We start from the raw sequence: 40,651 nt of genomic DNA, 5'->3' as shown, positions 1-40,651 counted from the left end.
CCCCCCCCCCCCCCCCCCCCCCCCCCCCCCCCCCCCCCCCCCCCCCCCCCCCCCCCCCCCCCCCCCCCCCCCCCCCCCCCCCCCCCCCCCCCCCCCCCCACCCCCGCCCCCCCCCCCCCCCCCCCCCCCCCCCCCCCCCCCCACTACATGAGCATTGCGTTCAATCCGTCGGCTGCAACAACGCCGTACGCGCCTCGTCCAGCAGCACATTGACCTGGCGCAGGCGCACCGAGGAGCGCGACCAGACCATGCCGATCCGGCGCGGCTCGCTGGGCTCGGGCAGAGGAATGCGCACCACCGAAATCCCTTCCGGCCACGGCTTTGCCCAATCCGGCACCAGCGACACACCCAAGCCGCGATCCACCATCACCGCAATCGCATTCAGCGCATTCAGCTCGAACCGTTCGCGCGGCACGATGCCGGCTTTGCGCAGGTATTCGTCGGCCTGGCGGCCGCCCCATTCGTGGCGGTCGTAGCGGATCAGTGGCTCTTCGCGCAGCAGCTGGTGCGGGTCGGCACCGGCCATGCGTGCCGGCGCCAGCACCACCAGCGGCTCTTCACGCAGCAGCTGCCAGTCGCAGGTCTTGGGCAGCGAGAACGGTGCCTGCAGCACCATCGCCGCATCCAGGTCACCTGCTTCCACCGCGCCGTACAGGTCGGACGAATAACCGGGTTTGATGAAGACGTTTATCTCGGGGAACTTGGCCACCATCCGCGCCAGGATGTCCGGCACCAGCCCGCCAAGCGCGGTAGGGCAGGCGCCCAGCCGCAACTCGCCGGCCATGCCGCTTTCATTGGCCACGCTGCGCAGATCAGCCACGCCACGCAGCAGGTCGCGCGCGCGTTGCAGGATGCGTGCACCTTCCTCGGTGACGCTGACGGTGCGGCCGGCGCGGGCAATCAGTGGTGCGCCCAGCTCGCGTTCCAGCGTGCGGATCTGCTGGGCAACGGCGGCCGGGGTGATGTGCAGCATGCGTGCCGCCGCGGCCATGGAGCCACGGTCGACCACGGTGACAAAGGTATTGAGAAACTGGGTTTCCACGCGATTAGACCTCTCAGCTGCGCGCCAAACTACACCAGCGGGCGCGGCGGCGCGATCCGACCAATGGCAGGGTCACCGCGCCGGCAGTGTGAAATGCCTGCGGTCCGCGACGGATGGCGGGCCGCAGGCCGGTCTTCACAGAGCGTCCTGCTTGTAGATGGTCAGGCCCTTCAGCGAGCGGTTCGGGGCCGGGAAGAACAGGCTGGCCACATAGCCGATCACGATGCACAGGAAGATCGAGATGGCCAGGTAGAAATACGGATGCACCAGGCTGTACCACCAGGCAACGAAGGTCAGCACGATGCTGGAGGCGACGCCAATCGCCACGCCGGCGGAGTTGGCGCGGCGGGTGAACATGCCCAGCGTATAGGCACCAGCAAAGCCACCGCCGAGCAGGCCGGCCAGTTCGATCGACACGTCGAACAAGGAGTGGATGTCGTAGCGGGTCATGATCAGCGCCAGGCCAATCGCGGTAAAGCCGACCAGCACCGTGGAGATTTCCGCGAACAGCACGCTCTTGCGCGGGGTCGGGTTCTTGGCCAGGCGTTCGTAGAAGTCGACCGAGATCAAGGTCGCCACGCTGTTCATGATGCTCGACAGCGTTGCCATTGCAGCGGCAAATACGCCGGCGATGATCAGACCGGTGACACCCGGCGGCAGTTCGGCTGCGATGAACAGCGGGAAAGTCGCGTCGATCGGCAGCAGCGGGTCCAGACGCTGCGGGTTGTTCTTGTAGAACACCCACAGTGCGGTGCCGATGCCGTAGAAGATGAAACCACCCGGAATCATGATCGCGGCGAACGCCCAGATCGAGCGGCCGGCTTCCTTGTCCGACTTGGTGGCCAGCGTGCGCTGCATCAGCACCTGGTCCTTGGGGAAGGTCAGTACCACGTCGAACACGACCAGGAAGATGAAGCCCCACACGGTGGCCTTGGTCAGGTCGAAGCTGAAATCGAACAGCTTGGTCTTGTCTTCCATCGCGGCAGTGGCGACGAATTCACCGAAGCCACCCTTAAGCGTCCACACGATGAACAGGATGGCGAAGATCGCGCCGCCCATTTTCACGATTACCTGCACGAAGTCGGTCCAGATCACCGCCTTCATGCCACCCATCGCGGTGTAGAGGATGGTGAATACGCCCATCATCATGATGCTCCACACCACGCTGATGCCGGTGATGGTGGCGATGGCCAGCGCCGGCAGGAACAGCACCACGCTCATGCGCGCGCCGATCTGCATGACGATGCACAGCGCGCTGGCGAGCATGCGGATGGCCGGATGGAAGCGGGTTTCCAGATAGGAGAACACGCTCATCAAATCCAGCCGACGCAGCAGCGGCACGATCCACACCGCGACGAACATCAGGCCAAGCACTGCGATCAGGTTGTTGGTCAGATACTGCCAGTTGGTCTCGAACGCCTTGGCCGGAATGGCGATGAAGCTGATCGAGCTGGTGTTGGTCGCGTACAAGCTCACGCCCGCTGCCCAGAACGGAATGCTGCGGCCACCGACGAAGAAGTCGGCGGTGCTGGCGCGCTTCTCGCGGAAGTAGAAGTAGGCGCCCATGCCGAGCATCGCGCCCAGGTAGATGATGATCACCGCCCAGTCCAGCCAGCCCAGCAGGTGCTTGCCGCTCTGCAGCTCAAAGGTGTGCAGGCTGCCGTCGGCATTCGCCCAGGCAAGGCCATTGCCCCAGCTTGCACTGGCCACTGGCGCCTTGGCATCGGTATCGGCCAGATCGGCCCAGGCGCTGGTGATGGTGTGGAAGGTGCGCGCGTGGCTGTTGCCGGTCGCGTCGGTCACCTGCATCAGCAAGTGCGCCTGACCGAGTGCACGCAGCGAACCGGGCACCACGTCGCCACCAATGGCCGGCAGGCTGTGCCAGCCCTTCTCAGCGTTCCAGCGCAGCAGTTGCTGTGCGCCGTTGTTGCCGACTACCGCGTACAGCGCGCCCTTCTGCGCCTGCAGTGCGACCGCTGCAGCAGCGCCCGGCCAGATCGGCTGCGGCTGCCATTGCGCGGCATCGGCCGGTTTTTTGTACAGCTGGGTGACGCCGCTATCGTCGACGCCGGCTACGAACAGTGCGCCGTCGAGCGCGGCTGCGTGTGCATTGCTCAATGGGGTTGGCAATGCCAGCGACTGGCCCGTGCCCAGTGTTTCGCCCTTGAGGGTGATCTGCTGCAGCTGATTGCTGTGCAGCGCATCGGTGCCGGTCAGCAGCCAGGTGCTGTCGCCGTTGCGCACGATGTCCTGCACGATCTCGTTGCTGATGCCGGTGGCCGGCGTCCACGCCTTGCCGTTCTTGCCCAGCAGCCAGGCCTTGTCGCCGGAACGGGCCAGCAAGCGGCCGTTGATATCCAGCAACTGCTGCACCTGCGCAGCGCCGGGCAGGGCCGGCAGCGCGCCGGACTTCACTGCGTTCAAACTCTCCTCAGCGGCAGCCGCCGTACCGGCCAGTGCCAGCAAGGTGGTGACAACGAGCAGGCGGAAGCCGAGCGAGAAGCGATGCGACAGCGCGGCGAGCGCGGTGGCCATGGGCGTGGGCATGGATGGAACCCCGGTAATGAACGGCGTAGCGGCGAACCGCCAGATGGAAAGATCAGGCGCGCAGGGCGCCAGCGAGCAGGGCTTCGGCCCGGCGCAGGTAAGGCACATCGATCATGCGTCCCTCGAACAGGAACGCACCGCGGCCCAGATCGCTGGCCGCCTGCGCGGCGGCAACAATACGCCGTGCTTCGTCCAGCTCGGCCTCGGCCACGCTGAAGATCACATTGGCCTGACCCACCTGACGCGGATGGATGCAGCTCTTGCCGATATAGCCCAGCTGCTGCGCGAGCATGGCCTCGGTACGGAAGCCCTCGGCATCGGCCACATCCGGCCAAGCCCCGTCACAGGCGAACACGCCGGCTTCGGTGGCGGCCATTTTCACCGCGAACAGCACCGCATGCACATTGGCCGGCGTACGGGCGATGCCATTGGGCGCGAACAGATCGCCCAAGCCCAGCTGCAAGCCGGCCACGCGCGGATGCGCGCCAGCCAGCTCGGCGGCCAAGCGCAGGCCGCGCGGGGTTTCGATGTTCAACAGCAGGCCGATCGGGCGGGTCACACCGTTGGCGGCCTCGGCCCGTTCCAGCGCCACGGCAACCTGGCGCACCTGCGCGGCCGATTCCACCTTGGGGATATTCAGCAGCCACAGGCCGGGCACCGCCATCGCGGCCAGATCGGCGGCGAAGTGCGGGCTGTCGGTGGCATTGGTGCGGACGATCAGCAGCTTGTTGCTGGCAAGCACATCGGTGCGGGCGAGGAAGCTGGCGATGGCTGCGCGCGCCGCCTGTTTGCCGGCCTCGGGGACGGAATCCTCCAGATCGAAGGACAGGGCATCGGCCGCGCTGGCCAAGGCCTTGTCGAACAGTTCCGGACGTGCGCCGGGCACAAACAGCTTGCTACGCATGGCTTCCCCTCACTTTGAGAGGCAGTCTGCGCGAATCGGAACGCTGAAAAAGTGTATTCCCCGACATTCACCCGATAGGTTTTGTTGTGGTTTGCGGGGTTTGGCGGGTGGGGTGAAGCGCTCCACAAGCCGTCCGAATCGCATGCTGTCCCTTCCCCCGCCTGCGGGGGAAGGTGCCCGAAGGGCGGAAGGGGGCGCTTTTGATTTTGCCTGAGCTGTCGGAACGCAAGCCGAAGCGGCGGGAGAATCAAAGCCAAAGCCAAAGCCAAAGCCAAAGCCAAAGCCAAAGCCAAAGCACCCCTCCCCAACCCTCCCCTTGGCCTACGGCCAAAGGGAGGGGGCAGATTGCCGCGGCGTCCGGCAGCCGCAAGGAGTGCTGCAGACGCCAGCGCTGTCCCCTCTCCCGCTTGCGGGGGAGGGTGCCCCGAAGGGGCGGGTGGGGGAGCTTTTGATCTTGCTTGTGACTTGCCCTTCAGCAGAAATCAAAGCCCAGCCAAGCAACAACCCACCAAGCTAGGCTTTCTTGCCTGTCTGTAACGGCCCACAAAACCCAGCACCAAACACCCCAAGCCTTTTACCCAAGACCAAACCAAGCCCCAGAAGACCCCCGGCAGCACAGTTAACCCCACCACCAACCCGGTTCAGCCTGATATACACAAGCCGCCCCGGCTATCATGACCCTTCACATAAATCAGCCAAATCCGGCGGCCCTATTAAGGCGCCAAAACGCTGAAACAAACCACCGAGGCAGGGGAAGCATGGCGGAAGTAACCAAGGCCCGGACAGGCCACCTGATACGCAAGCTGTTCAGCATCCTGCAGGCCCGGCCCGACGGCATGAAGGCCGCAGAAGCCCTGGCAACCCTGGCGTCCCAGGTCGAACTGACTCCCTACGAAGCTGGCGACTACCCCACCGGCGGGCGCCGCTTCGAAAAGATCGTGCGCTTCGCCACCGTCGACACCGTAAAAGCCGGCTGGCTGGTCAAGGACAAGGGCATCTGGAGCATCACCGCCGAAGGCGCCCAAGCCTTGCAGCACTACCCGGACGGCGAGCAGTTCTACCGCGAGGCGGTACGCCTGTACCACAAATGGAAAAAGGCGCAGCCCGTAGTCGAAATCGACGAAGGTGATGACGAAGCGGTGGAGAAGTCCGCCAGCATCACCCTGGAACAGGCCGAAGAAATGGCCTGGGCCGAGATCGAGGCATATCTAGCAGACATGCCGCCCTACGAGTTCCAGGAGCTGGTGGGCGCACTGCTCACCGCCATGGGCTACCACGTGGCGTGGATTGCCCCACCCGGCAAGGACGGCGGCGTGGACGTCATCGCCTACAACGACCCGCTGGGCACCCGCCCGCCGCGGATCAAGGTGCAGGTCAAACGCAACGCCAACTCACCCAAGATCGACGTGATGGGCCTGCGCAGCTTCATGGCCGTGCTGGGCGAAGGCGACGTAGGCCTGTTCGTGGCCCTGTCCGGCTTTACCAAAGACGCCGACCTGGAAGCCCGCCAGAGCCACCGCCGCATCACCCTGATCGACGCCAACCAGCTGGTCGAACTGTGGACCCGCCATTACGGCCAGCTGGATGACAGCGCCCGCCGCCGTCTGCCGCTCAAGCCGGTTTGGTTTTTGGCTGGCGAAGCGTAAACGTCTGTCTCCGCACGATACTCAATATTTTTTAGGTTAAAGCATGACCGCACTGAATCTACTCCTCGAAGGTTTCCGCAACGCCTCGCTATCCGAACGCGAAAAAGGTACCTATTTCGAGGAATTGATCCTCGCTTACCTACGCAACGAGGCCACGTATCGTGACCTGTACAGCAAGGTCTGGACCTGGGCCGAATGGGCGCCAGCCAACGGCTTCACCGCCAAGGACGACGGTATCGATTTGGTGGCCGAGGTGGCTGGAAGCGGCGAGATCCACGCCATCCAGTGCAAGTTCTACGATCCGGACTACAAGCTGCAGAAGAAGGATATCGACAGCTTCTTCACCGCATCTGGGCGCAAGCCGTTTGCACATCGCATCATCGTCAGCACCACCAATCACTGGTCCGAGCACGCCGAGAACGCGCTGGTCGATCAACAGCCACCAGTTAGCAAGATTGATTTGCACGATCTGGAGGAAAGCCAGATCGACTGGGCGCGCTACCAGTCAAAAGCCGCGCCGGTCCTGAAGTCGAAGAAGTCACTACGCCCACATCAGGAGAACGCCCTCAAGGCGGTGATGGCCGGGTTGGACGAGGCTGAGCGCGGCAAGATGATCATGGCTTGCGGCACCGGCAAGACTTTCACCAGCCTCAAGATCGCGGAGGAGATGGCCGGTAAGGGCAAACGCGTACTCTTTTTGGTGCCCAGCTTGTCGCTTCTATCGCAGACGCTTACGGAATGGACGCAGGAAAGCGCCATCCCGCTGCACAGCTTTGCAGTGTGTTCTGACAGCGACGTAGGCAAGAAAAAGGGAAGAAAGGAGGACGATATCGTCCAGACCTTCGCTCATGAGCTGCGCTACCCGGCCACTACCGATGCCAAGCGCTTGGCGCAAGGGGTTGCGGCGCGCCATGACGCCGAGCACATGACCGTTGTGTTCAGTACCTACCACTCCATCGAGGTACTCCATGATGCCCAGCATGCCTATGGTCTTGCCGATTTTGACCTGATCGTCTGCGACGAGGCCCACCGCACCACGGGCGCTACCTTCGATGGCGATGACGAAAGCGCCTTTGTGCGTGTCCACGATGCTGGTTACCTCCGCTCAGTCAAGCGCCTGTATATGACGGCTACCCCGCGCATCTACGGCGACGGCGCCAAGGCCATCGCCGAGCGCGACAATGCCACCCTGTACTCGATGGACAACGAGGACTGGTACGGCAAGCAGTTGTTTGTCATCACCTTCTCAGAAGCGGTCAAGCGTGGCCTGCTGGTGGACTACAAGGTCATCGTGCTGGCGGTGGAGGAATCACACGTAAGCCGACGTCTGCAGGCCCTGCTGAAGGACGAGAGCAACACGCTGAAGGTGGATGATGCGGCCAAGATCGTCGGCTGCTGGAAGGCGCTGGCCAAGCTCGGCCTGCAGGAGGACGGCAGCGACACTCCCGAGCCGATGAAACGAGCTGTGGCGTTCTGCCAGGTGATCGAACCGGGCAAGGGTGGTAAGACCCACAAGGTCAGCTCCAAGGAGATCGCCGGTATGTTCCAGGCTGTGGTAGAGGCCTATCAGGACGCCGACGACGTTGAAGAAGGCGCTCGCTTGACCTGTCAGGCGGACCACGTGGATGGCGGCATGAATGCCGGCCAGAAGGAAGCCAAGCTGGACTGGCTCAAGGCACCGGCGCCGGAAGACACCTGCCGCATTCTCTCCAACGTGCGCTGCCTGTCCGAAGGCGTGGACGTGCCGGCGCTGGACGCGGTGCTGTTCCTCACCCCGCGCAACTCGCAGGTAGACGTGGTGCAGTCGGTGGGTCGGGTGATGCGGAATGCTCCTGGCAAGCAACGTGGTTACGTTGTGCTGCCGGTGGTGATCCCAGCCGGTGTGGAGCCGCACGAAGCGCTCAACGACAACAAGACCTACGCCGTTGTCTGGCAGGTGCTGCAGGCGCTGCGCTCCCACGATGATCGCTTCGATGCGATGGTCAATAAGCTGGATCTGGTTGGCCCTGACCGCAGCAAGATGGAAGTAGTGGCCATTGCCGACACCGTGCAGCGAAAGACCGCGCGTCTGGTGGATAACAGTTCAAAGCAAGCAGGCAAGGCCAAAGGGAAGTACGCCATCGGCGAAACTGCCGAACGCTATGGCCCGGCCCCGGACCAGTTTGGTTTCGAGTTTGAAGTGGGCCAGATCGAGCGCGCCCTTTACGCAAAAGTGGTGGATAAGTGCGGCAACCGCCATCACTGGGAGGACTGGGCCAACGATATCGCCAAAATCGCCCAGACTCATATCGATCGCATCAAGGCCGTGCTGGAGGGCGATAACCAGCCCAAGGCGCGCCAAGCCTTCAATGCCTTTGCCCACGAGCTGCGCGACGATCTAAACGACAGGGTCAGCGATGATGAAATCATCGAGATGCTGGCCCAGCATCTGATAACCAAGCCGGTGTTCGATGCGCTGTTTGCAGATTACAGCTTTGCCAGTCACAACCCTATTTCCAGAGCCATGCAGGCGGTGCTGGATGTGCTGCAGGAGCAGAACTTGGGCAAAGAGGCCGACACCCTGCAGGCTTTCTACGACAGCGTGAAGCTACGCGCCGAGGGCATCGACAGCACTCAAGGCAAGCAGAAGATCATTGTCGAGCTGTACGACAAATTCTTCCGTAACGCGTTCCCGAAGATGACCGAGCGTCTGGGTATCGTTTACACCCCGGTCGAAGTGGTGGATTTCATCCTACAGAGCGTCAACCACCTGCTGTTGCAGGAGTTTGGGCAAACGCTTGGTAGCAAGGGTGTGCATATCCTGGATCCGTTCACCGGCACCGGTACATTCATCACCCGGCTATTGCAGTCCGGGCTCATCAGGCCGGAGGAACTTGCGCACAAGTACAAGCACGAGATCCACGCCAACGAGCTGGTATTGCTGGCCTATTACATCGCTGCGATCAATATCGAGGCCACCTATCATGGACTGGTGGGCGGGGATTACGTTCCGTTCGATGGCATCTGCCTGGCCGATACCTTCCAGATGTATGAGAAAGACGATCTGGTAGATGCGCTTTTGGTGGACAACAGCGAGCGACGCAGACGGCAAAAGAAGCTTGATATCCGAGTGATTGTGGGGAATCCGCCGTATTCGGTTGGTCAAGGTAGTGAAAATGATAAAAATCAAAACATAGATTACCCATCTTTGGATGCACGCATCCGCAGAACTTACGTTTCGCGATCTGCAACGGAGCTCGGGAAAAAATCTATTTATGACAGTTATATTCGTGCCATCCGCTGGGCCAGTGACCGCATTGGCAATGAAGGAATAATAGGCTTTGTTACCAATGCAGGCTTCTTGGAAGCAAATACTGCCGATGGCCTGCGCAAGTGTCTGGCCGAAGAGTTCTCTAGCCTGTATGTATTTCACCTGCGCGGTAATCAGCGTACCAGTGGTGAAACCTCGCGCAAGGAAGGTGGAAAAATTTTCGGCAGCGGCAGTCGTGCGCCTATCGCAATCTCGCTGCTCGTAAAGAACCCGGGTGCCGCGCAACAAGGCAAGATTAATTTTTATGATATTGGTGACTATCTTAGTCGCGAAGAAAAGCTGGAGAAGATCGTAGACTTTGTTAGCGTGGCTGGAGTTCCATCCAAGGCATGGAGGACTATAATCCCGGACACTCATGGTGACTGGCTGACTCAGCGTGATGATAGTTTCAATAGGCACATCGTGATCGGCGACAAAAAAGGGGCTGGTTTGTGCCTCTTTGACATGTATTCGTTTGGAGTTAATACAGCTCGCGATGCATGGTGCTACAACGGATCAAAGGACCAGCTCGCAATCAATATCAACAGTATGGTCGATTTCTACAATGGAGAAGTTGATAGGTTTGTGTGTAAGGGGGCGGAGGGGGCTGTAATCAGTGTCGACGACTTTATTAATCTGGACAAGTCCAAGATCAGCTGGGGCGTCAACCTGAAGCAAGGATTAGAAAGAGGAAGAAAGATCACGTTCAAGCCCGATCTGATTGCTAAGAGCTTATATCGACCATTCTCACCTCAGTGGCTTTATTTCGACCCGAAGTGCAGTCACTCCCTCTATCGCATGCCTAGTTTTTTCCCTGAAGGAAAGGGTGAGAACCTTGTGATAGTTGCGCTAGGTGCTGCCAGTTCAAAAGATTTTTCGGTGACCATTTCGGACGTTGTTCCCTGCTACGATGCGTTGGAAAAAGGGGTTTCATTCCCTCGCTATGTATACGATCGCGCTGCGAAGAACTCTGGCGATAGCCTGTTCGTTGATCAATCAGGCGATGGCCTTGGCCGACGTGAAGCCATCACCGATGCAGGTTTGGTGCATTTCAACAGTGTTTATCCTAGTGAGGCGATTGGCAAAGAGGACTTGTTCTACTATGTCTATGGCATTCTGCATTCGTTGGATTATCGCGAGCGCTATGCTGACAATCTCAGCAAGGAGCTGCCGCGCATTCCACGTGTGCGCACTGCCATCGACTTCTGGCATTTCAGCAAGGCCGGCCGTGATCTGGCCGCGCTGCATTTGAACTACGAATCGGTAGATAAGTATCCGCTCAGTATCGATTCCAAGGGATCGGTGACTGACGCCGACTACCGCGTCGAGAAGATGAAATTCGCCAAGAAAAAGGACCCGGAAACCGGCAAATCGGTCAATGATCGCAGCATCGTCATCTACAACAACAAGATCACGATGAGCGGCATTCCTGAAGCGGCCTGGGACTACATCGTAAATGGCAAAGCTGCACTCGACTGGGTGATGGAGCGCCAGGCTGTGCGCGAGGACAAAGCTAGCGGCATCGTCAATGACGCCAATGACTGGGCCACCGAGACCATGGGTAACCCGAAGTACCCGCTGGAACTGTTTCAGCGCGTGGTCACTATAAGTCTGGAAACCCAGGAAATCGTCAATGCATTGCCGGCGCTTGATATTCACCCGGCTGATCTGGGAGAGACCAAAGCATGAATCGCGTTGTCGCCCTTGATACCGAAACCACCGGTATCTCACATCGCCTCGGTCACCGTGTGATCGAAATCGGTGCGGTGGAATTGATTGACGGCCGCATCACCGGCCGCCAATTTCATACTTACCTGCAGCCACAGCGAGCGGTGGATTCCGGCGCGCAGCGTGTTCACGGTATCAGTGATGCGATGTTGGTAGGGCAGCCATTGTTTGCCAGTAAGGCCGCCGAGCTGCTGGTTTTTATCGGCGGCAGTGAACTGGTGGCACACAACGCCACATTCGACGTGGGCTTTCTGGACAACGAACTCACACTGGCGGGGCTACGGGGTGGTTTGGCCCAGCACTGCCGTATCACCTGCAGTCTCAAACTGGCCCGTACGCGCTGGCCCAGTCTGCCCAACAAGCTCGACGATCTTCTACTACGGTTGGGTATTCAGCATGACCGTGGTTTGCACGGCGCTTTGAAGGATGCCCACCTACTGGCTCAGGTGTTTCCATATCTTCGGTGACAGCTCTCCGCAGCACGATACTCCACATTTTCTTCGGGCCTTGGAGAGTTGGGCTAATGGTGATAAGGGATTTGTCGCGATGATGATCTCAACAATCTACTGACCAAAGCCGGGTTGGACCCGGCGACGGTGATGGTGATGCGCCACCGCCCGACTGAGAAGGAGTTGCGGGCTGTGTTGCCGTGGCTTGCGGCCGAGCGGCACGCCGTTTACAACGCCTATCAGTCCAATCACGGCGAAGTGGTGGAGCGGGCGCTGGCCAAGGCGCGCTACCTGGCGTCCTTTATCGGCCATGAGGCGGGGCGGGCGGTATTTGTTGGGGTGTACGCCGTTGCCGGGCATCAGGTGGTGCCGGCCGAGCGCTTCTGGTCGCTGCCGGGCAACCCGGAGTTGCGTGAGCTGGGAACGAAGGGGCCGAAGGACGGGCGCGATTCGTTCTGGTTCGATCTGCAGCCGACCCCGCATATGGCCGATTGGAAAGGGAAGCTGGTGATCGACTGGACGGGCATCGAGCGCTCATGGTGGCGCTGGGCGTCGCGCAATCGTTTGCCCATTCGCGCTATCCACGACGAGAGCTTGCTGGTGAAGGCGATGCCGGACTGGCAGACGCTGACCTTTGAGTGGAGCCAGTTGAACCTGCTGCCGGCCAGCTGGCGGCAGGCGTTGGCGCAATGGCGCGGTATCTATTACATCTTCGACCGGGCGTCACGATTGGGATACGTGGGGTCGGCCAGCGGCGCAGAGAACTTGCTGGGGCGCTGGCAGAACTATGCTGTCAGTGGCGACGGTGGCAATCGACTGTTGCGGGGACGAGACCCACAGGGGTTTGTTTTCAGCATTCTGCAGCGTTTGTCGCCGGATATGCAGGTTGAAGACGTTGTGCAGATTGAGAGCACCTGGAAAGAACGGCTGCACAGCCGCACTCCGAATGGATTGAACGACAATTAGGTGCGATGACGAACGGGATGGTGCCGATCACCAAACATCCGGAAAAATTTGAAACCAATTGAGTTGCAAGAGGAAGTGGTGTGATCCATTTTGGAACACACCACCGAACACGGCACGGTTCCGCTGACCCAAACCCAGAAGTTGAAGTACTACAACCTGGACGCGGTGATCTCGGTCGGTTGCCGGGCGAATTCGAGGCAGACCAGCCAGTTCAGCATCTGTGCCACCCCAATGGCGTCACTCATTCCAGCGGCCAATGCCTAAGGGTTCTGCGTCCGCTGCAGACGGTGGCCAGCCATCACAACGAAGGCGCGGATTGATCTGCTGCCCATAGCCAGAACGTGCTCCCGTAGTCGCTGTGTTCAATCGTCGGGAAGGCATCGCCTTGCTTGAAGTACTGGCGTGAACCGATTTGGGCGGGGGTGTACCACCAGCCACTTTGAGGGCACATATTGCCTCCAGCAACACGCCGGACGGGCGTGGAATCAGCGTCCGGAGTGAATGCGCGTGCGAACGCGACCAGGTCGCGGGGATAGACCATATGGTCGATGCCGCTGTCATCTATGTCGTACAGCAATGCCACTGCACCCGCTTCGAAGGCCCAATAGCCGAAGTAGTCGCCATCATCCTCGGTCATGCGTTCGTGGCCGCCATGCCAGGGCGCCGCTTCCATCGCCGGATACCACTGACGGCAATACTCGGCCAGCTTGGCGGATGCCTCGCCGGGGGGCTGCGCATACATGGCTTGGATGAGCGTCGAATACGGTTTGTCGTAATACCACTGATCAACGTCTGCGCGTCCGGGCAGCGCGTGGCCGAGCAGCTCCTCATACAACGTGTCCTCACCGGCATAGCCAGCGTCCTGCAGCTTGGCGATGCGCGGCAGCAGGTCACGGCGGTGCAGTAGATAGCACAGTCCGATCAACTGCATGCAGCGCTCGTAGTCGGCTATTTCGTATTCGAAGTTGAACGGCGCGAACTCTGGCTCGCCCTCGTATTCCCCCAGGTACAGCTTGTATGTCTCATACGCCTGTACGATTCCGTCCAGATCATTCCGTAGCTCGGCAATGGGTTCACCTGCTGTGTACCGCAGTGAAAATAGCCAGTATCGAGCGTCGACGCCCCAGAGGGCTGCCAGTGACTTTTTGTGTGCTTCGTTATCACCATTTGCTGGAAGCTCTCGAGACCAAAGTTCGATGCTTTGCAAAAGGTGCTTGTCCCAAGCCTTGGAGTGGGATTCGGTGGCGAACTGCTGGCGTCGGGTCAGATTGAAAGCGTTCATGGCTCGTTCCTCAGATTGTTCATGTTGCCATGGGTTCTGCGGAGGCGAGCCTTCTTCCTGTTGATTGCAGCCTTCACTTCAGATTCGTCGTAGTGGAAGACGGTGCTGTGATTTGTATGCGATTGGGCGTCATTCGTTCCAGAGGCCAATGCCTGCGCGTGCTGCGCGGTGGACGATAGTGTCAGTGGTGTATAGATAATGTGGCGAGAGTAGCCCCGTAATTTGATGTCGTTGTCCAGACGGCCAACAGCACTAACGATGTTGCGCGCAATCCACTCAACACTCATTTGCACAATCGGACCACCAGCTCTGCCGCTGTTCGAACCGCCGCTCCCTTGGGTCGATGATCCGGGCGTGGCCTCCCCGCCGCCGCGCTTGCCGCCGCCCCTACCACTTGCGGGTCTGGCGCTTCCGGTGCCGCCAGCGGGCTCGATAGCGGGCTCCAGCAAGTCTTCCGCCGTTGGCAGATTGCTGACCCCAAGCTTGCCGCTGATCCCCGGCTTTCTGCGCCCCGTGGCCGGTCGCCTTGAGGGCCTGGGCTGTGCTGCACTGGCCTTGGCTTCGACAACGGCATAGGGCTTACCGCCGTTATGGCGGTCTGCACGCCATACGGAATCAATGCCGGTGCCATTGGCTAGATCTGCCAGCTGAAACAGTTTTCCATGACGCGACAGCTTCCCCGGCACCGCCCGCCCTGGCGCATTGATCCAGATGCCGGCTTCGCCCTTGTCATGGCCGTCCCAGCCGCTGCCCCATCGGAACGTTTCGTAGCAGTGGTAGTCGGCGATGTGCTCACCAATGATCCCGGTAATTGCCTTATCCAGCAGGTCAGCGGATGCGGTCGCAATTTGTCCTTTGACCGATTGCGTGGCTCCACCTTCCTTCCCGCGGTCCTGGCCATGGCTGCCGGTGTTGCCATCACGCTGCCCTGGTTCATCGGTACGCCTGCGGCCGTGCTGCTCGCCGCGGGCACTGCTGTTGGGCTTGCGGCGTTTCCACGTTGTCAGCCGTCGCTGAACAACGCCCACCATCAAGCCCGCATTGTTCTGCACCCATTGCAACGAATCCCTTACCGCCGATTGCCCCGCTTCAGGCATTTTCTTGAACAGGCTCGAATCGACGACGCTGGCCTGAATCTCGCCCATATTGCTGCGGATACCTGCCTCATTGAACAGCTGGTCGAGCAGGACTTCCGGACTGGTCTTGATGTTGCAGATCACCAGCACTTGGCGCAACAGGTCGAACAGCACCGGCGCATAGCCTTCCGGGTGCTTGTTGACGATGCGAAGACTCTTCTTGACGCCATCGCCGGGCCCCGGCACCCAGCCAATGATGGCGAGAAGGGTATCGAAGCGCGCATCGTCTTTCTCCTGTGGAGTTTTCGCACCGCCAAGATCGACCAATGCGCAGATCGTGTCGTACAGGTCCACGGCCTGCCCCAGATAGGGTACAAAGCCCATAGCGATCGCTGTTCCCAGTTCAGCGGCAGCTTCGCCATACGCCTGCTGGCGCTCCTTCAACTCCTCCGGCGTCAGTTCAACGTCCATGTCCTCCGATGTGGTGGTCATGCTCGGCTCCCGGTGATGCGAAACGCGGCAGCTTTGATGAGCTCGGCGATGTCCTCGTCCGAGTCAATCCCAAGCATACGAGCGTCCTTTGCGATGGCTTCATCGGTGACTGTCAAAGCTTTGACCGCGGCAGGCTTCCATTCGCGCTTGTCTTCACCGAAATACACCGCTGCCACAGAAGTGGGAATGCTCTCAATTCGCGCGTAGCCCTGCGCATCCAGTTCGCCTTCACGTTGCGTACCGTTGCTGAAGACCACCCGGTATGACGCGCGATCTACGGGCGTGAGATCCGGCCAAAAGTGATTGAGTTCCATCCAGTTGGACGTGTGGCTAACCAACCCTTGAGGCAATGCATCTGTGAATTCTGCTCGAAACTCCCCAGTCAAAAAATCGCTTTGGCTGGACTTAACGATGAAATTGCCGGGCATGTGCGAAATCCCTATCCTGAAAAAATTTCCATGAGCGAGGCTAGCTAAGTAATGACGCTGATTGTTGCCGCCAATGTGCAAGACCACCTTATTTTGGCGGGCGATCACTGTGCGGCGTTCGCAGAAGTGTCAAACCACGGCCCACCCGATTTGGTGATCGATAACTTTCGGAAAGTTTATCCGTGGAAGTACGGCGCGTCCGCTGCCAGCGGTGATGTGCTGTTGATGAGCTGTTATTTCAGACGTTTCCTAGTTCACGAAAGCAGTGGTGACACAGTAAATCTGTTGCAGGTAGCAAAAGAGGCCAAGCAGCTGCGACGCGTTGATCCCGCCCAGTCCACGGGAAACATCTTCTTCACCCTGCCGGGGAGTGATGCGTTCGATCTGCACTGTGTGGGTGTTCATAGCGATAGGGTCAGGTATGAGTTGATAAAACCTGTCACTGCTCATTTTTCGCTGCGGGAGGAGTGCGCATGCGATCAAGCGACATGCGACGCGTTTTCCAGGTCGTTGCGACCTTCTGTTTTCTTCCCGAGCATCGATGCATTCCAGCAGCACCATATCGGGTTGCTGAAGGACTTCTATCGCTCGCACAGCGCGATGGACGGAATGGTCACGGCGTCGTTTGACGTGTGCCTGTTGGACAGGCGAACTGGCATTGGCACGTTCTGGCACGTCGCCGAGCCACCCAAGCACCTGGCGTGCGTTGAAATACTGAGCGATGCCCGGCAGTCTGATGGGTAGCATCCAATCGCTGCACCTGCTCGGCTCTGCCGGTCACTGCTCGCCAATCAGCGTCGGTTGGCTGACAACAGTGTCCCCCGTTGTGCTGGACGGCCTCGCGCTTTACCACCTAATCCTCGGGTTGGATCTCCGCCGCGACCTGTGCTGATCTTCAGGCCCGGGAGCGCGGTAATAGGCTTCGCCCCCAGGATTGATGGTGAAGGCACGCTATTGCGCGCGGTATCTGGCGCTAGTTGCTGAGTGACGGCGGAGTGAGTTGATGCGGGGGGCTTGGCTGGGCCTATGAGCCGAGTAGTTCCGCTATTCGGCTCATCGCAGGACTTCAGCTATTTCCGCCTTGTAGCTTGGATCAATGCTGCGGTGATTGCTGCCGAGCGGAGTCTCAAAGTTGGCTGGCAGGGGAGTACTTGCCCTGAAGGGGCTGGTTGTCCCTTCTCCCGCTTGTGGGTGCTGGAAGAGTGGCAGGGGTGTTTTGGGGCTTTTGGTCAAGAGGGGGCCCATTGGCCTCAGCCCCAGCTAGAATCCCCCCATGAAAATCGCTTCGTGGAACGTCAATTCGCTCAATGTCCGCCTGCCGCACCTGGAACAGTGGCTGGCCGACTTTGCCCCCGACGTGGTCGGCATCCAGGAAACCAAGCTGGAGGACCACAAGTTCCCCGATACGCGGCTGCTGGAACTGGGCTACCGCAATGTGTTCGCCGGGCAGAAAACCTATAACGGCGTGGCGCTGCTGTCGCGCCATCCGATTGAAGACGTGCAGATCGGCATCCCCGATTTCGAGGACGAGCAGAAGCGGGTGATCGCTGGCACCGTCAACGGCGTGCGCATCATCAATCTGTATGTGGTCAACGGCCAGGACGTGGGCACCGACAAGTACGCTTACAAGCTGCGTTGGCTGGAGGCGGTGCACAGCTGGATCGCCGCCGAACTGCAGAAACATCCGCAGCTGGTGGTGATGGGCGATTTTAATATCGCTCCGGATGAGCGCGATGTGCCCGATGCCAGCGTCTGGAACGAAAACCACATTCTCACCTCCACCGCCGAGCGCGCCGGTCTGCAGAAGCTGCTGGATCTGGGCTTGCACGATGCCTTCCGCCTGCACAACGACGAAGCAGGCATCTTCAGCTGGTGGGACTACCGGGCAGCGGGTTTCCGCCGCAATCTGGGCTTGCGCATCGATCTGACCCTGGTCTCCGATGCGCTCAAGCCGCGCGCTGTCGCCTCCGGCATCGACCGCGAGCCGCGTACCTGGGAACGCCCCAGCGATCACGCTCCGGCCTGGGTGCAGCTGGCCTAGGGCTGAAACAACAAAGCCCGGCTGTTGCCAGCCGGGCCTGGGTCGAATCGGCGCCAGAACGGTTAACGCACGCTTTTGCGTGTGAACAGATTGACGATGGCCAGCAGTACCACCGCGCCAACCAGTGACAACAGGAACGAGCGCACGGTGATCGCGCCATTGATGCTGCCGCCGCTGAAGAAGAAGCCGGCAATCATGGCGCCGATGATGCCCACCACGATGTTCAGGATGATGCCCTGCTGCGCATCGCGGCGCATGATGATGCTGGCCAGCCAACCCACGACGCCACCAATAATCAACCAGATGATGATGCCCATGCGCGAACCTCCCTGCCGTGAAGCACCCCGAAAGGTGCGGTGGCGACAGTCAACGCGTAGTGGCGTTAAGAACATGTTTGTCCGGGCAGGAACCTGTTCAGCATGAGCTCGACGGGTAGCCATTGGCAGTTTGGCCAGGTCGACGTATGGCTGTTGCCGCATACCCCGGGCACCCGCGGTGAGCCGCAGGCCCGCGAGTTGCTGGCCGGTGTTTTCGACACCACGCCGGAGGCATTGCCGCTGACCCGCGATGAGCGCAGCCGGCCGTGGCTGATAGCTGAGCTGGCACATTACGGTACCGGCTGGAGCCATAGCGGCGGTCATCTGCTGGTGGCACTGGGCGAGGGCGCACGCCTGGGCGTGGACCTGGAGCGGCAGCGGCCGCGCAAGCAGATGCGCGAGGTGATCCGCCGTTTCTTCCACCCGGATGAGATTGTTTGGCTGGATGGTCTGGATGACAGCGGCTGTGAGCAGTGGTTCTTCCGTGTGTGGTGCGCCAAAGAGGCGCTGCTGAAGGCGCACGGGCATGGCATTTCGTTCGGGCTGGAGAAGCTGCGTTTTGCGCCGGATGCGGCGGGCGCGCTACAGCTGGTGTGGTGCGATCCGGGCCTGGGCGACGCGGCCCGCTGGCATCTATATGAGTGGCAGGCGACGGAAGATTTCCGCGCCGCGCTGGCGTGGTACCCGCTATAGCGTTGTGCCCCCTCCCTTTGGCGTAGCCAAGGGGAGGGCTGGGGAGGGGGGGTTTTGCTCCCTCCCTTGCGCGAAGCGTAGGGGAGGGCTGGGGAGGGGTAGCTGTTGCCGTTGCTCTTGCCCTGCGCGGCAGATCAAAAGCCAGATCCAGAGCACCCCTCCCCCAACCCTCCCCTACGCTTCGCGCAAGGGAGGGGGCCAAAAGCGTCACTCCTGCGATAATCCCCGCCATGAACGACACCACTCTCCCGCGCGAAGTCGCCAGCGACCTCGACCACGGCTTGAAAGCCATGGGTCTGGACGCCGCCTTGGCCAAGCCCCTGCTGGCCTACCTGACCCTGCTGGTGCGCTGGAATCGCACCTACAATCTCACCGCCATCCGCGACCCGCGCGAAATGGTCACCCGCCATCTGCTCGACTCGCTGGCCATGGCCGAGCATGTCAGCAGCGGCAGCCTGGCCGATCTGGGCACTGGCCCGGGCTTGCCGGGCATCCCGCTGGCCATCACCCATCCGCAGCTGCAGGTGACCCTGGTCGAGAGCAACGGCAAGAAGGCCCGCTTCATGCGTGAGGCCGTGCGTCAGCTTGGTTTGAGCAATGCCCGCGTCGCGGAATCCCGCGCTGAAGCGCTGGACGAGCCGGGTGCCTACGACAACCTCACCGCCCGCGCCATGGATACGCTGGCCGGCATCATCGAGGTTGGCGGTCATCTGCTGCGCCCCGGTGGCCAGCTGCTGGCGATGAAGGGTGTGTACCCGCACGAAGAGATCGCCCAGCTGCCGGCCGGCTGGCAGGTGCTGGAAGTGCGCCCGCTGCAGGTGCCGGGGCTGGTTGGTGACCGGCATCTGGTGGTGGTGGAGCGCAAGGGCTAGATCCGTAGTGCCGAGCCATGCTCGGCAGGGGCTTTACCGGGCAAAGCCGAAAGCTACCCCTCCCCAGCCCTCCCCTTGGCTTTGCCAAAGGGAGGGGGCCAAAGCACCGCAAATCGGGGCACATTCCCGCCCCAAAGCCGCCTGTTACCCGGAAACCGGTTTCCGCCTACGCGCCGCTACCCCCATAATGACCAGTCCAACTTCGCCAACGAGGCTCTCCTGCATGGCTCGCATCATCGCCATCGCCAACCAGAAAGGCGGCGTCGGCAAGACCACGACGGCTGTCAATCTGGCTGCTTCCCTTGCCGCCGCACCAAAACGTGTGCTGTTGGTCGACCTGGACTCGCAGGGCAACGCGACCATGGGCAGTGGCGTGGACAAACGTGAAGTGGCAGCGTCCACCTGTGACCTGCTGCTGGGCGAGATCACTGCCGCCGAGGTGCGCGTCACCACGCCAGAAGGCTTCGACCTGCTGCCGGGCAACATCGACCTGACCGCCGCCGAGATCCAGCTGATGGACCAGAGCGAGCGCGAGCAGCGCCTGAAGCGCGCGCTGGCACCGGTCCGCGATGAATACGACTACATCCTGATCGACTGCCCGCCGGCGCTGTCGCTGCTGACGCTGAATGCGCTGGCCGCCGCTGACTCGGTGATCGTGCCGATGCAGTGCGAGTACTACGCGCTGGAAGGCCTGAGCGCGCTGGTCGAGACCATCGACGCGCTCAAGATCAACCTCAACCCGGCGCTGGAAATCGAAGGCGTGCTGCGCACCATGTTCGATGTGCGCAACAACCTGGCCAACGCGGTGTCGGCGCAGCTCACCGAGTACTTCGGCGACCGCGTGTTCCGCACCATCGTGCCGCGCAACGTGCGCCTGGCCGAGGCGCCCAGCCATGGCCAGAGCATCGTCGGCTACGACCGTGCCTCACGCGGCGGTGTTGCCTATCTGGGCTTGGCCGGCGAGATCATCCGCCGCAACAGTGAACGCAAGCAGCCCTCCCGGGCCGTGGAGGCTGTCTGATGAGTGCAGCGAAAAAGCGCGGTCTTGGCCGTGGTCTTGATGCCTTGCTGGGCCCCAAGGGCGCAGTAACCCCGGTCACCGTCGCTGCCGTCGCCGAGCCGCAACCCGGCGAAGTGCTGCGCAAGCTGCCCATCGACCAGTTGCAGCCGGGCAAGTACCAGCCGCGTCGCGACATGGACGAAGGCAAGCTGGCCGAACTGGCTGACTCGATCAAGGCACAGGGCATCATCCAGCCGATCCTGGTGCGCCAGATCGAAGGTGGCCGCTACGAAATCATCGCCGGTGAACGCCGTTGGCGCGCCTCGCGCCTGGCCGGGCTGGAAGTAGTACCGGCGGTCGTACGAGAGCTGGAAGACCGCACCGTCATCGCGATGGCGCTGATCGAGAACATCCAGCGTGAAGACCTCAATCCGCTCGAAGAAGCCGAAGCGCTGGCGCGGCTGGTCAGCGAGTTCACGCTGACCCACGCCGAAGCCGCGCAGGCCGTTGGCCGCTCGCGCGCTTCGGTGTCCAACCTGCTGCGCCTGATTGATCTGCCGATCGGCGTGCGCGTGCTGCTGGAAACCCGCCGCCTGGAAATGGGCCATGCCCGCGCGCTGCTGACGCTGGCGCCGGAGCTTGCCACCAAGCTGGCCGAAGAAGCTGCCGAACAGGGCTGGTCGGTGCGTGAAGTCGAGCACCGCGCGCAGCAGTTCGCTGCCGGCAAGGTGCCGGGCGCGCGCAAGGCCAAGCCGTCGCCGACCGCACCGCAGGCCGATATTGCATCGCTGGAAACCGAGCTGTCCGAATCGCTGGGCGCGAAAGTGGCGATCAACCACGGCCGCGGCGGCAAGGGCAAGCTGGTCATCCATTACACCGATCTGGACACGCTGGACGGCGTGCTGGAGCGGCTGCGCGTCCGCCAGAACGGCTGACGTACTTCATCCCCCACGAGGTGCACGCAAGGCAATGAACCCCACCAAGGTCGACCGCAATCATCTATTGCGTCTGACCGACCTGCCGAATGTCGGGCCGGCCTGTGAAAAGGATCTCCGTTTGATCGGGATCCGCGTCCCCGCGCATCTGCGCGGGCGTGATGCCTACGATATGTATGCACAGCTATGCCTGAAAACCGGCGTGGTGCACGATCCCTGCGTGATCGATGTATTCCTGTCGGTGGTGCGCTTCATGGGTGGCGATGCGCCGCAGCCGTGGTGGGCGTACAGCAAGGAACGCAAGGCAACCCTGGCCAAGGAAGCGCCGCTCACCATGTGGTGAGGCATGCGCGATGGTCGTGGCCACGAACCGGAGCAGTGCATGAGCAACACAGGCGACGAAATGAGCCCGGGCGGCAGCCGCATGCTGAGCCATGGGCAAGCCAGCGACTTCGAACCGGCGCGCGGCCATTCGCATGTCGAGGCGATCAGCGCGCACATCGAACGCCATCTTGGGCCGATAGCCAGCGTGCTGCACGAAATCATTTCCGACGCCGTGCACCTGGACATCCATGTCGTGCCGCCGTGCGGGGATTGCCCGAATACGCGGCTTGTCACCTCCGGCATGAGCGATCTGCCGATGCAGCTGCCGGATGATGTCGAGGTCTCGCCCTATCTGGAGCTGATGCTGACCCTGCCGGGCGACTGGCCGCTGGAGCACGCGCAGCTGCAGGACGAGCGCAATTACTGGCCCATCCGCCTGCTCAAGACGCTGGCGCGGCTGCCGCACAAGCACAACACCTGGCTCGGCCTGGCCCACACCGTGCCCAACGGCGATCCGGCCCAAGCGTACGCGCCGGGCGTGGATTTCGATGGCGCGATTCTGCTGCTGGCACTGTCGGCGCCGGAGGATTTCGACACCTTGGTGGTCGATGACGACACCAGCATCGAGTTCCTGTCGGTGGTGCCGCTATACCCGCAGGAAATGGCCTTGAAGCTGCGCGAAGGCGCTGATGCATTGATCGACCTGCTGAGCGACAACGACATCGGCGATGTCATCGAACCGGGCCGGCACAATCCGGCCCGCGAACACCTGTCTGGACCAACTGCATGACCATTCTCGTCACCGGCGCCGCCGGCTTCATCGGCGCCTACACCTGTCAGGCCCTGGCCGCACGCGGCGAGCGCGTGGTCGGGCTGGACAACTACAACGACTACTACGACCCGCAGCTCAAGCGCGATCGCGTCGCCGCGTTGTGCCCGCAGCTGGATATCCGCGCGCTGGACATCACCGACCGTGACGGCCTGGCCGCGCTGTTCGATGAGATCCAGCCGACGCAGGTGATCCACCTGGCCGCGCAGGCCGGCGTACGTTATTCGCTGGAAAACCCGCACGCCTACGTTGAAAGCAACCTGGTCGGCTTCGTCAACGTGCTGGAACTGTGCCGGCATCGCGGCGTGCAGCATCTGGTCTATGCCTCCAGCAGCTCGGTCTATGGAAACTCGGCGACGCCGCCGTTCTCCGAGGAGCAGCGTGTGGACCAGCCGCGCTCGCTGTACGCGGCCACCAAAGTCGCCAACGAGTTGATGGCGTACACCTACGCGCAGCTATACGGCCTGAAGGCTACCGGCCTGCGCTTTTTCACCGTGTACGGCCCCTGGGGCCGGCCTGACATGGCGCCGCTGCTGTTCTCGCGCGCGGTGCTGGCCGGGCGCAGCATCGATGTGTTCAACAACGGCCATATGCGGCGCGACTTCACACATGTTTCTGACATCGTCGCAGGTATCCTCGGGGCGCTGTCGCATCCCTCCGCCCAGGCCACACCCCACCAGGTGTTCAACCTGGGCAACCACACCCCGGTGGAGCTGGAACATTTCATCGACGTGATCGCCTCGGCCGCGGGGCACCCGGCGCACAAGGTCTACAAGCCGATGCAGCCGGGCGACATGGTAGAGACCATGGCCGATACCTCGCGCGCCCAGGCTGCCTTCGGCTACGCGCCGGACACGCCGATCGAACTGGGCCTGCCGCCGGTGGTGGAGTGGTGCCGTACGTACTTCGGGCCGCGCGCCTGACTCATCTGCCGCTAAGTTGAGTTTTGGAAAATGCCTGACCTTTCTTCAAATGCACAACCTGCGGAATCAGCAATGAACCAGCCCAGCCTCTCAGTGGTTGTTCCCGTCTTCAACGAGCGCGACAACGTCACCCCGCTGGTCAATGAAATCACCGCCGCGCTGCGCGGCCAGATTGATTTCGAGATCGTCTACGTCGACGACAACTCCAAGGACGACAGCCTGCAGGTACTGCAGGCGCTGAAAACCGCCAACCCGGAACTGCGGGTGCTGCACCACGTCAGCCAGAGCGGGCAGAGCACGGCGGTGCGCACCGGCGTCAAGGCCGCACGCGCGCCGTGGATCGCCACCCTGGATGGCGACGGCCAGAACGACCCGGCCGATATTCCCAAGCTGTTGGCCGCCCGCAACGGCGCCGAAGCGCAGGTACGGCTGTTCGCCGGCTGGCGCGTCAATCGCCAGGACTCGGGCAGCAAGCGCTGGGCCAGCAAGTGGGCCAATGCCATCCGCGCGCGCATGCTGCGCGATGACACCCCGGACACCGGCTGCGGCATCAAGCTGTTCGAGCGCGCCGCCTTCCTCGACCTGCCGTATTTCGACCATATGCACCGTTATCTGCCAGCGCTGATGCAGCGTGCCGGCTGGAAGACGGTCAGCGTGCCGGTCAATCACCGCCATCGCACCGCCGGCGTATCCAAGTACAACAACCTCGGCCGTGCCTTGGTTGGCATCCGCGACCTGCGCGGCGTGGCCTGGCTGATCACCCGTTCCAAGCGCACCGCGGTGGAAGAGGTCTGAGCATGGATTTCATGAACCAACCGCTGGTGTGGCTGGAGTGGACCGGCCTGCACATGTCGCCGTGGAAGCTGATCGGCCTGACCGGCGCGTTGATGTTCGGCGGCCGCTGGCTGGTGCAGTTCGTGGCTTCGCGGCGTGCCGGCAAGCCGGTGATCCCGCGACTGTTCTGGTACATGAGCGTGCTCGGCAGCTTGATGACGCTGAGCTACTTCCTGTTCTCGTCCAAGCAGGATGCGGTGGGCGTGGTGCAGAACCTGTTCCCGGCGTTCACCGCGCTCTACAGCCTGCGCTTGGACATCAAGCACCGCGGCTGGCAGCGCGACAAGGCCGGCCACTGAGCGGGCGACTGTGCCCGAATCCGGCAGATTTGCCGCCCGAATCCGTCTAGGTCGGGCGGCGGCTTCAATGCGATGATCGGGGTGAATGAATCACCTGGGGAATACTGATCGTGAAATCGCCGTTGACCGTTGCGCTGCTGCTCACCCTTGGCCTGAGCGCCACCCCGGCCTTTGCCGCCGCACCGTCGGCCCCGGCCACGCTGGCTACCCAATCGCTGGATGAGCAGTTCAAGGCCATCTACGAGAAGGAATGGGCCTGGCGCCAGACCGGTGGCGGTGAAGCCAGCGAAGACAGCGACGCCCCGGCCAACAGCACGCGCCTGCCCGACGTCAGCGCCGCGGCACAGCAGGCACGGTTGAAGGTATGGGACGAGGTGCTGGGCAAGCTCAAGGCCATCGACCCGAGCAAGCTCTCCGCTGAGAACCAGATCAACTACGCCATCTATCACTACCAGGTTGAAAGCCTGGCCGATGAAGTGCGGCTGGGCAGCTACGAGATGCCGTTCAATTCGGATTCCTCGTTCTGGTCCAACCTCAGCTTCATGGCCCGCCGCGAGATGAAGACCGCGGACGACTACCGCAACTACATCGCGCGCTTGAACGATGTGCCGCGTTACTTCGACCAGCAGATGGTCAATATGCGCGCCGGCCTTGCCCGTGGTTTCAGTGTGCCGCGCGCGGTGCTGGAAGGTCGCGATGTCTCCATCTCGACCGTGGCCGAGTTGAAGGACCCGACCGAGTCGCCGCTGTACGAGCCGCTGAAGAAGCTGCCCAACAGCATTCCCGCCGCCGAGCAGGCCAAGCTGCAGGCCGATGCCAAGCAGGCCATCAGCGCCAGCGTGGTGCCGGCCTTCGGCAAGCTGCTGACCTTCTACCGGCAGGAGTACGTGCCGCAATCGCGCACCACCCTGGCTGCCGAGAAAATGCCGGGCGGCAAGGAGTTCTACCGCCAGCAGATCCGCGAATACACCACGTTGGACCTGAGCCCGCAGCAGATCCATGCGCAGGGCCTGGCGGAGGTGAATCGCATCCAGCAGGAAATGAACACCATCATCGACAAGGTCGGCTTCAAGGGTAAGAGCGAGCAGACCCGCTTCGCCGATTTCCTCGAGTTCCTGCGCACCGACCCGCAGTTCTACGCCAAGACGCCTGACGAACTGCTGTGGCGTGCGGCGTGGATCTCCAAGCGCGTGGATGGCGTGATCGGCAAGTTCATGACCTTGCCGCGTGCGCGCTTCACCATCGTGCCGGTGCCGCCGGACATCGCCCCGTTCTGGACCGCCGGCCGCGGCGGCATGGGCACCTACTGGCTCAACACCTACAATCTGCCGGCGCGCCCGCTGTACAACCTGCCGGCACTCACCCTGCACGAGTCCGATCCCGGCCACGCCCTGCAGGGCGCACTCGCCGCCGAGCAGACCGGCCAGCCCGAGTTCCGCCGCACTGCCTATATCTCGGCGTATGGCGAAGGTTGGGGCCTGTACACCGAGAAGCTCGGCGTCGACATGGGCATCTACCAGACCCCGTACGAAGACTTCGGCCGCCTGACCTATGAAATGTGGCGTGCCTGCCGCCTGGTGATCGACACCGGCGTGCACCACTACGGCTGGGACCGCGACCGCGCGATTGCCTACCTGCGTGATCACACCGCGCTGAGCGAGCACGAAGTCACCACCGAAGTGGACCGCTACATCTCCTGGCCGGCGCAGGCGCTGAGCTACAAGCTGGGCGAGATCACCATCGTCAAGCTGCGTGCACAGGCCGAGAAGGAACTGGGCGACAAGTTCGACATCAAGGGCTTCCACGACGCCGTGCTCAAGCAGGGTTCGGTACCGCTGCCGGTGCTGGAGCAGCAGATCCACGCCTACATCGCCGAGCGCAAAGCAGCGAAGTAAGGCTTGGCCCCCTCCCTTTGGCGCAGCCAAGGGGAGGGCTGGGGAGGGGTGCTCTTCGCAGTGACCAAAAGCAACACGCAAAAGCCACAAACAAAGCCACCCCCTCCCAACCTCCCCCTTGGATGCGCCAAAGGGGAGGGGCAACAGCCCACAGCTGAACCACCGCAACCACACTGCGATTGTGTAACTCCATACGCACCGGCTAACCTGCGCCGATGCTGCACAGCCTGCGCCACCGCCGTCTCCACCTGCTACGCCTGCTGATGCTGGCGCTGGTCGGCATTGGCGTGTTCGGCACTTCACTGGCTGCGGCACTGACCGATATCCACATGCTGGCGCATACCGACATCGGTGCCGACGTGCACGAGCACGACGACAGCAAGCTGGCCATGGCCCCGGATGCGGAGGACAGCGCCAATGCACTGTTGCACGCGCTGGTGCATTGCGTGGACTGCCACGGCCACGGTGGCGTGCTGCCTACCGTTACCCCGGCCTGGATCGTGGCATCGCCGCCTGCACAGCAGGCAGTGGCCATACTTGGCACGCAACGGGTCTCGCACCCGACCGAGAGTCTGTTCCGCCCCCCGATAGCCGTCTGACGTCCCGGCCCCTTGGCCGGTCCCCACGTCTGAACCTGCTATCTGGAGAAACCCATGTGGATGCGCCTGGCGGCTGTTGTCGCCTTTGCGCTGGTGCCGCGCGTGTATGCGCAGGTGCCAGCGTCTGCTGTGCCGTTGACGCTGGACGATGCCATCGTCCGCGTTGCACTTGATCACCCCGAACTGCGCCTGATCGATGCGCAGCGTCCGGTACTTGAAGCTCGCCGCGATGCCGCGTTGCTGGGTCCGCCCATGCAGGTGGGCGTGGACCTCGAAAACCTGCTCGGCAGCGGCGACACCCGCGGTGTGCAGGGCGCGCAAACCACGGTCAGCCTGTCCGGCGTGCTGGAGCGTGGCGACAAGCTCGACGCCCGTCGCATGTTGGCCCAGGCCAATATCGATGTCTTGGCGCCGCAACGTGCCATCGCCAGACTCGATCTGCTGGCCGAAACCGCGCGCCGTTACCTGGCAGTTGCGCAAGCACAGTCGGCATTGCAGATCGCCATCACCGATATCGAACAGCGTCGCCGCGCGGTCGATGCCGCACGTCTGCGCCTGCAGGCCGGCGCCTCGCCCGAATCGGTGCTGTTCACCGCGCAGGCAATGCTGGCGCAGGCCGAACTGGATCGAGATCGGGCGATTGAAGAGGCCGCTGCAGCGCGCTTGTCGCTGGCCGCGTTGTGGGGCGCACGCGCGCCTGACTTCAAGGCGGTGAGTGGCGATGCGCTGCAGCTGCCGGCACTGCGCGACTTTGCATTGCTCAATGAAGATCTGCAGCGCGCACCGGAACTGGCTGAACTGCTCGGCGAGCAGCGTATCCGCGAAGCACAGCTGCAGCTGGTGCGCACGCGCAGCCGTCCGGATTGGAACTGGCAGGTGGGGGTGCGCAACAGCCGCGCCGATAACGCCACCTCGCTGGTCGGCGGCTTCAGCATTCCGCTGGGCAGCGCCCGCCGTGCCGCGCCGGAGATCCGCGAGGCAGAAGCTGATCTCGCCCTGCTGCCGTATCAGCGCCAGGCTCGCCAGCAACAGCTGTACGCCACCCTGGCCGAAGCACACGGTCGCTATGTCACTGCACGCCTGGAAGTGCAGCGCATGCAGGCCGATGTGCTGCCGCAGCTGCAGAAGGCAGAACGTGCCGCCGAACGCGCGTGGCGCGCCGGTGCCGCCAGCTACATGGAGTGGGCGCAGCTGCAGGCCATGCGCATCGAGGCGCGTCAGCGCCAGCTGGATGCGGCCATCGCCGCACAAACCGCGCTGATAGAAATCCAGCGTCTTACCGGCCAGGGAATGCTGGCCACCGATGCAACCGTTGCCGTGGAGAACGCACGATGAGCCGTCCGATCAATGTTGTAGCTGCCGGCGTGCTGGCAATGAGTCTGTTGTTGGTCGGCTGCGGCGCAAAGCCGGCCGCGGAAGCCGCCGCAGGGGCGGCGGAAGAAGCTGGCCATGGCCATGACGAACAGAAGGGTGGTGAAGCAGCGGGCCACGCCCACGAAGAGGGCGAGGAGACCGAAGCTGAAAGCACCACCATCAAGGCCGCAATGGCCGAGCAGGCAGGCATCCGCAGCGCTGCCGTGCAGGCCGGTACCATCGCCGACGAGCACGAAGTGCAGGGCTTGTTGACGCCGGTGGACGGTCGCGTCGCCCAGGTGACGGCACGCTTCCCCGGGCCGGTGCGCACGTTGCGCGCCAACGTGGGCGATCGCGTCAGCGCCGGGCAGACCCTGGCCAGCATCGACAGCAATCTCAGCTTGACCACCTACAGTGTCAGCGCGCCGATCAGCGGCGTGGTGTTGTCGCGGCAGGCACAGGTGGGTGCGGTGGCGGGCGAGGGCACGCCGCTGTTCGAGATCGGCGACCTGTCCGAGTTGTGGGTGGATCTGCATATCTTCGGCAAGGACACCCAGCACATCACCGCCGGCGTACCGGTCACGGTGACCCGCATGACCGATAGCGTCAGCCAGACCACCACGCTGGAACGCGTGCTGCCCGGCACCGCCACCGCAAGCCAGAGCACCGTGGCCCGCGCCAGCGTGCGCAATGACGATGGCCTGTGGCGGCCTGGTGCCGCGGTGAAGGCGCGCATTGTGGTGGCGATGCAGCCTGCAGCGGTTGTCGTGCCGCTCTCCGCGCTGCAGACCATGGAAGGCCGCGAGGTGGTGTTCGTGCGCGAAGGCGACACCTATACCGCACGCCCGGTGACCCTGGGTGCACGCGACGCCGGCAAGGTCGAGATCAAGGACGGCCTGCGCGTTGGCGAGCAGGTCGTGGTCGAGCAGAGCTATGTGGTCAAGGCCGATATCGGCAAGGCGGGGGCCGCGCATGAACATTGATCAATGCCGCAAGCAACGCGGAGGGCGCCGCCATGCTTGAGCGCATCATCCGCAGCGCCATCGCCCATCGCTGGATGATGATGGTGCTTACCTTCGCGTTGATCGCGATCGGCAGCTGGAGCTTCACCCGTCTGTCCATCGATGCAACGCCAGACATCACCAACGTACAGGTGCAGATCAACACCGCCGCCGACGGCTACTCACCGCTGGAGACGGAGCAACGCATCACCTATCCGGTGGAAACGGTGATGGCGGGTCTGCCCAAGCTCGAACAGGTGCGCTCGCTGTCGCGCTATGGCCTTTCGCAGGTGACGGTGGTGTTCAAGGACGGCACCGACCTGTACTTCGCCCGCCAACAGGTCGCCGAACGCTTGCAGCAGGTGAAGTCGCAGCTGCCGGAAGGACTGGACCCACAACTGGGGCCAATTGCGACGGGGCTTGGCGAAATCTTCATGTACACCATCGACGCCGATCCCAAGGCACGCAAACCCGATGGTTCGCAGTATACCGCCACCGATCTGCGTACCTTGCAGGACTGGGTGGTTCGGCCGCAGTTGCGCAACGTGCCAGGCGTGACCGAGGTCAATACGATTGGTGGCTACCAGCGGCAGATCCACATCACCCCGGATCCGGCCAAGCTGCGTGCTTTGGGCTTTACCCTGGATGATGTCGCCGAAGCTGTGGAAGGCAATAACCAGAACATCGGTGCCGGTTACATCGAACGCAACGGCCAGCAGTTCCTGGTGCGTGTGCCGGGGCAAGTTGCCGGGCTGGAGGAAATCGGCAATATCGTGCTGGCCCGCCGCGAAGGCGTGCCCATCCATGTGCATGACGTCGCCGATGTGGCCGAAGGGCCGGAACTGCGCAGCGGTGCCGCCACCCAGAACGGCCATGAAGTGGTGATGGGCACGGTGGTGATGCTGGTCGGGGCAAACAGTCGCGAGGTGGCGCAGGCCGCTGCGGCCAAGCTGGAACAGGCGCAGCGCAGCCTGCCCGAAGGCGTCACCGTTACCGCCAGCTATGACCGCACCGCACTGGTGGACCGCACCATCCAGACCGTCGCCAAGAACCTGCTGGAAGGCGCGTTGCTGGTGATCGTGGTGTTGTTCCTGTTGCTGGGCAACTTCCGTGCGGCGTTGATTACCGCCGCGGTGATTCCACTGGCAATGCTGTTCACCTTGACCGGCATGGCGCGCGGTGGTGTCTCCGCCAACCTGATGAGTCTTGGTGCACTGGACTTTGGCCTGATCGTTGATGGCGCGGTGATCATCATCGAGAACTGCCTGCGTCGCTTCGGCGAACGCACACACGCGCTGGGCCGGGCGATGACCCGCGAGGAACGCTTCGCCGAAACCGCCAGTGCCACTGCAGAAGTCATCCGCCCCAGCCTGTTCGGTCTTGGCATCATCACTGCGGTCTATCTGCCAATCTTCGCGTTGACCGGCGTCGAAGGAAAAATGTTCCACCCGATGGCCATCACCGTGGTGCTGGCCTTGAGTGGCGCGATGCTGCTGTCGCTGACCTTCGTTCCTGCGGCGATTGCGATGTTCCTCGGCGGTCGCGTGGAGGAGAAGGAAAACCGGCTGATGGCGTGGCTGCGTTCGCGCTACGAGCCGCTGTTGGCTTGGGTGATGCGACGCGGACGCTTGGTGGTTGCCGGTGCCTTGGTGCTGGTTGTCGGTTGCGGCTTGTTGGCAACGCGGCTGGGCAGCGAGTTCGTGCCAAATCTCGATGAGGGTGATGTCGCCATGCACGCCATGCGCATTCCCGGCACCAGCCTCACGCAATCGGTGAACATGCAGAAGCAGGTGGAAGCGCGTCTGCAGCAGCTGCCGGAAGTGGAGAAGGTGTTCTCCAAGATCGGCACGCCAGAAGTCGCCTCCGATCCAATGCCGCCCTCGGTCGCCGACACCTTCATCATGATGAAGCCACGCAAGCAGTGGCCGGACCCACGCAAACCGCGCAGCCAGCTGCTGGCTGAGCTGGAAGCCGCGGTGGAGGAGTTGCCGGGCAACAACTACGAGTTCACCCAGCCGATCCAGATGCGCATGAACGAGTTGATCTCGGGCGTGCGTGCCGACGTCGCGGTGATGCTGTTCGGTGATGACATGGAGACCCTGGCGCAGGTCGGCCAGCGCATTGTCGCGGTCGCCAACAAGGTGCCGGGTGCGGCTGATGTACGGCTGGAGGAGACCAGTGGTCTGCCGTTGCTGACGGTTACACCGAACCGCGCGGCATTGGCGGGCTACGGGCTTAATCCGGGCCAGTTGCAGTCCACTGTTTCAACCGCGGTGGGTGGTCGTGTGGCCGGGCAGCTGTTCGAAGGTGATCGTCGTTTCGACATCGTCGTGCGCCTGCCGGAAAACATCCGCCAGGATCCGGCGGCACTGGCCGATCTGCCGGTGTCACTGGAACCTGCGTTGGCACAGGACAGCGCGGATGAATCCAGTCGTGCGGGTGGCTGGCGCAGCGGTGATGCGCGCACGGTTCCGTTGCGTGAATTGGCGAGCATCGAAAGCAGCGAAGGCCCAAACCAGATCAACCGCGACAACGGCAAGCGCCGCATCGTGATCACCGCCAACGTGCGCGACCGCGATCTCGGCGGCTTCGTCAGCGAGCTGCAGCAGGCCATCGACACGCAGGTAAAGGTGCCGGCTGGTTACTGGGTGGAATACGGCGGCAGCTTCGAGCAGCTGATTTCGGCCAGCCAGCGTTTGGCGGTGGTGGTGCCGGTGACCTTGTTGCTGATCTTCGCCCTGCTGTTCTGGGCGTTCGGCTCGGCCCGCGATGCCAGTATCGTATTCAGCGGTGTGCCATTGGCGCTGACCGGTGGTGTGTTGGCACTGGCGATGCGTGGCATTCCCCTGTCGATCTCGGCTGGCGTCGGCTTCATCGCGTTGTCCGGGGTGGCGGTGCTCAACGGTCTGGTGATGATCAGCTTCATCCGTCACCTGCGCGAACAAGGCCGCAGCCTGGATGTGGCTGTACGCGAAGGCGCGCTTGGCCGCCTGCGACCAGTGCTGATGACTGCTCTGGTCGCATCGCTGGGCTTCGTACCGATGGCCTTCAACGTAGGCGCTGGTTCTGAAGTGCAGCGGCCGCTCGCAATGGTGGTGATTGGGGGCATCGTCTCGTCCACGCTATTGACCTTGCTGGTGTTGCCGGTGCTGTACCGCTGGCTGCACCGGAACAACAGATAACAAGGTTGGTTTGTGGGGTTCTCCCTGACATGCAGGCCGCATGTCTTGGAGGACCTCATCCAAACTGTTAACGTCGTCGTTGAGTTGGTATGGATACTGGGAACAGGGGAATGATTCGACGAATTTTGACCGGCACGGAGGCCGCTGTTTCTGCAGTCCCTCTATTGGCCCGTAGCCGCGCTGCGGCAGGTACAGTGCAGTCGCCACAGGCGCGACTGCAATCACTGCGACAATCGCGTTCGGCTGCCTATATTCAAGCTGTCGCCGGACTGGATGCAGGTGGGCATGTCCATGACCGTCAGGCACTGGACGCCTTGAAGGTGGCCATCGACAAGGAACTCGGAGAGCTGGTCGCAGGTGAACAACTGATCGGCATAGTGTCGCGCTGCTATCTGGGCAACCCCTATGAAGTGCATACGCTGGCTTTGGGTGGTTTGATCATCGATCACTTCAAGATTGGTCAGGCGCTGCCGCTATCGCTTGAAAGAGCACGGATGCTGGCCTTGCACCGTTCCTATGCGTTCATCGAGGTATACGCGGCACGCATGGTGGCGGTCAGTGAATCCGGCCAAACGGCAATCATCGAGGGAACGCAATGAGCGGGCAGAGAATTATTCAATTGGCGGATATTTCCGCCATAAGCAGCAATCTGCGGGCAATCAACAACGACATCGAATCGTTGAGCAACCAGGTTGGCTACGTTCAGTCGAATGTCGAGGAAACTCGCGATAGGCTGGAACAGCTGCAGCTGGCGTTTGAAGCATTTGTCGCTGCTGACGCCAAAGCCAAGGAACTGGGTTTGGCGGAGACGCGACACGTCAAGGTTCGCCAGGAGCTGGAATCGCGTTTTGGCCACCACGGTGAGGTCAGGCGCCAGACGACCGGCATTCTGCAGGCGGCGGATGTCAAGTTGGTGCGTCAGGATACTATCCGCGCAGCAACCGAGCAGTTGATGCTCGCGGCACCGGGTTATTGGCTGGCACCGGCGCTGGTGGCTTTGGCGGCGTGGCTCAACGACAACCGCGAGTTGGCAGAACGTGGTTTGGCCGAAGCGATACGCCGCGACGATGAAAAGACCAGTCTGCTGTTTGCACTGGTATGCCGTCGCGCCGGTCGCCTTGGTGCGGCCCAGCAATGGATGGAGCGCTATCTGGCCCAACAGAATCCGGTGCTGCTGGATCGCCAGACGGTGGTCTTGATCGATGCCATTGCCGGGGGTGTATTCGGACTGGAGACCGCACAGGCATGCATCAAGCGGACTGCTGAATGGGTCGATGAGCTGTCCCAGCGGGCCGGCTTTGTTGAAGCGCAACGCGCGCAGTGGATAGGCGCGCTGCGCTTCAAGATGCCAAACGCCGATGATGGCGACCGTTTTGCAAACTTGAAGAAGCACAGCGAGACCTGGCCGGCGCTGCAGGCATCGCTCAATGGCTGCGCCACCCATGCGGTGGTGACAGATCATTTTGGGGCGGTTTTCTCCGGTCCGACCAAGGCGGCAAACAGTCTTGCCGGTGACGTTGACCAGCTGCTGGAGAAACTGGTCTCGCACTTTGACGATGACGAGCTCCCGCTGCGTCGTGAAGAGGAAATGTGCCGCCTCATTATTTCCGAGAGCGGTGATAGGGCCATGGCGCAGAAGCGCTTTGATCTTCAGGAAAAGACGCTTGAAGAGCAGGTCAGCTTCACCCAGCTGTTGACCAATGCGGCCATGCATCCAGAGACCAGTCACGCTTCGCGCGCGACGCAGCGCTTTGCTACGGCGCAGTCGAGGTCCTGGATTCTAGATGCGCATCAGGATTTGACCGCGCAGATTCGCGCGCAGTTGCCGGTGGACATAAGCCTCAAAGTGTTGGATTGGACCGGGGTGACGCGTGACGGAGGCAACCAAGATGAGCTGGAAGCCGCGCTTGGTGCCCATATCGATCAGCAGCTGCAGGCTGCATTGGCCAAGGTGAAGCTGGGGGTCCTGCATTGGTTGGGTGTGGGTTTGGCGGCTTTGCTGTTGCTCGTCGGTTTTGGTTCGCTGGTGCCAATGGCCATGGGGGCTGGCCTGTTGTTGTGGGTGGGCTTCGCTTATAAAAATCTGGATAACGTGCGGGCGCGGGTAAGGGAGCAGTTCCAGCAGACGCGCGAACATTCGTTGCAGGTGCTGAAAGCCTGCATGGCGGAAGTGGTTGAGGTTCGTCGTGAGCTTTCCAAGCGCGACAGCCAAGCCGACTCCTTGCCGGCCCTGCTTGAGTCCATCAGCCCAGAGCAGTTCGCCTTGAGCGGACATGACAACACCCGCCGCGTACTGGCTACTGCTTGAGGAAGACCGCATGACACGTCAATTGCTTGATGCAAACTCGCCGCCGCCGTTGCCGGGAGAGGGAATGCCGCCTCCCTTGCCGCAGGCCCCTGCGGCGGAATCCGCCGCGCTACCAGTGCAGACGGCTGCCCCGGTGATGGATGCACTCGCCGGCGCCTTGCCTGGATGGGATTTACTGCCCGCCAGCGGCTTTGTCCGCCGTCGGCGCTGAGTGGCGTGATGGAAGTTTGGATTCCTCGCACCTACGCTGACTGGAGTATTGCCTTGGAGCGTTTCGCGCAGGGCAATGATGATGATGCGGTGCTGCTGTCGATGGGGCGTGGTCAGCTTGATTGGACACCGGGTGTCGCCACGTTGTTCAGCGAGCGCATCCATGCAGTGTTCGATCTGCGGGTGCAGGCGTTATCGGCGCGATTGGATCGCAGTTTCAGTTACAGCAGGGATGAGGTTGAGGTGGTGCGTGCACTGCTGGACGCGCGTCGACACCTGGGCTTGCTGCATAGATTGGCAAGCCTGTCGGCATTGCCGGAGGTCCTGCGCAAGCACTTGCTGGATATCGTCGAGAAGGTTGCGCAACGCATGCAGCAGTCCCTCGAGGACGGCGCCCGCAGGCAGAATGCCGAAACGCTGCTCAGAACCCTGCGCCATCAAGATCTGCGCCATTTCCATTCAAACATGACTACTGCATCGGCCGTGCCTGCGAGCGATGCGGCAACCTTGCCAACGCCGTCGAGACGGCGCTCTTTTCTGGTTTGAAAATGACAGACGCAGTTGAGTTCAAAGCGACATTGACCCGCTACCTGAAGGCGCGGGTGCCTTTCATCTCGATCCGTAGTACTGAACGTGCGCGGGTGCTGGATATCCTGCGTGAAGTGGCTGGTGGCCTGGGTGCCCCCTTCTATGTGCATACGCTTTCGCAGGGCACCCGCGAGCTGTCTAGCGGGCGGGTAGTCAATGAAGATCGTTCGGTTATCGGTGCGGTGGATTTTGCAAGCCAGCAGATGACGCAGCGGCAGAACCTGAGCTTTGTTTTGACGGAAGTGTCCGATATGGAGGATGACACCGCTTCCGCAAGGCAGTTGATTGACGTGGTGATGTTGGCTGCCGATCACGGTGGCTCTCTGGTGGTTGTGACCAGTAAGCCGATATTCGGCCAGTTGCAGCGGCTGGGTATGTCTGCGCAGTTGTCCGCGCCAAATGAAGACGAGATGGCGGCGATCATCCGGGAGCAGATCGATCCTTATCGGGGACAGTTCGTCATCGAGTGGGATGATCAGGATGTTGCACGAGCAGCGGCCATTCTTGCAGGGGTGTCGCGGCTGGAGGCGGAGAACATCATTGCCACGCTGCTGGTGAATGGGCGCATCAGCAAGGCCGATATGGTCGAACTGATGTCGGCCAAGGACCGGATTTTCGCTGATATCAGCGGTATTGAACGGGTCTCGGTGCGTAGTGCGGAGATGTCGGTTGGCGGCTTGGGCGGACTCAAGGCTTGGCTGCAGCGCGAACGCCCGCTACTGACGGCCGACCTGCGCGAGCGCGGCATCCGCCCGCCACGCGGTGTGCTGTTGGTGGGTGTTCCGGGTTGCGGCAAGTCGCTGTCTGCGAAAGCGATCGCACACGACTGGCAGTTGCCTTTGTACCGGCTGGATCTGTCTACCATCCATGGGCAATATCTGGGGCAGAGCGAAGGGCGGCTGAAGGAGGCGCTCGCTACGGCCGATCATGTGGCGCCCTGCGTGTTGTGGATCGACGAGATCGAAAAGGGCTTGGCAGGCGCTGGTGGCAATGGTGATGGGGGCACTTCCACGCGCTTGGTCGGTCAATTCCTGTATTGGCTGCAGGAAGCACGTACCCGCGTGTTCGTAGTGGCTACCGCCAACGATGTGTCGCGGCTACCACCTGAACTTCTGCGTCGGGGGCGCTTCGATGAGCTGTTTTTCGTGGATCTGCCCACGGCCGAGGAGCGGCGCGACATTATCGGAATCTACGCGCGTAGAGGCCTGCAGGATGGCGTCCTGGATGAGGCGCTGCTGGACGAGTTGGTGGAAATGTCTGATGGATTTGCCGGCTCGGACCTGGAGTCGGCGGTGCGTGAGGTAGTCAAGGAGGCCTATCTGCGTGGCGATGAAGTGGTAAGTGACGAGCTGTTCCGTCGCAGCTTCCAGAATGTAGTGCCTCTTTCGCGGACAGCGCCAGAACAGATTGAGGGAATCCGTGCATGGGGCCGGGAGCGCGCCGTACCTGCATCTGGCGAGCCAATCGCCTCTGGCGCGAGCGTGGCAACACGTCCGAGGCGGGCGGTGCTTGCCTGATAGCGGGCGGGCCCGGATGCGTCATTGACAGCCGCATGAGTTACTGATGGCTGGATCGCTGCGCGCTCGCGCAGCGATGCGGTTGTCAATGTCGCGCGATAATGCGTTCCGGGCACACAACGGAGGCCGCCATGAGCGACTGCTGCGGCTGCGGCAAAACCCTGGAAGTCGAGCGCATGCAGGCGCAACAGCGCCGCGTGCTCTACCAGGTGCTGGCGATCAACCTGATCACCTTCGTGATGATGATGCTCGCCGCCTGGCATAGCGGCTCGGCCTCATTGCTGTCCGGCAGCCTGGACAACCTTGGCGATGCACTCACTTATGCACTCAGCCTTGCCGTAGTCGGCGCCAGTCTCGCCGCCAAGGCGCGCGTGGCCATGCTCAAGGCGGTGTTCATCCTGTGCGCGGCAATCGCGGTCGCCGCAGGCATCGCCTGGAAGCTGGCCCATCCACATCTGCCCTTGTTTGAAAGCATGGGCATCGCTGCCCTGCTCAATCTGGCCGCAAATCTGTTCTGCCTGCGCCTGCTGTGGCCGTACCGGCAAGGCGACATCAACCTGGCCTCGGCCTGGGCCTGCTCGTTGAATGACGTATACGAGGGTGGCGCGGTGATCCTGGCCGCGTTGGCGGTCTGGGCTTTCGGCGCCGGTTGGCCGGATCTGCTGATTGCAGTGGCCTTGTTGCTGCTGTTCCTGCGCTCGGCGTGGAGGGTGGCGCGGGCCGCATGGTGGGAACTTCGGCCAGCCTGAATGGGCGAAGGGTGGCCCGCACGGACTTGGATTTGCAAGCAAGGTCGGGTCTGGGCATAATACGCGGCTCGCTGTGTCCGGAATTCTCCGGATCGGTGGCCGGGAACACGTCATCTGGTCATCCTCGTCAGCGTAACCCTTTGATTCCCATGACGCGTGGCGGGTAACCGCCGGGGCCGCCGTCTTCCTGGCTAAGGAAGTCATCAACATTACCGAGGTGCGCAATGTCCCGCGTATGCCAAGTTTCCGGCAAGGGAGTGCAGACGGGTAACAACGTCTCGCACGCCAACAACAAGACCCGTCGTCGTTTCCTGCCGAACCTGCACGAGCGCCGTTTCTGGGTTGCCAGCGAGAACCGCTGGATCAAGCTTCGTGTTTCCGCGCATGCACTGCGCACCATCGACAAGAACGGTATCGATTCCGTTCTGGCTGAGCTGCGTGCGCGCGGCGAAAAGGTCTGAGGAGTAAACGATCATGGCAGGCAAGCGCGATAAGGTCCGTATGATTTCCTCGGCCGGTACTGGCCACTTCTATACGACCGACAAGAACAAGAAGAACACCCCGGGGAAGATGGAATTCCTCAAGTACGATCCGGTTGTTCGTAAGCACGTGATGTACAAGGAAGGCAAGATCAAGTAATCCTCCGGGATTGTTTGAGCTGCTGTTCCAAGCAGAATCCGCCGAAAGGCGGGTTTTGTGTTTCAGGGGTGTGAAAAAGTTCCCGCCCTGCCAGCATGAATACATGCCCGTGCAGCATCAGGCGGGGGTACTGCATCGCCTACAATCGGGCAGATGAGTGTTATCGATACCCCTGCATTGTGTGATCTGGCCATCATTGGCGGTGGCGCCGCCGGCGTACTTGCCGCCATCGGTGTACTGCGTGGCGCAAGCCAGCCGCTGCGGCTGCTGGTGATCGAGCCCAACCTGCCGCTGGCCCGTGGCGTGGCCTATGCCACCACCCGCGAGGAGCACGTGCTGAACGTGCCGACCGCCAAGATGAGTGGCTTTCCTGAACAACCCGAGGATTTCCTCGACTACCTGTGTGAAGTGCAGGCCTTTCCGGCGCTTTCGCGGGAACAGCTGGCCGGGCAGTTCGTGTCGCGTCGTTACTACGCCGACTACCTGCGCCAACGCTTGCAGCAGGCAGTGGACGCCAGCCCTGCGCAATTGGAGATTCTGGCTGCACGGGTACAGACACTGCAGCCCAATGACGATGGCGTGTTGCTGGCCCTGGATTCGGGCCGGCCGCTGCAGGCTGGGCGGGTGATCCTGGCGGTGGGCAATTCGCTGCGGCCATTGCCGGCGCGCGGCGCCAGCGGCCTGGCAGATGGCAAGCGTGTGGAGGCCTGGGATTACGCGGCGCTCGACAGCATTGCGGACAGCGCCGACGTGGCGATCATTGGTTCTGGCCTGAGCATGGCCGACAGCGTGGCGACGCTGCAGGCCAGTGGTCATCGCGGCCGTATCCATGTGATGTCGCGGCATGCGCTGCTGCCACTGCCGCACGCCAAGGGTGCTGCGGCCGACTACGACCCCGAACCCTTGCTGGCAATGAATCTGCGCCAGCGCATGCACGCGCTGCGATGTCACGCGGCCGAAGCGGCGACGCGCGATATCCCGTGGCAGAGCGTGATGGAGCGTATCCGTCCGCTGGGCCAACGGTTGTGGCAAACCCTTTCATTCGACGATCAGCGTCGCTTCCTGCGCCATGTGGTGCGGTACTGGGACGTGCATCGCCACCGTATCGCCGCGCCGCTGCATGCGCAGCTGCTGGAGCTGCAGAAAACTGATCGGCTGCAACTGCACCGCGGTCGCCTGGAAACCGCCGTTGCCGAAGGCGCCTGCGTACGTCTGACCGCACAGGACCGTTGGCGTCAGCCGCTGCAGCTGGAGGTGCAGTGCGTGGTCAATGCCACCGGCGTGGAAATGCGTGCACAGGCGATGCGCAATCCGCTGTTGCAGCAGTTGCTCGGCAGTGGCGTGGGCCGCGCCGGCCCGCATGGGATTGGTCTGGATACAACGCCGGACGGCAGCCTGATCGACGCCGATGGCGTGGTTGAGCCGCGCGTACAGGTGCTGGGCAGCCTGCGCATCGGCAGCCTGTGGGAAAGCCTGGCGATTCCTGAATTGCGCGGGCAGGCGGCAGCTGCGGCAAAACAAGCGCTGTAGGCGCGGCTGTCGGTAGTGCCGAGCCATGCTCGGCAGAGGCCTTCCAAGCAATCCCAATGTAGTGCCGAGCCATGCTCGGCAGAGGCTTTCCAAGCAATCCAAATGTAGTGCCGAGCCATGCTCGGCAGAGGCCTTACCGGTGGAGCCCCTGCCGAGCATGGCTC

The 40,651-nt window shown here is 62.1% G+C and carries 37 protein-coding genes; 30 read left to right on the top strand and 7 right to left on the bottom strand.

Features of this window, described 5'->3' with window-relative positions; genetic code table 11:
- Positions 1–160: 160 nt before the first annotated feature.
- The 3 genes from ACVOMB_RS15315 to ACVOMB_RS15305 all read right to left on the bottom strand — a co-directional run bounded on the left by ACVOMB_RS15315 (position 161) and on the right by ACVOMB_RS15305 (position 4,493).
- A complete protein-coding gene (locus tag ACVOMB_RS15315) occupies positions 161–1,042 on the bottom strand; it encodes a LysR family transcriptional regulator (protein WP_481514996.1) in 882 nt (293 codons plus the stop codon).
- Positions 1,043–1,177: 135 nt separating this feature from the next.
- A complete protein-coding gene (locus ACVOMB_RS15310) occupies positions 1,178–3,589 on the bottom strand; it encodes a sodium:solute symporter family transporter (protein ID WP_481531963.1) in 2,412 nt (803 codons plus the stop codon).
- Positions 3,590–3,641: 52 nt separating this feature from the next.
- Positions 3,642–4,493 (bottom strand): HpcH/HpaI aldolase/citrate lyase family protein, encoded by an 852-nt coding sequence (locus tag ACVOMB_RS15305; RefSeq protein WP_481531962.1) that lies wholly within the window; start codon positions 4,491–4,493, stop codon positions 3,642–3,644.
- A gap of 758 nt (positions 4,494–5,251) precedes the next feature.
- Between ACVOMB_RS15305 and ACVOMB_RS15300 the strand changes: the two genes are divergently transcribed.
- From ACVOMB_RS15300 to ACVOMB_RS15280, 5 genes are all read left to right on the top strand, one after another.
- On the top strand, positions 5,252–6,139 hold the full coding sequence (locus ACVOMB_RS15300; protein ID WP_481531961.1) for a restriction endonuclease: 888 nt from the start codon (positions 5,252–5,254) through the stop codon (positions 6,137–6,139).
- Between the two features lie 43 nt (positions 6,140–6,182).
- Entirely contained in the window at positions 6,183–11,117 is a 4,935-nt protein-coding gene (locus tag ACVOMB_RS15295) for a DEAD/DEAH box helicase (RefSeq protein WP_481531960.1), read from the top strand.
- The gene (gene dnaQ / locus ACVOMB_RS15290; protein WP_481531959.1) at positions 11,114–11,623 is read left to right on the top strand and encodes a DNA polymerase III subunit epsilon; all 510 of its coding nucleotides are present in this window, start codon (positions 11,114–11,116) and stop codon (positions 11,621–11,623) included. The genes ACVOMB_RS15295 and dnaQ overlap by 4 nt, the downstream gene beginning before the upstream one ends.
- 138 nt (positions 11,624–11,761) lie before the next feature.
- Positions 11,762–12,571 (top strand): GIY-YIG nuclease family protein, encoded by an 810-nt coding sequence (locus ACVOMB_RS15285; protein ID WP_481531958.1) that lies wholly within the window; start codon positions 11,762–11,764, stop codon positions 12,569–12,571.
- 90 nt (positions 12,572–12,661) lie between these two features.
- On the top strand, positions 12,662–12,835 hold the full coding sequence (locus ACVOMB_RS15280; RefSeq protein ID WP_481531957.1) for a hypothetical protein: 174 nt from the start codon (positions 12,662–12,664) through the stop codon (positions 12,833–12,835).
- Positions 12,836–12,869: 34 nt separating this feature from the next.
- Here the strand turns inward: ACVOMB_RS15280 and ACVOMB_RS15275 are convergent, their stop codons facing one another.
- The 3 genes from ACVOMB_RS15275 to ACVOMB_RS15265 are packed head-to-tail and all read right to left on the bottom strand — an operon-like array spanning position 12,870 to position 15,849.
- Positions 12,870–13,853 carry a PoNe immunity protein domain-containing protein gene (locus ACVOMB_RS15275; protein ID WP_481531956.1) on the bottom strand — a complete coding sequence of 328 codons (984 nt, stop codon included), beginning with the start codon at positions 13,851–13,853 and terminating at the stop codon, positions 12,870–12,872.
- Positions 13,850–15,421, bottom strand: a complete 1,572-nt coding sequence (locus tag ACVOMB_RS15270) for a hypothetical protein (protein ID WP_481531955.1) — start codon at positions 15,419–15,421, stop codon at positions 13,850–13,852. The genes ACVOMB_RS15275 and ACVOMB_RS15270 overlap by 4 nt, the downstream gene beginning before the upstream one ends.
- Entirely contained in the window at positions 15,418–15,849 is a 432-nt protein-coding gene (locus tag ACVOMB_RS15265; protein WP_481531954.1) for a hypothetical protein, read from the bottom strand. The genes ACVOMB_RS15270 and ACVOMB_RS15265 overlap by 4 nt, the downstream gene beginning before the upstream one ends.
- 51 nt (positions 15,850–15,900) lie before the next feature.
- Between ACVOMB_RS15265 and ACVOMB_RS15260 the strand changes: the two genes are divergently transcribed.
- Together ACVOMB_RS15260 and xth are read left to right on the top strand one after the other, a co-directional pair.
- On the top strand, positions 15,901–16,593 hold the full coding sequence (locus tag ACVOMB_RS15260; protein ID WP_481531953.1) for a hypothetical protein: 693 nt from the start codon (positions 15,901–15,903) through the stop codon (positions 16,591–16,593).
- A gap of 529 nt (positions 16,594–17,122) precedes the next feature.
- Positions 17,123–17,890, top strand: a complete 768-nt coding sequence (xth, locus tag ACVOMB_RS15255; protein ID WP_481531952.1) for an exodeoxyribonuclease III — start codon at positions 17,123–17,125, stop codon at positions 17,888–17,890.
- 62 nt (positions 17,891–17,952) lie between these two features.
- Here the strand turns inward: xth and ACVOMB_RS15250 are convergent, their stop codons facing one another.
- A complete protein-coding gene (locus ACVOMB_RS15250; RefSeq protein WP_481531951.1) occupies positions 17,953–18,207 on the bottom strand; it encodes a GlsB/YeaQ/YmgE family stress response membrane protein in 255 nt (84 codons plus the stop codon).
- A 102-nt stretch (positions 18,208–18,309) separates the two neighbouring features.
- On the opposite strand from ACVOMB_RS15250, the gene ACVOMB_RS15245 reads away from it, so the two are divergent.
- From ACVOMB_RS15245 to ACVOMB_RS15135, 23 genes are all read left to right on the top strand, one after another.
- A complete protein-coding gene (locus ACVOMB_RS15245) occupies positions 18,310–18,900 on the top strand; it encodes a 4'-phosphopantetheinyl transferase family protein (RefSeq protein ID WP_481531950.1) in 591 nt (196 codons plus the stop codon).
- Positions 18,901–19,130: 230 nt separating this feature from the next.
- On the top strand, positions 19,131–19,772 hold the full coding sequence (rsmG, locus tag ACVOMB_RS15240; RefSeq protein WP_481512799.1) for a 16S rRNA (guanine(527)-N(7))-methyltransferase RsmG: 642 nt from the start codon (positions 19,131–19,133) through the stop codon (positions 19,770–19,772).
- A 223-nt stretch (positions 19,773–19,995) separates the two neighbouring features.
- Positions 19,996–20,793, top strand: coding sequence for a ParA family protein (locus tag ACVOMB_RS15235; RefSeq protein WP_481514985.1), 798 nt, complete (start codon positions 19,996–19,998; stop codon positions 20,791–20,793).
- Positions 20,793–21,707: a ParB/RepB/Spo0J family partition protein gene (locus ACVOMB_RS15230; protein WP_481531949.1), complete on the top strand. Its 915-nt coding sequence runs from the start codon at positions 20,793–20,795 to the stop codon at positions 21,705–21,707. The genes ACVOMB_RS15235 and ACVOMB_RS15230 overlap by 1 nt, the downstream gene beginning before the upstream one ends.
- Positions 21,708–21,741: 34 nt before the next feature.
- Positions 21,742–22,050, top strand: coding sequence for a helix-hairpin-helix domain-containing protein (locus tag ACVOMB_RS15225; protein WP_481514983.1), 309 nt, complete (start codon positions 21,742–21,744; stop codon positions 22,048–22,050).
- Between the two features lie 39 nt (positions 22,051–22,089).
- Positions 22,090–22,821, top strand: a complete 732-nt coding sequence (locus tag ACVOMB_RS15220; protein ID WP_481531948.1) for a suppressor of fused domain protein — start codon at positions 22,090–22,092, stop codon at positions 22,819–22,821.
- Positions 22,818–23,783 (top strand): SDR family NAD(P)-dependent oxidoreductase, encoded by a 966-nt coding sequence (locus tag ACVOMB_RS15215; protein ID WP_481531947.1) that lies wholly within the window; start codon positions 22,818–22,820, stop codon positions 23,781–23,783. Before ACVOMB_RS15220 ends, ACVOMB_RS15215 begins: the two co-directional genes overlap by 4 nt.
- A gap of 72 nt (positions 23,784–23,855) precedes the next feature.
- Positions 23,856–24,578 (top strand): glycosyltransferase family 2 protein, encoded by a 723-nt coding sequence (locus ACVOMB_RS15210; protein ID WP_481531946.1) that lies wholly within the window; start codon positions 23,856–23,858, stop codon positions 24,576–24,578.
- A 2-nt stretch (positions 24,579–24,580) separates the two neighbouring features.
- Complete coding sequence (locus ACVOMB_RS15205) at positions 24,581–24,916, top strand: lipid-A-disaccharide synthase N-terminal domain-containing protein (protein WP_481512806.1); 336 nt, start codon at positions 24,581–24,583, stop codon at positions 24,914–24,916.
- A gap of 110 nt (positions 24,917–25,026) precedes the next feature.
- Entirely contained in the window at positions 25,027–26,811 is a 1,785-nt protein-coding gene (locus ACVOMB_RS15200; RefSeq protein WP_481531945.1) for a DUF885 domain-containing protein, read from the top strand.
- Between the two features lie 215 nt (positions 26,812–27,026).
- Positions 27,027–27,410: a hypothetical protein gene (locus tag ACVOMB_RS15195; protein ID WP_481531944.1), complete on the top strand. Its 384-nt coding sequence runs from the start codon at positions 27,027–27,029 to the stop codon at positions 27,408–27,410.
- Between the two features lie 54 nt (positions 27,411–27,464).
- Positions 27,465–28,745 carry a TolC family protein gene (locus ACVOMB_RS15190; RefSeq protein WP_481531943.1) on the top strand — a complete coding sequence of 427 codons (1,281 nt, stop codon included), beginning with the start codon at positions 27,465–27,467 and terminating at the stop codon, positions 28,743–28,745.
- Positions 28,742–29,746 (top strand): efflux RND transporter periplasmic adaptor subunit, encoded by a 1,005-nt coding sequence (locus tag ACVOMB_RS15185; RefSeq protein WP_481531942.1) that lies wholly within the window; start codon positions 28,742–28,744, stop codon positions 29,744–29,746. Before ACVOMB_RS15190 ends, ACVOMB_RS15185 begins: the two co-directional genes overlap by 4 nt.
- A 32-nt stretch (positions 29,747–29,778) precedes the next feature.
- Positions 29,779–32,946: an efflux RND transporter permease subunit gene (locus tag ACVOMB_RS15180; protein ID WP_481531941.1), complete on the top strand. Its 3,168-nt coding sequence runs from the start codon at positions 29,779–29,781 to the stop codon at positions 32,944–32,946.
- Between the two features lie 110 nt (positions 32,947–33,056).
- Entirely contained in the window at positions 33,057–33,545 is a 489-nt protein-coding gene (locus ACVOMB_RS15175) for a hypothetical protein (RefSeq protein ID WP_481531940.1), read from the top strand.
- 20 nt (positions 33,546–33,565) lie between these two features.
- Positions 33,566–35,254 (top strand): hypothetical protein, encoded by a 1,689-nt coding sequence (locus ACVOMB_RS15170; protein WP_481531939.1) that lies wholly within the window; start codon positions 33,566–33,568, stop codon positions 35,252–35,254.
- A 10-nt stretch (positions 35,255–35,264) separates the two neighbouring features.
- Positions 35,265–35,465, top strand: coding sequence for a hypothetical protein (locus ACVOMB_RS15165; RefSeq protein ID WP_481531938.1), 201 nt, complete (start codon positions 35,265–35,267; stop codon positions 35,463–35,465).
- A gap of 8 nt (positions 35,466–35,473) precedes the next feature.
- Positions 35,474–36,010, top strand: a complete 537-nt coding sequence (locus tag ACVOMB_RS15160; RefSeq protein ID WP_481531937.1) for a hypothetical protein — start codon at positions 35,474–35,476, stop codon at positions 36,008–36,010.
- Positions 36,011–36,012: 2 nt separating this feature from the next.
- Positions 36,013–37,569, top strand: coding sequence for an AAA family ATPase (locus ACVOMB_RS15155; protein ID WP_481531936.1), 1,557 nt, complete (start codon positions 36,013–36,015; stop codon positions 37,567–37,569).
- Between the two features lie 131 nt (positions 37,570–37,700).
- On the top strand, positions 37,701–38,318 hold the full coding sequence (locus ACVOMB_RS15150) for a cation efflux transmembrane domain-containing protein (RefSeq protein ID WP_481531935.1): 618 nt from the start codon (positions 37,701–37,703) through the stop codon (positions 38,316–38,318).
- Between the two features lie 224 nt (positions 38,319–38,542).
- On the top strand, positions 38,543–38,779 hold the full coding sequence (rpmB, locus tag ACVOMB_RS15145) for a 50S ribosomal protein L28 (protein ID WP_431595526.1): 237 nt from the start codon (positions 38,543–38,545) through the stop codon (positions 38,777–38,779).
- A 10-nt stretch (positions 38,780–38,789) separates the two neighbouring features.
- Positions 38,790–38,957 carry a 50S ribosomal protein L33 gene (gene rpmG / locus ACVOMB_RS15140; RefSeq protein ID WP_172675037.1) on the top strand — a complete coding sequence of 56 codons (168 nt, stop codon included), beginning with the start codon at positions 38,790–38,792 and terminating at the stop codon, positions 38,955–38,957.
- Between the two features lie 153 nt (positions 38,958–39,110).
- Positions 39,111–40,487 carry an FAD/NAD(P)-binding protein gene (locus tag ACVOMB_RS15135; RefSeq protein WP_481531934.1) on the top strand — a complete coding sequence of 459 codons (1,377 nt, stop codon included), beginning with the start codon at positions 39,111–39,113 and terminating at the stop codon, positions 40,485–40,487.
- Positions 40,488–40,651 lie beyond the last annotated feature (164 nt).

It is taken from the genome of Stenotrophomonas sp. STEN018 (assembly GCF_056760235.1).
This window is presented reverse-complemented; position numbering and strand designations above follow the sequence as displayed.

What these genes read in the sequence shown, in the direction of transcription:
- ACVOMB_RS15310 (WP_481531963.1), bottom strand. Translation starts at nt 3,589, where the DNA reads ATGCCCACGCCCATGGCCACCGCGCTCGCCGCGCTGTCGCATCGCTTC.
- ACVOMB_RS15305 (WP_481531962.1), bottom strand. Translation starts at nt 4,493, where the DNA reads ATGCGTAGCAAGCTGTTTGTGCCCGGCGCACGTCCGGAACTGTTCGAC.
- ACVOMB_RS15300 (WP_481531961.1), top strand. Translation starts at nt 5,252, where the DNA reads ATGGCGGAAGTAACCAAGGCCCGGACAGGCCACCTGATACGCAAGCTG.
- ACVOMB_RS15295 (WP_481531960.1), top strand. Translation starts at nt 6,183, where the DNA reads ATGACCGCACTGAATCTACTCCTCGAAGGTTTCCGCAACGCCTCGCTA.
- dnaQ (WP_481531959.1), top strand. Translation starts at nt 11,114, where the DNA reads ATGAATCGCGTTGTCGCCCTTGATACCGAAACCACCGGTATCTCACAT.
- ACVOMB_RS15285 (WP_481531958.1), top strand. Translation starts at nt 11,762, where the DNA reads ATGCGCCACCGCCCGACTGAGAAGGAGTTGCGGGCTGTGTTGCCGTGG.
- ACVOMB_RS15275 (WP_481531956.1), bottom strand. Translation starts at nt 13,853, where the DNA reads ATGAACGCTTTCAATCTGACCCGACGCCAGCAGTTCGCCACCGAATCC.
- ACVOMB_RS15270 (WP_481531955.1), bottom strand. Translation starts at nt 15,421, where the DNA reads ATGACCACCACATCGGAGGACATGGACGTTGAACTGACGCCGGAGGAG.
- ACVOMB_RS15265 (WP_481531954.1), bottom strand. Translation starts at nt 15,849, where the DNA reads ATGCCCGGCAATTTCATCGTTAAGTCCAGCCAAAGCGATTTTTTGACT.
- ACVOMB_RS15260 (WP_481531953.1), top strand. Translation starts at nt 15,901, where the DNA reads ATGACGCTGATTGTTGCCGCCAATGTGCAAGACCACCTTATTTTGGCG.
- xth (WP_481531952.1), top strand. Translation starts at nt 17,123, where the DNA reads ATGAAAATCGCTTCGTGGAACGTCAATTCGCTCAATGTCCGCCTGCCG.
- ACVOMB_RS15250 (WP_481531951.1), bottom strand. Translation starts at nt 18,207, where the DNA reads ATGGGCATCATCATCTGGTTGATTATTGGTGGCGTCGTGGGTTGGCTG.
- ACVOMB_RS15245 (WP_481531950.1), top strand. Translation starts at nt 18,310, where the DNA reads ATGAGCTCGACGGGTAGCCATTGGCAGTTTGGCCAGGTCGACGTATGG.
- rsmG (WP_481512799.1), top strand. Translation starts at nt 19,131, where the DNA reads ATGAACGACACCACTCTCCCGCGCGAAGTCGCCAGCGACCTCGACCAC.
- ACVOMB_RS15235 (WP_481514985.1), top strand. Translation starts at nt 19,996, where the DNA reads ATGGCTCGCATCATCGCCATCGCCAACCAGAAAGGCGGCGTCGGCAAG.
- ACVOMB_RS15230 (WP_481531949.1), top strand. Translation starts at nt 20,793, where the DNA reads ATGAGTGCAGCGAAAAAGCGCGGTCTTGGCCGTGGTCTTGATGCCTTG.
- ACVOMB_RS15225 (WP_481514983.1), top strand. Translation starts at nt 21,742, where the DNA reads ATGAACCCCACCAAGGTCGACCGCAATCATCTATTGCGTCTGACCGAC.
- ACVOMB_RS15220 (WP_481531948.1), top strand. Translation starts at nt 22,090, where the DNA reads ATGAGCAACACAGGCGACGAAATGAGCCCGGGCGGCAGCCGCATGCTG.
- ACVOMB_RS15215 (WP_481531947.1), top strand. Translation starts at nt 22,818, where the DNA reads ATGACCATTCTCGTCACCGGCGCCGCCGGCTTCATCGGCGCCTACACC.
- ACVOMB_RS15210 (WP_481531946.1), top strand. Translation starts at nt 23,856, where the DNA reads ATGAACCAGCCCAGCCTCTCAGTGGTTGTTCCCGTCTTCAACGAGCGC.
- ACVOMB_RS15205 (WP_481512806.1), top strand. Translation starts at nt 24,581, where the DNA reads ATGGATTTCATGAACCAACCGCTGGTGTGGCTGGAGTGGACCGGCCTG.
- ACVOMB_RS15195 (WP_481531944.1), top strand. Translation starts at nt 27,027, where the DNA reads ATGCTGCACAGCCTGCGCCACCGCCGTCTCCACCTGCTACGCCTGCTG.
- ACVOMB_RS15190 (WP_481531943.1), top strand. Translation starts at nt 27,465, where the DNA reads ATGTGGATGCGCCTGGCGGCTGTTGTCGCCTTTGCGCTGGTGCCGCGC.
- ACVOMB_RS15185 (WP_481531942.1), top strand. Translation starts at nt 28,742, where the DNA reads ATGAGCCGTCCGATCAATGTTGTAGCTGCCGGCGTGCTGGCAATGAGT.
- ACVOMB_RS15180 (WP_481531941.1), top strand. Translation starts at nt 29,779, where the DNA reads ATGCTTGAGCGCATCATCCGCAGCGCCATCGCCCATCGCTGGATGATG.
- ACVOMB_RS15175 (WP_481531940.1), top strand. Translation starts at nt 33,057, where the DNA reads ATGATTCGACGAATTTTGACCGGCACGGAGGCCGCTGTTTCTGCAGTC.
- ACVOMB_RS15165 (WP_481531938.1), top strand. Translation starts at nt 35,265, where the DNA reads ATGACACGTCAATTGCTTGATGCAAACTCGCCGCCGCCGTTGCCGGGA.
- ACVOMB_RS15160 (WP_481531937.1), top strand. Translation starts at nt 35,474, where the DNA reads ATGGAAGTTTGGATTCCTCGCACCTACGCTGACTGGAGTATTGCCTTG.
- ACVOMB_RS15155 (WP_481531936.1), top strand. Translation starts at nt 36,013, where the DNA reads ATGACAGACGCAGTTGAGTTCAAAGCGACATTGACCCGCTACCTGAAG.
- ACVOMB_RS15150 (WP_481531935.1), top strand. Translation starts at nt 37,701, where the DNA reads ATGAGCGACTGCTGCGGCTGCGGCAAAACCCTGGAAGTCGAGCGCATG.
- rpmB (WP_431595526.1), top strand. Translation starts at nt 38,543, where the DNA reads ATGTCCCGCGTATGCCAAGTTTCCGGCAAGGGAGTGCAGACGGGTAAC.
- ACVOMB_RS15135 (WP_481531934.1), top strand. Translation starts at nt 39,111, where the DNA reads ATGAGTGTTATCGATACCCCTGCATTGTGTGATCTGGCCATCATTGGC.